The 57,671-nt window shown below is 57.7% G+C and carries 36 protein-coding genes and 1 rRNA gene (1 of these 37 running past the window's edge); 20 read left to right on the plus strand and 17 right to left on the minus strand.

Annotated elements, in window-relative coordinates; genetic code table 11:
- Positions 1 to 530, minus strand: a 16S ribosomal RNA gene (locus tag SFX18_11960); the annotation flags it as partial.
- Positions 531 to 1,394: 864 nt separating this feature from the next.
- Between SFX18_11960 and SFX18_11965 the strand changes: the two genes are divergently transcribed.
- Positions 1,395 to 2,330 (plus strand): UbiA family prenyltransferase, encoded by a 936-nt coding sequence (locus SFX18_11965; GenBank protein MDX1963863.1) that lies wholly within the window; start codon positions 1,395 to 1,397, stop codon positions 2,328 to 2,330.
- A 16-nt stretch (positions 2,331 to 2,346) separates the two neighbouring features.
- Here SFX18_11965 and SFX18_11970 read toward each other — a convergent pair whose 3' ends face one another.
- The 3 genes from SFX18_11970 to SFX18_11980 all read right to left on the minus strand — a co-directional run bounded on the left by SFX18_11970 (position 2,347) and on the right by SFX18_11980 (position 5,942).
- Complete coding sequence (locus tag SFX18_11970) at positions 2,347 to 5,151, minus strand: cation-translocating P-type ATPase (protein ID MDX1963864.1); 2,805 nt, start codon at positions 5,149 to 5,151, stop codon at positions 2,347 to 2,349.
- A gap of 45 nt (positions 5,152 to 5,196) precedes the next feature.
- Complete coding sequence (locus SFX18_11975) at positions 5,197 to 5,496, minus strand: zf-TFIIB domain-containing protein (GenBank protein ID MDX1963865.1); 300 nt, start codon at positions 5,494 to 5,496, stop codon at positions 5,197 to 5,199.
- A 95-nt stretch (positions 5,497 to 5,591) separates the two neighbouring features.
- Positions 5,592 to 5,942, minus strand: coding sequence for an HPF/RaiA family ribosome-associated protein (locus tag SFX18_11980; GenBank protein ID MDX1963866.1), 351 nt, complete (start codon positions 5,940 to 5,942; stop codon positions 5,592 to 5,594).
- A 123-nt stretch (positions 5,943 to 6,065) separates the two neighbouring features.
- Here SFX18_11980 and SFX18_11985 point away from each other — a divergent pair, with 123 nt between their 5' ends.
- Positions 6,066 to 6,968 carry a LysR family transcriptional regulator gene (locus tag SFX18_11985; protein ID MDX1963867.1) on the plus strand — a complete coding sequence of 301 codons (903 nt, stop codon included), beginning with the start codon at positions 6,066 to 6,068 and terminating at the stop codon, positions 6,966 to 6,968.
- 106 nt (positions 6,969 to 7,074) lie between these two features.
- Here SFX18_11985 and SFX18_11990 read toward each other — a convergent pair whose 3' ends face one another.
- Positions 7,075 to 9,165: an FG-GAP repeat protein gene (locus SFX18_11990; protein MDX1963868.1), complete on the minus strand. Its 2,091-nt coding sequence runs from the start codon at positions 9,163 to 9,165 to the stop codon at positions 7,075 to 7,077.
- A gap of 682 nt (positions 9,166 to 9,847) precedes the next feature.
- Positions 9,848 to 11,140 carry a signal peptide peptidase SppA gene (gene sppA, locus SFX18_11995; protein MDX1963869.1) on the minus strand — a complete coding sequence of 431 codons (1,293 nt, stop codon included), beginning with the start codon at positions 11,138 to 11,140 and terminating at the stop codon, positions 9,848 to 9,850.
- Positions 11,141 to 11,573: 433 nt separating this feature from the next.
- Between sppA and SFX18_12000 the strand changes: the two genes are divergently transcribed.
- Entirely contained in the window at positions 11,574 to 12,419 is an 846-nt protein-coding gene (locus tag SFX18_12000) for a sugar phosphate isomerase/epimerase (GenBank protein ID MDX1963870.1), read from the plus strand.
- Between the two features lie 81 nt (positions 12,420 to 12,500).
- On the opposite strand, the gene SFX18_12005 is transcribed toward SFX18_12000, so the two are convergent.
- The 4 genes from SFX18_12005 to SFX18_12020 form a co-directional block, all read right to left on the minus strand.
- Entirely contained in the window at positions 12,501 to 13,646 is a 1,146-nt protein-coding gene (locus SFX18_12005) for an alanine--glyoxylate aminotransferase family protein (protein MDX1963871.1), read from the minus strand.
- A gap of 107 nt (positions 13,647 to 13,753) precedes the next feature.
- Positions 13,754 to 15,046, minus strand: a complete 1,293-nt coding sequence (locus SFX18_12010; GenBank protein MDX1963872.1) for a sulfite oxidase — start codon at positions 15,044 to 15,046, stop codon at positions 13,754 to 13,756.
- A 571-nt stretch (positions 15,047 to 15,617) separates the two neighbouring features.
- Entirely contained in the window at positions 15,618 to 16,976 is a 1,359-nt protein-coding gene (hisS, locus tag SFX18_12015) for a histidine--tRNA ligase (GenBank protein ID MDX1963873.1), read from the minus strand.
- Positions 16,977 to 17,302: 326 nt separating this feature from the next.
- Positions 17,303 to 18,655: a PQQ-binding-like beta-propeller repeat protein gene (locus tag SFX18_12020; GenBank protein MDX1963874.1), complete on the minus strand. Its 1,353-nt coding sequence runs from the start codon at positions 18,653 to 18,655 to the stop codon at positions 17,303 to 17,305.
- Between the two features lie 183 nt (positions 18,656 to 18,838).
- Here SFX18_12020 and lpdA point away from each other — a divergent pair, with 183 nt between their 5' ends.
- From lpdA to SFX18_12040, 4 genes are all read left to right on the plus strand, one after another.
- Entirely contained in the window at positions 18,839 to 20,269 is a 1,431-nt protein-coding gene (lpdA, locus tag SFX18_12025) for a dihydrolipoyl dehydrogenase (protein MDX1963875.1), read from the plus strand.
- A 218-nt stretch (positions 20,270 to 20,487) separates the two neighbouring features.
- Positions 20,488 to 21,960, plus strand: coding sequence for an aldehyde dehydrogenase family protein (locus tag SFX18_12030; GenBank protein MDX1963876.1), 1,473 nt, complete (start codon positions 20,488 to 20,490; stop codon positions 21,958 to 21,960).
- A gap of 383 nt (positions 21,961 to 22,343) precedes the next feature.
- Positions 22,344 to 23,816 carry an ABC transporter permease gene (locus tag SFX18_12035; GenBank protein ID MDX1963877.1) on the plus strand — a complete coding sequence of 491 codons (1,473 nt, stop codon included), beginning with the start codon at positions 22,344 to 22,346 and terminating at the stop codon, positions 23,814 to 23,816.
- A gap of 215 nt (positions 23,817 to 24,031) precedes the next feature.
- Positions 24,032 to 24,865 carry an AAA family ATPase gene (locus tag SFX18_12040; protein ID MDX1963878.1) on the plus strand — a complete coding sequence of 278 codons (834 nt, stop codon included), beginning with the start codon at positions 24,032 to 24,034 and terminating at the stop codon, positions 24,863 to 24,865.
- A 355-nt stretch (positions 24,866 to 25,220) separates the two neighbouring features.
- Here SFX18_12040 and SFX18_12045 read toward each other — a convergent pair whose 3' ends face one another.
- Positions 25,221 to 25,694, minus strand: a complete 474-nt coding sequence (locus tag SFX18_12045; protein ID MDX1963879.1) for a DUF1801 domain-containing protein — start codon at positions 25,692 to 25,694, stop codon at positions 25,221 to 25,223.
- Positions 25,695 to 25,873: 179 nt separating this feature from the next.
- Between SFX18_12045 and SFX18_12050 the strand changes: the two genes are divergently transcribed.
- From SFX18_12050 to SFX18_12070, 5 genes are all read left to right on the plus strand, one after another.
- On the plus strand, positions 25,874 to 26,524 hold the full coding sequence (locus tag SFX18_12050) for a SprT-like domain-containing protein (protein ID MDX1963880.1): 651 nt from the start codon (positions 25,874 to 25,876) through the stop codon (positions 26,522 to 26,524).
- A gap of 133 nt (positions 26,525 to 26,657) precedes the next feature.
- On the plus strand, positions 26,658 to 27,275 hold the full coding sequence (locus tag SFX18_12055) for a DUF2760 domain-containing protein (protein ID MDX1963881.1): 618 nt from the start codon (positions 26,658 to 26,660) through the stop codon (positions 27,273 to 27,275).
- Positions 27,276 to 28,492: 1,217 nt separating this feature from the next.
- Entirely contained in the window at positions 28,493 to 33,556 is a 5,064-nt protein-coding gene (locus SFX18_12060) for a GDSL-type esterase/lipase family protein (GenBank protein ID MDX1963882.1), read from the plus strand.
- A gap of 998 nt (positions 33,557 to 34,554) precedes the next feature.
- Positions 34,555 to 35,322 (plus strand): AAA family ATPase, encoded by a 768-nt coding sequence (locus tag SFX18_12065; protein ID MDX1963883.1) that lies wholly within the window; start codon positions 34,555 to 34,557, stop codon positions 35,320 to 35,322.
- Positions 35,323 to 35,632: 310 nt separating this feature from the next.
- The gene (locus tag SFX18_12070) at positions 35,633 to 38,335 is read left to right on the plus strand and encodes a DUF6288 domain-containing protein (protein ID MDX1963884.1); all 2,703 of its coding nucleotides are present in this window, start codon (positions 35,633 to 35,635) and stop codon (positions 38,333 to 38,335) included.
- A gap of 356 nt (positions 38,336 to 38,691) precedes the next feature.
- Here SFX18_12070 and SFX18_12075 read toward each other — a convergent pair whose 3' ends face one another.
- The 3 genes from SFX18_12075 to SFX18_12085 form a co-directional block, all read right to left on the minus strand.
- Positions 38,692 to 41,058 carry a serine/threonine protein kinase gene (locus SFX18_12075; GenBank protein ID MDX1963885.1) on the minus strand — a complete coding sequence of 789 codons (2,367 nt, stop codon included), beginning with the start codon at positions 41,056 to 41,058 and terminating at the stop codon, positions 38,692 to 38,694.
- 182 nt (positions 41,059 to 41,240) lie between these two features.
- Entirely contained in the window at positions 41,241 to 41,486 is a 246-nt protein-coding gene (locus tag SFX18_12080; GenBank protein MDX1963886.1) for a MoaD/ThiS family protein, read from the minus strand.
- Between the two features lie 86 nt (positions 41,487 to 41,572).
- The gene (locus tag SFX18_12085; GenBank protein MDX1963887.1) at positions 41,573 to 42,757 is read right to left on the minus strand and encodes an LptF/LptG family permease; all 1,185 of its coding nucleotides are present in this window, start codon (positions 42,755 to 42,757) and stop codon (positions 41,573 to 41,575) included.
- A gap of 397 nt (positions 42,758 to 43,154) precedes the next feature.
- Between SFX18_12085 and SFX18_12090 the strand changes: the two genes are divergently transcribed.
- Positions 43,155 to 43,808 (plus strand): glycosyltransferase family 2 protein, encoded by a 654-nt coding sequence (locus SFX18_12090; protein MDX1963888.1) that lies wholly within the window; start codon positions 43,155 to 43,157, stop codon positions 43,806 to 43,808.
- A gap of 56 nt (positions 43,809 to 43,864) precedes the next feature.
- Here the strand turns inward: SFX18_12090 and SFX18_12095 are convergent, their stop codons facing one another.
- Positions 43,865 to 45,523 carry a trypsin-like peptidase domain-containing protein gene (locus tag SFX18_12095; GenBank protein MDX1963889.1) on the minus strand — a complete coding sequence of 553 codons (1,659 nt, stop codon included), beginning with the start codon at positions 45,521 to 45,523 and terminating at the stop codon, positions 43,865 to 43,867.
- A 540-nt stretch (positions 45,524 to 46,063) separates the two neighbouring features.
- Here SFX18_12095 and SFX18_12100 point away from each other — a divergent pair.
- From SFX18_12100 to SFX18_12125, 6 genes are all read left to right on the plus strand, one after another.
- Complete coding sequence (locus SFX18_12100; GenBank protein MDX1963890.1) at positions 46,064 to 47,326, plus strand: hypothetical protein; 1,263 nt, start codon at positions 46,064 to 46,066, stop codon at positions 47,324 to 47,326.
- 162 nt (positions 47,327 to 47,488) lie between these two features.
- Entirely contained in the window at positions 47,489 to 48,331 is an 843-nt protein-coding gene (locus SFX18_12105; GenBank protein ID MDX1963891.1) for a DUF1080 domain-containing protein, read from the plus strand.
- 78 nt (positions 48,332 to 48,409) lie between these two features.
- Entirely contained in the window at positions 48,410 to 48,772 is a 363-nt protein-coding gene (locus tag SFX18_12110; GenBank protein MDX1963892.1) for a hypothetical protein, read from the plus strand.
- 110 nt (positions 48,773 to 48,882) lie between these two features.
- Positions 48,883 to 50,220, plus strand: coding sequence for a PQQ-binding-like beta-propeller repeat protein (locus SFX18_12115; protein ID MDX1963893.1), 1,338 nt, complete (start codon positions 48,883 to 48,885; stop codon positions 50,218 to 50,220).
- Between the two features lie 239 nt (positions 50,221 to 50,459).
- Positions 50,460 to 51,968, plus strand: a complete 1,509-nt coding sequence (locus SFX18_12120) for a hypothetical protein (GenBank protein ID MDX1963894.1) — start codon at positions 50,460 to 50,462, stop codon at positions 51,966 to 51,968.
- 13 nt (positions 51,969 to 51,981) lie between these two features.
- A complete protein-coding gene (locus SFX18_12125; GenBank protein ID MDX1963895.1) occupies positions 51,982 to 52,719 on the plus strand; it encodes a hypothetical protein in 738 nt (245 codons plus the stop codon).
- A gap of 171 nt (positions 52,720 to 52,890) precedes the next feature.
- On the opposite strand, the gene SFX18_12130 is transcribed toward SFX18_12125, so the two are convergent.
- A complete protein-coding gene (locus SFX18_12130; GenBank protein ID MDX1963896.1) occupies positions 52,891 to 53,598 on the minus strand; it encodes an ABC transporter ATP-binding protein in 708 nt (235 codons plus the stop codon).
- Positions 53,599 to 53,792: 194 nt separating this feature from the next.
- Positions 53,793 to 56,108: a thioredoxin-like domain-containing protein gene (locus SFX18_12135; GenBank protein ID MDX1963897.1), complete on the minus strand. Its 2,316-nt coding sequence runs from the start codon at positions 56,106 to 56,108 to the stop codon at positions 53,793 to 53,795.
- 646 nt (positions 56,109 to 56,754) lie between these two features.
- Between SFX18_12135 and SFX18_12140 the strand changes: the two genes are divergently transcribed.
- Positions 56,755 to 57,671: the 5' portion of a DUF1573 domain-containing protein gene (locus SFX18_12140; GenBank protein ID MDX1963898.1), read on the plus strand. It continues 412 nt past the right edge of the window; the window shows 917 of its 1,329 coding nt (coding positions 1-917); the start codon lies at positions 56,755 to 56,757; its stop codon lies off the right edge, out of view.

Here is a 57,671-nt window from a genome sequence, read left to right on the forward strand (position 1 = left end):
AGTGATTCCGAATAACGTTTGTCAGGCTCGTCTTACCGCGGCTGCTGGCACGAGCTTAGCCCTGACTTCCTCTGCGGATTAGTCAAGCCCCGCTCTTCACGGAGCTTTCCTCCCCACTGACAGCGGTTTACAACCCGAAGGCCTTCATCCCGCACGCGGCGTCGCTTGGTCAAGCTTGCGCTCATTGCCAAAAATCCTCGACTGCAGCCACCCGTAGGTGTCTGGGCAGTTCTCAGTCCCAGTGACGCGGGTCGTGCTCTCACACCCGCTACCCATCAAAGCCTTGGTGGGCCATTACCCCGCCAACTAGCTAATAGGATGCAGACTCGTCCCCAGGCGGACTCACACCTTTGGTCCACAGACGTTATCCCGTATTACCTGCAGTTTCCCGCAGCTATCCAGGTCCCGGGGGTTGATATCTACACATTACTGTCCCTTCCGCCGCTGATGTATTGCTACACCCGCTCGACTTGCATGCCTAATCCACGCCGCCAACGTTCATTCTGAGCCAGAATCAAACCCTTCAATTATGTATGCTTAAACTTAACTCCTTGCGGAGTAAGCTAAAAACAAAATTACCAGGAGTCTGATGTTGTATGCGTGACTAAGAAAATGACCAAAATCACAAAAAGTGACCGTCATTTTCCAGCCACAACAGTCTTCTGTTGGCTAAAAAATAAAGAGATCAACAACCAAATTGTCAAAGATCAAAATCAAGCGGGGTCTAAATCCCGCCACTCATTCCGGCATTAAAAAAACCACCTGCATCAGGCGATTAAATTTACCGGAGCTTCTCATTACGGCCATGCTCCGCAAGCGGTTCATGGGTTCCAAAATTTTTTGATTACAAAACCAAAATATTTTGCGTGCAGAGAATAAAAATCCCCAGACCGTTTGGTCCTCTTTACAGAGCACCAATCGCTCCAGGGGAGAATGAATATTACAGATCGGCAGGCGAGTGTCAACGCTTTGGGAAAAGATTTTTTAAAATTTCTTCCAAAGACGCTATTCAACTTCCTAAGTCGTTATTAAATAACCACTTAGACGCCTTCTGCAATTTTCCTTCCACCATCCCTCAATGGCTCGGTGGATACCGGAGGACAGTTAGTTCCGTCTCCAACACCCAGCTCATAACCATGAATTCCATCTTCAACTTTCCCCGTCCGTTGTCAACGCACTCCACCTCTACAACATTTGCCAGTAATGCATAAGATATTATTTTCAAAGGACTTGCGTTCTTCATCAAATTCTTAAAATTCCCCGATCCGCTGGGGATTGTGTGTTAATTGTTAAGCCAACACCCCCTGCCTGGAATGGAATTGCGTTGATTTCTCCGCCATTCTCCGCCATAACCATGCACTTTGGCTGTTGCCTTCTTTTATCGGGCATTTTTCATGGTCTTGGCACTTGCGCGACTTTTGCGTTTACCTAATCTGTTTTCCGCTTGGGCGGACATTTTTTTAGGCTGGTTGGTAGCCAATCCTGATTGGTGGTGGCAAAACTCATCCCTCGGCTCGCGTTTGCAATTTATCCTGCTATTGCTCTGCAGCAGCGGGATTTATTTGGCGGGAATGGTCTGGAACGACATTTTTGACGCAAAAATCGACGAGATCGAACGTCCCCAGCGGCCCATTCCCGCGGGAAAAATCTCCCTGGCCACAGCCCGCGGTTTGGGGTGGGGTCTGTTTGCGGCGGGACTGATGGCCAGCGTGGCGGCTAGCGCCCTATCACAAAATTTCTTGCCCATGGCCACGGCGGCGGTCCTGGCATTGACCGCGCACAGCTACAACGCCGTGCTGAAGTTCACGCCCCTGGGACCTGTTTGCCTGGGCCTGTGCCGCGCGCTGAATGTGCTCTTGGGTATGTCCACCGCCGTGCCGATGTGGGAATTTTGGCAAGTTTGTATCGCCGCGGGACTAGGGATTTACATCATGGGAGTGACGGTGTTTGCCGCAGGTGAAGCTGGATACAGCGCGCGGACGCGGTTGATCGTCGGGTGGGTGGTCATGTTGCTGGGCATGGCTGTACTGTGGTTTAATCCGCATTGGTTGCGGGATTACCCGCCATTACCGACAAAGCTCGAAGCCAGTCCGCTTATTTGGAGTTACATGTGGCTGGCGCTGGCGGGGCTGATCTCCTTGCGGCCCTTGATCGCCATTGCCAATCCCCACCCGCAATTGGTGCAACTGGCGGTGGTGCAGTCTCTTCGTTCATTAATTATTTTAGACGCTGTCGTGTGCTATAGTGTGCGCGATGCGGCGGGGGCGGTTATGATTTTAGTCTTAATCATTCCCAGCTTGCTCTTGGGTCGCTGGGTCTATTCCACCTGACAACCTCGTTTTCCCCTTATCCACTCGCTTGTGCGGTGCGGATGGCGTTGGAGTTATCCTCGGCAATTGGCGCTTGCTGGGAAATTTCAGAATTGCTCCTCTCGCGGATGCTTTGGCCAAAAAGCTTTGTCATTTCCACGATAGCTGCGGGAAATATTGACAGGCAAGCAATCAGCAGCCATTCATATCCAGCGGGGTAGGCCTCGATTCCAAATAACGGATGCAAGGCGGGAATCAGCACAATCGCCAGTTGCAGACCGGCGGAGATCGCTACGGCGGTTAAAAGCGGCAGGTTGGTCTGCCAGCCCAAATTCCAAAATGTCAACGTACGGCTACGGCACGTCAGAGAATAAGCCAGTTGCGAAAATGCCAGGATGCAAAATGCCACGACTTGCGCGGCAGATAACGAGGCGGTGTCTCCCTGGTACACCCACGCAAAGCCCGCCAGGGCCGCCATCGCGGTCAACAATCCATGCGCGGCAATCCATAATGCCTGGTAGCAACTAATGAGGTTGGCCCGGGGATCGCGCGGCATGCGGCGCATCACTCCGGCTTCGGGGGGTTCCATCCCCAGGCCCAGCGCTGGAAGTCCATCCGTAACCAGGTTTAACCACAGCAATTGCACGGCCAACAGGGGATTCGGCCAGGCCCACAGCGTGGCAAATAACATAAAGAGAATTTTTCCGGCGTTACCGGCTAACAGATAATGGATAAATTTTTGAATATTGTCAAAGATGCCGCGGCCTTCCTCGACGGCTTTGATAATGGTGGCGAAATTATCATCGGCCAGGACCATGGTGGCCGCTTGTTTGGTAACGTCCGTTCCCGTCCGACCCATGGCAATGCCAATATCGGCGGCCTTTACCGCCGGGGCGTCATTGACACCGTCGCCGGTCATGGCGACAACTTTGCCATGGTGACGCAGCAAGCGCACCAGCCGTAGCTTGTGCTCGGCGGTGACCCGGGCAAAGACCGCGGTTTGGTCCAGCTTAGTTAAAAGTTGGGCATCATTGGCGGCGTCCAGGTCCGCGCCACTCAGGGCAATATCCCGCTCGCCGGCAATCCCCAGTTCGCGGGCAATTGCCAAGGCAGTCACGGGATGATCGCCGGTAATCATCACGGGGCGAATGCCCGCCGCGCGGCATTGCGCGACGGCTTGTTTAACTTCGACGCGGGGGGGATCGATCATCCCCACCAGACCGGCAAAAATCAGGTTTTTCTCCGAAAATTCGGGGTTTTCCGTGTTTGACCAGGGCCGATAAGCCAGACCCAGCACGCGCAGCGCCTGTCCCCCTAGCTCGGTGGCGGCAGCTAAGATGCGATCCTTGGCCGAGTCAGTCAGGGGGATCACGGCATCCCCATCCAGAATCGCCTGGCACTTTTGTAAAAGTGGTTCCGGCGCGCCCTTAGCGCACAAAAGAGCTTGACCGGAATTCGGCTGCACCACCACCGACATCATCTTTCTTTCGGAATCAAAAGGAATCTCAAAAATGAGTTCGCCGCGCGAAGCGGATTCCACGTTTCCCTTTCGCGCCAGGACCACCAACGCCGCCTCCGTGGGGTCTCCCACGGCGATCCATTGACCCGGTTGTTCGGCGCTGGGGACCACTTGCGTATTGTTGCACCAGGCGGAAATTTCGAGGATCCGCCGTAACGCGCTCGGCATAGCGCCATCCAGGCCGAGTTGGGTTTCCTTGCAAATCAATTCCCCCTGCGGAGCATATCCCGCTCCCGTGACGGAGAGGCTTTGCCGTAGCGTGCGAACCTCGCGCACGGTCATTTCATTCTGGGTCAAGGTCCCGGTCTTGTCCGTGCAGATGGTGGTGATAGAGCCTAATGTCTCCACGCCCGCTAGTTTACGAATAATGGCGTTGCGGCGGACCAGGCGTTCCAAGCCGACGGCCAGGGTGATGGTGACGGCGGCGGGCAACCCTTCGGGGATAGCGGCCACAGCCAGGCTGACCGCCAAGTGCAAAGTTTCCAACCATGCCGCGCCTCGGATTAATTGCAAAATCCCGATCCCCGCCGTCAGACCCAGGCAAATCACGGCCAACACGCGCCCCAGTCGCGTCAAACGTTGCTGCAGGGGAGTCGATTCCCACGAATGGCCCTCAAGCAGCTTGGCAATCTTGCCCAACTCCGTTTCCATACCCGTGGCATAGACCACCGCGGTCCCTTTTCCCGCGGCGATCACCGTTCCCTGGTACACGATGTTGCGGCGCTCGGCCAAGGGGGTTTCTTCCGGCAGGATGACAGCGGCCGTTTTATCCACCGGGACCGATTCTCCCGTTAAGGTCGCTTCGGCGGCGCGTAAACTGAACGAACTAACCAGCCGGGCGTCGGCGGGAACCTGATCTCCGGCCTCAAGTTCGATTAAATCCCCGGGCACAATTTCGGCGGCGGGTAGCTTTTGCAAAATGCCATCCCGCAGCACTTTGGCCGTCGGGGCGGAAAGCTGTCGCAAGGCCGCCAGCGCCCGCTCGGCCTTGCGTTGTTGAAAAATCCCCAAGGCGGCATTGAGCACCACAATCCCCAAGATCGCCAGCGTGTCAATCCACTCCCCCAAGATCGCCGCGATGACCGCCGCGCTTAGTAACAGCCAGACCACCACTTCATGCACCTGCGCCAGGCATTGCAGCCACCAGGACGGGGCCGGGGGGGCCGCCAGTTGATTCAGGCCCGCCTGGGCCAGCCTGGCAGTCGCCGCCGACTGGCTTAAGCCAGTGTCAAGCAATACGCCGGCATGGGCGATCACATCTTCCGTTGAGAGGTGATGCGCCGCCACTGAATAATCTGGCTCCGGTAAAGTAACCTGGGGCATCCTGCGTTCCGTAAAAAAGGAGAGAAAACAGATAAACCAACGTGACTAGCCAAAGTCAAAAAACTCGCTCCAAAACGACTCCCGCTTTTTCCGGGGATGATGCGAATCAAATTGTTCAGAGCCACGCCGACCGCCGCGCATATTATCATCATCAAAGTCATCGTCGTCATCATCAACCCTTCGACGGCTTCCCTCCCCCGGACCCGCGGGTCGGTTGGACCGCTCGATCAATTTGTCCAACTCGCCACGGTCCAGCCAGACTCCCCGGCACGTGGGACAATAATCAATTTCAATACCTTCGCGCGTCGACATCTGTAATTGATTTTCACACGCGGGACATTTCATGTTGGGTACCTCCTGGAAAAAAATGCAATATGCCCCCCCTCGCGGGCCCAGGATAACGATTTACCTGGGCCGAAAATGGGGGAAAACCGACGCGGTTAATTCCGCCGCCACGATTCCCCCGACATGCTGGTGGCGGAAGAAGGGGCCCGGCGGCGTTCAACCTTGCGACCCAGCACCTGCCCCGCCCGCTCAGCGGCCAAGTCAATCACCGGCAGGATATCGCAGGCCCGTTCCTCAATGACTAACGAAGGCTGCCTGCGCAAGTGCAGGACGATCCGGCACAGTTTGTCCTCTCCCCCCTTGGCCCCGTTCACGTCCGACAGAAACACATTTACCCGCTGAAAATGCCGCGCAAAATTACTAAGCGCAAATTGCAGCTTTCGCTCCGCCAGGGTTTGCTCCGCTGAAGAAAACTCCACCCCGCTCGTCCTGAACAAAATTTTCATGACTGTCTCCCAAATAGAGTTGGAATTCTTTACAACCACACTATACTTATACGGCAGAAATTGTTTTGAAATACTAAATTATCAGTTCAACATGCGTTGAATTATTCAAACAATAGGTGAACCGTGGATTGGCTGAACTACCATCATTTGCAGTACTTTTGGCTTACCGCCCAAGAAGGCAGCATCAGCCGCGCTAGCGAACTCCTGCACGTGACCCCCGCCACGGTCAGCATCCAGATCCGCGAACTGGAAAAATCCCTCGGCGTCAAGCTTTTTCGCAAAGCCGGACGCGGACTGGCCGTCACCGACGTCGGCGAGACCGTCTTTCGCTATGCCCGCGATATCTTTGCCCAGGGGCGCGAACTGCAAGAGGTCCTGCGGGGCGAACCCAGCGGCCACCCCCGCTTGTTGCGCGTGGGGATCAAGGATGTCATGCCCAAGCTAGTCGCGTATCAGCTATTAGAGCCAGCCCTGCAGCAGCCGGAACGGTTGCGGCTGATCTGCCAAGAAGGAAGCCTGACGCGGCTAGCGGCCGATCTGGGCGTGCACCAGTTGGATGTGGTATTGTCGGACACGCCGCTGGATCCCGCGTTCAAGATTCGCGCGTATTCGCATCTGTTGGGGGAGTCCGCGGCGATCGTGGTGGGGACCCGCAAGCTGGCCGAAAAGTATCGCGAGGGTTACCCCGGCTCGCTGGACCACGCGCCGTTTTTATTGCCGACGGAACAATCGGTATTGCGGCGGTCGCTCGAGGGCTGGTTTGGGGATCATTCCCTGCGGCCGGACATCCGGGCCGAATTTGACGACAGCGCCATGCTCAAGATCGCGGGACGGGCGGGGGCGGGCCTGTTTGTCATTCCGGAGGTTATCCAGGCCGAGGTGCAAACCATGTACGGCGTCGAGTTCGTGGGCCGGGTCTCGGGCGTGTCGGAACGGTTCTACGCCCTGTCCGCCGAACGCAAACTGAAACACCCCGCCGTCGTGGCCATCTCCGCCCAAGCCAAGAGGCGCCTGAGCGGGGGGTAGGGGGAACAATTCCTTACCAGTATCCAAATAGGATGGCTTCTACGTCAGGTTCAGTCCAGCCGTATTCCCTGGAGTAGCCGCTGGGCAGCAAGCCTGGATTTCGCGGTTATTTCCGCCCAAGTGTGGGAATGGACAACAAGCGCAGTAGGCTCAGGCCGATCGTGGCCAAGCCGCCCAGGAACCAAACGCTGGGCTCCGGAACCACGCTGATGCTGCCGGTCGTGGCGAAGGTGTTGGTGTCCCACGTCAACCCGGCCGTTAGCGGGGCCTGCGTGAAGTCGAAGCTCCACGACCCGCCGATTGTGCCTGCAAAGTCGAACAGGTCGAAACTGTCGTCGAGCACAGGTGTGTAGCCGCCAAGGTCGATACGGATGATCGAGTCGTTGAAGCTCAGCGCGCCGGTAAGATTGATCTGGTCGAAGCTCGACAGCGATTCGATCTCCATCAGGTAATCCCCGCTGCCCAAGAGGTTACCGGTGATGCTCATGACGCCCGGCGAGTTGCCGGGGGAGAACAGGCCAGCGTTGACGACATTGCCGACGATAAAGCCCGCGCCGGCGAGCGTCGCGTTACTGGCGACCGTTACCGTGCCGCCGCCGTTGAGCGTGCCGTTGACGAGCAGCATGTTGCCGGTGTTCCCCGCGGTGCCGACGTTGACCTGGCTGGCGGTCAGCGTGCCGGCGATGACTAGCGTGTTGTCGTTCGACCCGGCGTTCTGCCCCACATAAACGGCCTTGCCTGCGGCGGTGACGTCGCCTGTGTTACCGGCGAGCAGGGTCACTTGGTTGTCGCTGGTGGTCTGGCCAATGATCCAGTCGTCCCGCGAGATAAAGCTGATGCCGTCGATCGTCCGGCTAGCGTTGCCTTCGTCCAGTGTGGTAACGGAGCTGACCGTCCCGGTGTAAGCGCGGCCTGTACCCAAGTTTTTGCCAAAGGCACCGATGGTGAACGCGTCACCCGCCAGGCTCACAGAGCTGCCGAAGCTATCACTCCCAGCGCCGTCGGAGGCGACCAATTTGACGTGCTGCGTGACAGTAAGGCTGGCGGTGTCGAGGTTGCGGAAGACGTAGGCCGAGCCTTGATTGAAGCTCGCCCCGATGTCGTCCGAGTAAGCCCCGATCAGCCCGGTCGTGCCCGACAGGCTCACGGAATAGCCGAAATCATCATCCCGCGCACCATCGGAAGCAACCAGCTTGACGTTCTGGTTGACTGTGCCGCTGGCGGTGTGGAGGTTGCGGAAGACGTAGGCCGAGCCTTGATCGCTGTTCGGCCCGATGTCGTCCTGGTAAGCTCCGACTAGGCCAATCGTGCCCGACAAGCTTACGGAATGGCCGAAGTAGTCATCCTCCGCCGTGTCGAAGGCGGTGAGTTTGACGTGCTGCGTGACCGTGCCGCTGGCGGTGTGGAGGTTGCGAAAGACGTAGGCCGAGCCTTGATTGAAGCTCGCCCCGGTGCCATCCGCGTAAGCCCCGACCAGGCCGATCGTCCCCGACAGGCTCACAGAAGAGCCGAACGAGTCATCCGCTGCGCCGTCGGAGGCGACCAGCTTGACGTGCTGCGTGACCGTGCCGGTGGCGGTGTCGAGGTTGCGGAAGACGTAGGCCGAGCCTTGAGCTCTGTTCGCCCCGATGTCGTCCGAGTAAGCCCCGATCAGCCCGATCGTGCCCGACAGACTCACGGATCTGCCGAATTGGTCTGATCTCGCGCCGTCGGAGGCGGTGAGCTTGGCATTCTCGTTGACTGTACCGGTGGCGGTGCCCAAGTTGCGGAAGACGTAGGCCGAGCCTTGAGCAGTGTTCGACCCGATCGTGTCCCTCACAGCCCCGACCAGGCCGGTTGTGCCTGACAGACTTACGGACCAGCCGAAACTGTCACCCCCCGCGCCGTCGGAGGCGACCAGCTTGACCTGCTCGTTGACCGTGCCGTTGGCGGTGCCGAGGTTGCGGAAAACGTAAGCCGAGCCTTGATCGACAGTCGACCCGATGTCGTCCCAGTAAGCCCCGACCAGCCCGGTCGTGCCTGACAAGCTCACGGAATGTCCGAACCGATCAACCCCTGCGCCATCGGAGGCGGTGAGGACGGCCGCATGGACAGGTTGCCACGCCAGGCTTAGCACACCCGCCGCCACGACAATTGCCGCGAGTAGGCGCATAGCGCAGGTGTGGCGTGACATTGTCGTTGAACGATTTTTCTGCATGATCATTTTCTTGCCCCTCTAGCGTAATTTGAGTGACTCTGGTGGATGTCTCTTCGGTTAATGTCTCTTCCCTGGCTATCTCTTCTGTGGGTGTCTCTTATCTGGCCCGCAGCACTCGCGCGTCTCCGGGACCAAGTCAACTGCTCGATATACATTATACTAACCGCAAGTAATCATAGCGCGGTTTTTACCCAGCTTACCAAAGGATTCCGCAACTCCGTTGGAGTAGGAGATCATTGGTTTTGTCCTTTTTCCCAGGGTTGTTCGCTGCGCTCCAACCCGTGGGCTTTGATACACTGTATTACCAATGATCAGGGCGCGTTGCGGTAGAGTAGTACCGCGAAGCGGTTACGGAACTCAGCCCTGAATTGCCGCGCAGCGGCTATCCAGGGAAAACGGTAAGCAAAAAATTCTACCGCAACGCGGTTGCGTCAGCCGGAAATAACCCATGAATGCTAGGTGCCTTAACAAATTGCTAGTCGCTCTACGTTTAACTAGAAAGCGAATTAGGCGGCTGTTCACTGGGTGCCGGGTAAGTGAACCATTCTCTCTGAGTATAGTTGAAAACTCCACCCGCTCCAACGATTTATGCTTCGGGGAACGATTCAATTTGCGGTGCTAGAGCGCGCGAAAAATTTTTGGCGAAATGTTAGTATTCTGTCATAATCTTGCTAAGTACCCATTACCACCCACCCAGGCCCGGCCAGCCGGTGCACAGGTAGTACGCCCGTGGGGGGCCGGGTTGCAGGATCTCGGCGGCGGTCTGGATGGCCAGGGACGCGGTGGCGCCAGTCTGGCTGCCGCTGGAGGTCATTGTTGTCCCCATGTCCCCCGTGAAATGTCCTGGGGCCGGGCCATTGCCACTCTGGCCCAAGAGTCCGCCGAACATATCATCAAACAGACCGCGCGGGGCGGTGTAGCGGACGGCGCGGTACTGCTTGGGATCGGTCAGATTGGCCAGGGCCGCGGCTTGTTTGACGGCGTCCTCCAGGTAGCCCAGCTTATCGACCAATCCGTTGGCCAGGGCTTGTTTGGCGGTAAAGACCTGCCCGGTGGCCACGGCGTTCAGGGCTTCCTCGTCGGTCATGAACTTTGGTCGGCCCCCTTTGACAATGTCCTTAAAGTCTTGAAATGAGGAATTGACCAGTTCCTGAAAAATTTTGCGTTCTTCAGGGGTAAATTCCTTGGTCATGCTGCCGGCGTTTTTGAGCGGGTGGCTGACAATGCTGTCATCTTTGATCCGCCAGTCGTCCAGCAGCCGCGACACGTCATAATGGGGAATCATCACGCCGATCGAGCCGGTCCAGGTGGTCGGCTCGGCATAGATGACTTCCTTGGACGGGGGATTGGCCGCCATGGCGATGTAGTAACCTCCGCTGGCGCACATGCCGCCCATGCTGACCACGACCGGCAGGTTGCGTTGTTCCTTTAGCTGGTTGACGCGGTGCCACAGGTAATGGCTGGCGTTGACGGTGCCGCCGGGGGAGTCGATCCGCAGGACGATCGCCTTAACCGCGGGGTCGTTGCGGACCTGATCGATTTGCCAGCGGGCAAAGCCGTCGGTCTGTAGAATGGTCCCTTCAATTGTGATGATGGCGATTTTGTCCGTGGCCAAAAGCTGACTGGCCCGCAGCGCGGGATCAATTTCAAAAAAATGTTCGGTGATTTGCGGGTTGGGGTTGAGGTAGCGCTGGTATTGCCAAAAGACGCCCAGCATGGACAACAGGCAAAAACCGGCGATCACCCAGGCGATTCGCGTGCCAAAGCGCCCCCACCAGGTCCCCTGTACCAGTTCCACGCGCATGGTCGAGGCGGCCCCCTCGGGCACGATAGTCACCGGCTCGAGGGCCGGTCCGGACGCCGGGCGGGAAGGGCTGGGGGGGGTGCCGGCGGCACCCGCCGTGGGGGTGGAAGTAGCCGCAGGAGGAGGCGTCGGGGTGTTTTCTGGTTGGGGCGCGTTCGCGGGAGTATCCATGCGCGAGGACTTTCGCAAAAAGGGAATGCCAGTTGGTAAACAGCGGTGAGGCCCAACCAGGCGCAAAAAACGCCGCTTGCGACGGGGCCTAGGGACAGTTTATTCTTTTAGCCTGCTGAATTCTTGGGTATTTTGGATGTTTTTGCCCGACTCGACAAGATTTTTTGATAAAAGACGGGAATGGCGGGTCCTTCCCGCGAGAGAGGTCATCAGGGGGACGGACAGCGACGATGCCCCGCTGCGGCCAACCGCGACGCGTTAATCCGAGAAGTGTCAGGGGATGGTGCTGCTCCGCAACTCCGCTGATTTGGCGCGCTAGCACGTCGCTAGGAGGATGCGGACAAGTTGGGCCTGTTGTCAGAAGAGTCCCGCGGGGGTATGCTACTGGCTAGTAAATGTGGGTAGATTATGGGCGTTTCAAAGGAGTGTGCGCGTGTTTGTCGCGGCCAGTACGGAGTGTTTGCCAGAATTGGGAATTGTCGAAGCGATCGAGCGCTTTGCCGACCTGGAATATACCAGTGTCGAAATTGCCCTGCATGAGCCTCGTCCCGCGCCAGCCCCCGCCGCGGAAGGCCAGGGAGGGATGTCGTCTTGGTCGGGATCAATTCCCTGGACGGCCACCAGCACTTGGGCTACGGCTGGCGGCAAATATCTTACGCCGGCGTTAGTCGCCGCCGATACCGAGCGGTCCATCAAGCTGTGCCGGGACACCCATCGACTGACGCTGGCTTCTTATTCACTGGATTGGCCCCAAGACGAGAATTACTACGCGCATTTTGCCGCGGTCTGCAAATTGGCCAAAGCCACCAAGGTGGTCACGCTAACGGTCCCCGCCGCGGAACTGGGGACGCCGTTTAATCAAGAGATTGAACGACTCAAGCAACTAGTGCAGATCGCCTCGGTCGATGGCATCTTGGTCGGGCTAAAGACCGAAGTGGGCACCCTGACCGAGAATCCCGACACCGCGGTCGCTCTGTGCGACAATGTCAAAGGATTGGGGATCACGCTGGACCCCAGTCATTATGTTTGTGGTCCCTGGAACGGCCGGTCTTATGACCAATTGCTAAAGTACGTTGTCCATGTTCATTTGCGCGACACCAAAAAGGACCGCTTTCAGGTCAAGGTGGGCCAGGGAGAGATCGAATACGGCAAGATTATCGCTTCGTTGGAATTGCAGAAGTACAATCACGCCCTCTCGGTGCATATCACGCCCCAAGAAGACATCGATCATCACGGGGAATTGCGTAAACTGCGCCTGCTGCTTGAGAGTATGCTGTAGGGAGGAGGGAGGGCAGGGGATAGGGGTTCGTGGGAACGCGGAATACAGACCCCTGATTGACCACCATTCATTCTTCTGACTTCACTCTAGCCCCGCCAGCAAGACCTGGCTGGCGGCGGCGACGCCGCTTCCCAGCGTGACTGGCTGGCCCAGTTCGGCCATGACAAGTTCCATGCCTGCCAGCGCGCTCAGGATATCCAACTCGTCAATGAGGCCCATGTGCGCCAGACGGACAATTTGCCCTTTGAGGGATAACTGTCCCGCAGCCAGTTTTACACCGTAACGCCGTTCTAAAATGGCCAAAAACTGGGTTGCGTCCACGCCGGGTGGCACGGCAAAGGCCGTCATGCCGTCCGCGGGCCGAAGGGCAAAGGTTCGCCAGCCAATGGCCGCTCCCCCCGCGCGCGCCGCCGCGCCCAGCCGTCGGGCATGCCGCCAGACGGCCTCCATGCCCGGTTCGGTCAATACGGGCAATGTCTGCGCTAACGCCCCGATGAGCGTATGCGCCGGGGTCCAGGGAGTGCTCCCCGCCGAGCGAAGCTTTTCGCGATGTAGCCGCAAATCCAAATAAAACGCCTGGGGGCGGATTTGTTCCATCGCCTGCCAGGCCTTTTGGCTAGCCGCGACGATCGCCAAACCGGGTGGAAGCATCAGCGCTTTTTGTCCCCCCACCACCAGCACATCAACCCCCCACTCATCCATCCGGCACTCTTGCACGCCGACACCGCTAATGCCATCCACGATCCAGAGGGCGTTGCTGTGGCTTACAATTTCGCCAATTGCCCGGACATCATGCGCGACGCCAGTGCTGCTTTCCATGAGGGTGCCGCAGACGGCATGCAGGCCGGGATGCTGAACAAGCAACCGCCGGACGTCCGCGGGATCCACAGCCTGCCCCCAGGGGACCGTGTGTTCCAGCACCTCAATGTCAAAGGCCGCCGCCAATTTGGCCCAGCGTTGGGCAAAGACGCCGGCATTGAGAACCAGGACTTTTCCGCCGCGAGGGACGCTGTTGACCAGGGCGGCCTCCATGCCCGCGGTCCCCGACCCTGCCAGCACAATGACATCTTCGGCGGTCCGCAGCACCGCTTGCAAACCGCGCTGAACCGCGGCAAACGTGCCGACAAACTCCGGAGTGCGATGATGCGTGACCTGCCGCGCCAGGGACAGAAGCGCGGCTTCGGGAACTTGGGTGGGACCGGGAGTGAGTAACCGTTTCTTGGGCATCGAGTGAAGGGAAATCACAAAAACAAAAAATTGAGAACGGGACCGGCAGAACGATCATGCGGCATGACACAAGGCGCATTAAGCGATGAGCACCCCGGTTGTGCGGCTTAGCCCACGGTAAAAGTGACTGTATCCACGCCGTTCCAGGCGTAACCCGCGGGATTCCAGGCGGCGGTCGCGCCATCCCGCGGCTGTGTCCGGCCCAGGGCGTCGATCGCGCGAGCGAGGAGCGTATGCTTTCCCGGCAATAATTTGACGGCCAAGCGCCAGGGATGCCAGGCATAGGGACTGGCGGGAGAAGCCAGTTCGGTGGTTAGCCAGGTGCGCCCTTCATCCAAGGAGAGTTGCACTGTTTCCAGCGGGCTGCGGCCATCGTTCCAGGCGACTCCGCGAAGTTCGACTTGTCCCCGCTGATCAGGACGCAACTGTTCCCCCGGCAGCGGGGCAAAGATCACACTTTTGATTTTCATCCGCCAGTTCGGTTCGCTGTTAGCTAGGGTGGAGGTAAACTTTTGGCCCGGCGCAATCGGTTCGAGCGGCGTGCGATAACGGCCAACATGGTGGTGGTTAGTGGACTCTTGATCGGCCAGCAAGAGATTATTTAGCCATTTAACATGCATCGTGGCATAGTACCCCGGCATGACCAGCCGCAGCGGTCCCCCATGCACCCGGGGAAGCGGCCCGCCATTAAGCGTCAGGGCCAGCAGTCCCCGCGCAAGCGCGTCGGCCAGGGGGACGCTATGTTCAAAATCGTCGCTGCCGGGTTTATAGATCGGATCGGCGCCGGCGGCGGTTAGAAATCGCGCGTCCGGGGGGGGAGTTATTTTTAAGTGCCGAAAAAGATCCTGCAAGCGCACGCCCCCAAACACCACATTAGCCATGGCTCCCTGTTGCCAAGGAACTCCCTCCACGGGGGCGGCGGAATGAAACAGGGAGCGGCTATTGCCAGAGCATTGCAGCACCACTTCCAACTCTGTCTGGGGAAGTTCCCGCAACTGCTCCACGGTGGTGGCCACCACGGGGGTGGGCATTCCGCCGATGGACAGCGACCAAGCGGCGGCATTGGGGTCTGGCTCAAGCGTCAGGGCGTCCGCCGGAAATTGGTTGTTGCGGACAAACATTAGTTCCTGTGGCGTTACTGAGTGTGCGCGCAAGAGTTCCAGCGGGGTCTCGATCTCGCCTGGACGAGGGCTGTGCACGATTAGGCGCGCATCCTTGCCAGGGATAATTTTGTCGGCCGTGTCCCGCGGCGGTCCTGGTGCGGCGGTCGCCGGGACCGGGGGCTGGTCCGCGCCGCTGGCTCTATCCGCCGATAAATGCAATGCCAGGGCGCTGCTGGAAAGTCCCCAAGCGGTCGTGGACCTCAGGAATTGACGTCGTGTGGAAAAATTCTGCGTCATGGGGGGAAGAAGAAGTAAAGTAACTTTTGCGAGCCCACTGGAGTGATAGCGCCGGGACAAAATTGATCGAATGGCAAATTTCTTGGTGGCTGGTCCCACCCATTAGTTTTTTCGCAGCCTTGAACATCCAGTGCCCATCCGTGGCTAAAAAATCTTATTTGCCACGGATACACGCGAATGAAACGTAGTTCGGGCTTCAGCCCCAAACCCAGGGGAACTGATAGCTATATTCGCTTGTCGAACTGAATGAATCGGGCCGTTGGCCCTTCCATTTATTTCTTTCCCTTTACCTAGGGGGACGCTGCGCTTGCCCTAGGCTGGGATCGGTCAGGCCTTTGGCCCGCAAATGTTTAGTCAACGAATAATCTTTGCACCTTGCGAAGGTTTGAAAGTTTAGTAGTACGGATTATAAGGGAACAGTGATCAATCAAACTATCTGTGGTAATCCATTCAAATCCGCGTCATCAGTGTTCCATGTCTTTGGGATTCTCCGTGCAACTCGGTGTGTGCTCTCGTTACTCCGTGATAAAAGTATTATCTAAATTCGCGAATGTAGCACTCCGCGGCTGACCTATTTGGCGATGGAATCTCCTCCCGCGGTTTCACTCAGCATATTCTGTATCTGGGTTTCTAATTCTCCTGGCGCGGTCAAAGAGGCCGTTACACTTTCGCCACTTTGCAACTGCTTAATTTGCACCGTCCCCGCGGCAAATTCCTGCTCTCCGGCGATCACCGCCAGCGTAAAACCCCGCCGGTCGGCATATTTAAGTTGCTGGCCCAGCTTTTTGGGGTCGGGAAAGACCTCCACGCCGATTCCCGCCCCCCTGATTCTGGCCGCCAACTGCAAATAATCGGCCAACCGCCCCGTGTCAAAATAGGCAATTAACACCGGCGCGGGCGTGGCAACCCGGGGCAATAGGCCCAGTTCCTCGAGCGCGGCCAACAGGCGATCCAGACCAAGGGACGCGCCGATGCCAGGGAGTTGCTGGTTGGTGTACAATTCGGCCAGATTATCGTACCGCCCGCCGCTGCAGACGCTGCCGATCCCGGGCAGATCATTGAGAATCGTTTCGTAAATCGTTCCCGTGTAATAATCCAGCCCCCGCGCGATTGAGACATCCAGTTGAATCCGTTCCGCCGGAACTCCCCCCGCCGCCACGCCGGCAAGCACTTCCCGCAGTTGGGCGACTCCCGATTCACCGAGGGGGTTGCCCGCTACCAGGGATTGCAGCTCAGCCAGGATTTGCTCGTTGGTCCCGGAAAGTTCGGCCAGCCGCAGGACGTTATCAGCCTGCGAGGTGGTGCACTGAGCGGTGGAAGCAAGCTCCGCCAGGACGCCGGCCGGGCCAATTTTGCCCAGTTTGTCGATGGCCCGCAGGACGGGAACGGATTTTTCCAGCAGGCCCTGTTTCTCCAACAGACCATTGAGGACGCGGCGATTGTTGAGGCGGATCGTGAACCGCTGGATGCCGATGGCCGTGAGCAACTCGTGAATGACGAGCGCGGCCTCGATATCGGCGGCAATTGACAAGGTGCCGATCGTGTCAAAGTCGCACTGCAAAAATTCGCGGTATCGCCCTTTTTGGGTGTTTTCGCCCCGCCAGACCGGGGCGATGTGGTATCGCTTGAACGGTAGGGGAAGCTGCGCCTGGTACTGCGCGGTAAAACGGGCTAGCGGCACGGTTAGGTCAAACCGCAGGCCGACATCGCGATCGCCATGATCCTTAAACCGATACAATTGCTTATCAGTCTCGTCACTTCCCTTGCCTAGCAAGATCTCGAGGTATTCGAGGGCGGGGGTGTCGATGGGACTAAAGCCAAAAGAGCGATAGACGCGGCGCGCGGTCTCCATGAGCCACTCGCGGGGGATCATCGCTTCGGGCAAATAATCGCGAAAACCTTTAAGCGTACGCGGTTCAATCTTGGGCAAGAAAAACTCCGGGGGTCGTGGCAATTAAGAATGAAAATTTAAGAATTAAGAATTGAAGAGGCAGTCACAAGGGGATGGGGTTGGGTGGCAGATGGAAATCTCAAATCTGAGATTTCAAATCTCAGATTTGGTACGGCGACTCCTACAATCTTCTCTAAAAAAATCTTCTCCGTGTACTTCGGTATTTTACTCCGTGGCTCCGTGATGAGTGTATTTTACTCCTTCTCAAACCAATCCAGCGCTAATCACCCAAATACCGCCGATACCATCGGCGGCTTTGGAAACGCTTCACTCCATTCCTCCAAACTCTACTTCTCCAGCATTCCCTACTTTAATTCGTAGCAATACAACGCTCCCTGGTCGCGGATGTACAATTTATCCCCTGCGATGGCAGGGTGGGGCCAACTGGGTTTGTCACTGGTGGGGAGTTGAAACGTCGCGGTGACCTCGTACTTTTGGGGATTGGCGGGGATCAGGGCAAGCAGGCCATTCTGGTACCGCCAAATGATGTAACCATCGGCGGCAATGATCGCTGCCGAGCCTTCTCCCGGTCCCCGAATTTTCTTTTCGCCCCAGGCGCGCTTGCCGGTCAAAAATTCCAGGCAGGTGGGAAAGCCCTTGTTTTGGCCATCTCCCCCGTAAATATAATCCCCAATCAGGATCATCCCCCCATGATGATTGCGGAATTCCTCGGCACTCAGGTAATAGACCTCTTCGGCGGCCAGTTGTTCGCCATTTTTGACGATTTTTACCAGCGCCGCCCCACCATCCCCATAACCGGTGCTGCCAAAGACATAATCCCCACGCACCACCGGCGTGGGGATATTGGCCACCTTACCCGCGACCCGGTTATACGTCCACAACAGCTTGCCAGTGGCGGCATCAATACCGACCAGCCCCCGGCCCAGCAGTTGCACATACTGCTTGACTCCGCCGCAATTGGCGATCACACAACTACTGTAGCCAGCCCCTGCTTTGCCGGCGTCCCCTTCGTCCGGGACGGCGCAGCTCCACAGGGTTTCGCCAGTAAGTTTATTCAAGGCTACGACCGTGTGCTCTTTGCCGCCGGGTGTGCAGATGAGCGCATCCCCATCGACCAGGGGGCATTCGGTATAGCCCCAGCCGCTCATCATCTTGCCTTTAAAGTCCCGCGATAGCGATTTACGCCAAATTTCCGATCCATCCACGGCATTCACGCAAACCAAATCTCCCCGCGAGCCTAGGGCATAAACCCGCTCGCCGTCCGCCGTCGGCGTGCAGCGGGGGCCGGGGTATCCTCCATTGTCCGAATGCCCACCGACAGAGGTTTCCCACAGTTTTGCCCCTCCTTCGCGGTTCAAAGCCATCAAAAATTCTGTGTTCTGCTGTTCGCCCATGGTGTAAATGCGGTCCCCCTGGATCGCCAGGCTGGCGTAACCATCCCCGAGGTTGTTAACCTGCCAAGCGACATTCAGACCGCCGGTCCAATCGGTTTTTAGCCCCTGAAGGGGGGAAATGCCGTCCCGGTTGGGGCCCCTCCATTGGGGCCAGTCGGTGGAGTTATTTTGTGCATCGGCGGCTGGGAGGCCACGCGGGGTCCAGCTCTCTAGAATGGCTCCTCCCGCCAAAAACAGCGCGACCAGGATCGGGGCCAACCGCCAGCGGCGGTCAAAAGGAAGAAGTGTTGTCAACAGGGGCATGACGGGGTTCCAGGGAAAGCGTCGGGGAGGGATGTTCGTTAATACCGCAAAATCGCCCTTTATCGTACTCCCGCCACGCTCCTTTTGGCAAGCGTGTGCCGTGCCTTGACGCGCGTCCCCCCCTCGCTCAGACTACAGACTACTCTTGAGTGATCCAAATACGTCAGAAGGAATGTGCGCTACATGACTCATGCCCCGCTTGTTGTTTTAGGTGGCGGTCCCGGCGGATACGCGGCCGCGTTCTTAGCCGCCGACTTGGGCCTGCAGGTTACTCTCGTCGAGGCCGATGCCCGCCTGGGGGGAACTTGCCTGTTGCGCGGCTGCATCCCCAGCAAGGCGCTCCTGCATGTGGCAAAAATTCTTAACGAGGCAAAGCATTTGGGCGAATGGGGGATCGATTTTACGGCTCCCCGCATCAATGTGGACGCCCTCCGCGCGCGAAAAGAAAAAGTCATTAGCACGCTCAGCGGGGGACTGGCGGGATTGGCCAAGCGGCGCAACGTGCGAATTATCAGCGCCAAGGGGAGCTTTTTGGCCAGTAACAAGCTGCGGTTGGAACGAACCGACACTCCCGGCGTGGTCGAGGAACTGACGTTTGATCATTGCATCCTCGCCACCGGGTCCCGTCCGGCTAAGATTCCCGCGTTTGAGATCGGCAGTCCGCGGGTGCTGGATTCGACCACAGCGCTGGATTTGGTGGATATTCCTGAATCGCTGCTGGTGGTTGGCGGGGGCTATATCGGGTTGGAAATGGGGACGGTCTATGCCGAGCTAGGGAGTCGCGTCAGCGTGGTGGAGTTAACCACAGGCCTGCTACCTGGCGCGGATCGGGATTTGGTGCGTCCGCTACACAAGCGCCTGGAGGGAATCTTTAGCAAAATTTATCTGGGGACCAAAGTCGCGGGCCTGCGCGATACCGGCTCGGCGATCGAGGTGAATTTTCAAGATGCCGACGGCGCGAACGAAAGAAAAGAGACGTTCTCCCGCGTGTTGGTCAGTATTGGCCGCAAGCCCAACAGCAACGACCTGGGCCTGGAAAACACTAAATGCCGCCTGGACCAGCGGGGCTTTGTGGTGACCAATGACCGACAGAGGACGGATGATCCACACATTTTGGCCATCGGCGATGTCGCGGGAGAACCGATGCTGGCTCACAAGGCCAGCCATCAAGGTCGCGTGGCCGTTGAGGGGTTGCACGACGGCACGGCCAAATTTGAGCCGCTGGCCATTCCCGCCGTCGTCTTTACCGATCCCGAAATCGCCTGGGCGGGCCTGACCGAAGAACAGGCCAAACAGCAGGGACGCTCGGTGGAAATCGCCACCTATCCCTGGGCGGCCAGCGGCCGGGCACAATCCCTGGCCCGAACCGAGGGGTTTACCAAAATGTTGATCGATCCCGAAACCGACCGCATCCTGGGGGTGGGAATTGTCGGTCCCGGTGCGGGAGAACTCATCAGCGAAGGTGTGTTGGCAATCGAAATGGGGTGCACAGCGAGGGATATCGCCGATAGCATCCATCCGCACCCAACGCTGAGCGAGACAATGGCCTTTGCCAATGAAAGTTATTTTGGCACCGCGACGGAAATCTACAAACCTCGCGTGAATAAGTCATAAAGCTCTTTACGTGACCCAAGCGGGCGGGTGGGTAAAAATGCCATTCCGCCCGCACATTGCCGCCCTTTGGCGGAATCTTGCTTGCTTTTACGCTTTATTCGGCGATAGAATTTGAATCGTGGGGAAGATGGTCCAGTTTTTTCCGGATCCATATCGCCCTGGCGTTTCCGCGCCGGGTTATTCCGGGCTGGTTCTCAATTTTTTAAGGGAGTCTTTTCATGGCCACGGTTGCAGCAGCGCCCCGGCGTCCGCAAATTCAACAAACACAATGTTTTATCGGGGGAAATTGGGTCCCCGCGGCCAGTGGTAAGACCTTTGGCACGTACAATCCGGCCACCGAGGAACTGATCGCCGATGTGGCCGAAGGGGATGCCGCGGATGTGGACCGGGCCGTGGCCGCCGCCCGCAACGCCCTGGAAAATGGTCCCTGGTCAAAAATGGACGCCCGCGACCGTGGGCGGCTGATGCACAAGCTGTGCGATTTGATCGAGGCTGAAGCTGACAATTTGGCCGCGCTGGAATCCCTAGATAATGGTAAACCCGTCCGCGACGCCAAAGCCGCCGATCTCCCCCTAGCGCTCGACTGTCTGCGCTACTATGCCGGTTACGCCGACAAATACCACGGCCAAACCATCCCCATTCGCGGCAATTACTTTTGCTACACCCGCCGCGAACCGGTCGGCGTGGTGGGCCAGATCATTCCTTGGAACTTTCCCATTTTGATGGCCGCCTGGAAGTGGGGTCCCGCGCTGGCCACCGGCTGCACCATCGTCATGAAGCCTGCCGAGCAAACGCCCTTGACCTGCCTGCGGCTAGCGCGGCTGGCACAAAAGGCGGGGATACCCGATGGCGTGATCAATGTCGTCCCCGGCTATGGACCGACCGCCGGCGCGGCGCTGGTAAAACATCCCGGCGTGGACAAGATCGCCTTTACCGGCGAACACCGGACCGCGCAAATCATTATGCAGGACGCCGCGGCCACGCTCAAACGCCTCACCTTTGAATTGGGGGGCAAAAGCCCCAACATCGTCTTTGCCGATAGCGATCTGGATGCCGCCGCCGCCGGCGCGCACTTTGGGCTCTACTTTAATCAGGGACAGTGCTGCACCGCGGGGAGCCGCCTGTTTGTGGAGGATAAAGTTTACGACAAAATGGTCGACAAAATCGCCGCGATGAACACTAACCGCAAGATTGGCGACCCCCTCGATCCAGAAACCGAGCAAGGCCCTCAAGTCGATCAGGCCCAATTTGACAAGATCATGCACTTTGTCGGCCTAGGTAAACAGGAAGGAGCCAAACTGGTCACCGGGGGACAGCGCCACGGCGAGAAGGGCTTTTTTGTGCAGCCCACGCTCTTTACCGAGGTCAAAGACGAAATGGCCATCGCCCGGGATGAAATTTTTGGCCCGGTGCTCTCCGTGCTACGATTTAAGGACGTCGATGACATTATCAAGCGGGCCAATAACACCTGCTTTGGCTTGGCGGCGGGGGTCTGGACGCGCGACGTGGCCAAGGCGCATCTGCTATCGCACAAAATCCGCGCTGGCACGGTTTGGGTGAATTGCTACGAAGTCTTTGACACCGCCGCGCCGTTTGGCGGATTCAAAATGTCGGGTATCGGCCGCGAACTGGGCGAGCGGGGCCTGGACGCGTACACCGAGACCAAAACGGTCATTGTGAATCTGGGGTAGAGGGTGGCAACGGCTCGCGGGGGGCCGAGCGCAGCGAACTCCCCGTACCAATGCAAAAGTATGAATGATGAAGGTGAATGCAGCCTTTTTTCCGCGATGCGGTTACATCCATTAGCCCAGGGTCGCGCAGCGCACCCTGGGTACACTGATTGTCATTTCCCGATCATCCGTGTTTCATCCGCGCGTATCCGTGGCAAACTATTTTTTTTAGCCACGGATGGGCACGGATTTTCACGGATGGAATTGCTGAAATTTGAGATATGAAATTTCAGATCAGATTTATGGGGATGAAATTCTTTCGCAAGCAGTGCCTTTTAACCTGCATCCCGTACAGTACCCTGTGCGAATAAGCTCCTACCGTTCATTTCCACACCGATAAAACCATGAGTCTCTGGACAATCGCCTGGCGCAGCTTACAGCAACGCGGAGTCTCTTCGCTTCTCACTGGCCTGTCGATGGCGCTGGGCGTCACGCTCATGGTGGCCATCTTGTCCGCCGGGCGCACCGTCCAAGATGCCTACGAGTCCGGTCCGCGACTCAACCATGATGTGATTGTCGGCCCCAAAGGAAGCAGCACCCAACTGGTCCTCAACACCGAATTTCACATCGATAAGACGCTCCCCTCCACGCTCCCCTGGACCTATTATCAAGAGTTTTTACCCGCCAAGGACCGCCCGGATAAGGTGGACGGCCGCTTTGCCAAATATGTGGACCTGGCCATACCCATTTGCAAAGGGGACTCTTATAAGGACGCGCACGTCATCGGCACCACGCCGGAATATTTTTGGTCGCCGCCTGACGAAGAGCCGCTCTTTAGCCTGGCCGAGGGGGAAATCTTTGGCTGGACAGATTATAACTCCGCCGTCGTGGGGTCGCGCGTCGCCGCCGAAAATGGCTTTTCCGTCGGAAGCACCTTTCGCCCCACCCACGGCATTGAACCAACCGGCGACGCCCACGAACATGAACCGGTAAAAATCGTGGGCGTGCTGGCCACGACCGGCACGCCAGCGGATCGGGCGATATTTATGAATTTGGATGGATTCTTGATGATTCATCATGAGGAAAATGAAGCCAAAGAGCGGGCATCCACGGTTATTGCCGCGCCAGCCGCCACTGCTGCAACCCCCAGCGAACCCCACAACCACGCGGCTGAAACCGCCGCGAAAGAAAGTACAACCAAAGACCATACGGAACATGATCACGCGGGCCATGACCATGAGGGACATGATCACGCCCACGGTCCCTTGCCCGATAGCAAAAAGGCAGTGACGGCGATTCTGGTTCGTACCAAGCAGTTGCAACGCTTAGATCGTGTAACCGGGCAATACCAAAGCGTGGGAGTGGGCAGCGGGCTATACTTAATTCCTTTGGTCAATCAGGATGTGATTGCCCAAGCGGTAAATCCGATCAAGGTGACGGCGGAGTTCTCGCAACAATTTGTGCAGCCCCTGGTGACGATCTTGGCCGTGATGACGGGGTTGATTGTGCTGGCCAGCGCGGTGAGTATTCTGGTGGGAATCTATAACTCGATGCACGAACGGCGGCAAGAGATCGGCATCCTCCGCGCGCTCGGGGCGGGCCGTCAGACCGTGATGCTGCTCATGTTTTTAGAGACAATTCTGTTAGCACTCTTGGGTGGGTTAGCGGGGTGGTTCTTGGGCCATTTGCTCATGGCGGGGGCGGGACCGATATTGACGCCGCGCACGGGGATCGTCTTTGCTCCGTGGGATGTTTCGCCCTGGGAGCTGATTTTGGTCCCGGGGCTGATTCTGCTCGCGGGCATTGTCGGATTTTTACCCGCGGTCACGGCCTACCGAACGGATGTCTCGCAGGCCCTGTCCGGGGCAACGGCGTAAGTGGGGGATTCTGGGTTTTAATTCTCTCTGGCGCCATGCTAGCTACCATGACGCACATGCTCCGTAGCCCTTTTACCGCGACTTGACCCGCAAACCGGCAACCGCTCTGGCAAAAAACCGGCTGCCAGCGTTACAATCCCCCGTCGCGTTCGGCCGATTTTTCACTGCCGGGCGCGTCTGCCAACTATTTTGCCCTGTGCCAGGAGGATTTCGCCATGCGCGCGCTTGCCGTCTTGAACCAAAAAGGGGGCGTGGGCAAGACCACCACCGCCGTTAATCTCTCCGCCGCGCTCGCCCAGGCTGGCCAGCGGGTCTGCCTGATTGACCTGGACCCCCAGGCCCACGCGACGCTGCACGTCGGCCTGACGCCGGGCGAGGCCGGCCCCAGCATGTACGATGTGCTGACCGGGGATCTACCCCTGGCGGCGGTGCGCAAACAACTCTCCGACAACCTTTGGGTGTTGGGATCGCATATCGATCTGGCGGCGGCGGAAGTGGAACTAGTCGGCGTGGTGGGGCGGGAAGTAATTTTGCGGGACAAACTGGCCGAGGACGCCCAGCGGCCGGATGCGCCCGAATTTGATTATGTGATCATTGACTGCCCCCCCTCCCTGGGGATTCTCACGCTGAACGCGCTGGCCGCGGTGGACGAGGTGCTGCTCCCCCTGCAGCCGCACTTTTTGGCCTTGCATGGATTAAGCAAATTGATGCAAACAATCGAGCTGGTGAACAAGCGCATCAATGACCGCTTACACCTGGCGGGGGTGGTGCTGTGTCTGTTTGAAAGCGGCACACGGCTGGCCAGCGAAGTGAGCGCGGACGTGGCGGATTTTTTTGCCCAGCAACGGCCGCAACGCAGCTTGCGCGGGGCAACCATGTTTCACACGCGGATTCGCCGCAATATCCGCCTGGCCGAGGCACCCAGCTTTGGGCAGACTATTTTTCAGTACGCGGCCGACAGCCACGGCGCGGCGGATTATGCCGCGTTGGCGGCGGAACTACACGAAATTCTGGCCGCGACTGAAATGTATTCCTCCCCCTCGGTGTGAGAGAGGAGAGGCGGGAGACGGGAGACGGGAGACGGGAGGCGAGAGACGCGGGTCGTGAGACGCGGGAGACGGGAGGAGGGAGACGGGAGGCGGGAGGCGGGGATCGTTTTTATTGGCCATAGGCGTTTGATCCTTTGCGGGCCACAGGCCCGACCTATTCCAGCCTAGGGCAAGCGCAGCGTCGCCCTAGGTTCATGGAAATTAATATTGGAAGGGCCAATGGCCCGATTCATCCACTTCGACCAATAGTAGCAAAACCGCCAGTCCTGTGGGTTGCGGGCTAAAACCCGCTCCACATCTAGAAGTTAAATTACTAAACTGTATGGCCAAAATTATAATTAAGATGAATGTCAGCTTACTTGCTCTTACCACCCTGACGGTCACGCAGCGCGGCCTCGTAATTCTTGATAAATTTCTTGGCGGATAGCCCCTTAATCGTTTTGGCGATCAGCGGCAGCGATAAATCAGCCAGCTTTTTAAAGCGTAGGCACGATTTGCCCAGGTCCAGCTTTAAACCGGTTTTTTGCCAGGCGGCGGTAAACTTTTCGACCGCTGCGGCGTCGGTATATAGTCCAAACAGATACAGCGAGTAATAATTTTTTTGCGCCGCCAAATGTAAAAATGGCAGGGGCTGCGCGGGGTCGCAGTGATACCCCGCCGGGTACGCGCGATGCGGCACATAATAGCCGATCATCCCATACTGCATCCCCTCGACAAAGGCGGGATCCAGGTTGGCCAGCACGACTTCCCGCACCGCCGCCACTACTTCCCGCCGCTCCAGGGGAAGTTCCGCCAAATAAGCCTCCACGGATTGCGCTTTACTCTGCATGGGGATTGGGGTAAGTATGGGTAATGCAGCGCGAGAATAGGGCCATGCCGGGCATCAGACCAAAACCATTTTTATAGCACGCGTAACAGACCGTGCTAGCGGTTAAGGCGGAGTCCTGGGCAATTTATTTATGTTATGTTAGGGGAACCGCGCACCTCGTTGGAAAAGGAATTCCCGTTATGAATCCCGTCCTGCATCTACCGCGGATCACCGCCGCGCAGCTTTCCGCCCATTCGTTTGAGGTCGTGCGCGAATTTTTGCCCCCTTCCGCCGCCCCCTTGGTCCAGCAGATCCTGGCCGAGGTCCCCTGCCTGGTCGTGCCGGTCAAAACCCGCAAAAGCAAGCATGGCGACCACCGCCCCGGCCATTACGACCGCTTTAGCCAGATTACCGTGAATGTCTGCGGAAATTCCTACCAATTTCTGATCACCCTCTTGCACGAACTGGCCCACGCCGCCATCCACGCCCAACATGGACTTCGGGTGCAGCCGCATGGGCGGGAATGGAAGCGCTGTTTTGCCGATTATTTGCGGCGGGCGTGGGACTTGTTTCCCGCGGACTTGCAAATACCGCTGCGGAGGCAGTTTCCCCTGCCCAGTAGTTCCAGTTTTCGCGATGTGGCGTTGCAACAGGCGTTGCGCAAGTACGACACGCTGGACGAACGGCCGATGGTGGCGGAGCTGCCGACGGGGACGCTGTTTTCGCTGGATGGCAAGCGGATTTTTCGGCTAGGCCCACAACTGCGGTCCTGTTTTCGCTGCAACACGCTGGAAGGTAAAGTCTACCGCGTGGCGGGAAGCGCCCGCGTGCAGACCATTTACACCGAATAACCCCGCAGATTCGAGGGGTGTTTTTTAGATCGCGGGGGCATTTGACGCCGCGCGGGGAATGGGCTACAACGCCCCTACCGGCGCGCTAATGCGGTGGGCGAATTTTTCTTTTTAAATTTTTGGTGGAATTGTTATGTTTTTGTGGACGGCACTGCGGGCGTTTTTTGCCACGTTATTTAACCGCGCTTTGGCGGAACAAGTTCGCGCGGTCCTGGACGGAAAACCCTTCGACGGGGAACTGCTGGGGGTAGAAGGGGCGGGCACGGCGTCTACAACCGCCAAGCGTCCCGCGGGAACGGCAACTTCGACCACGCCGCCCCGGCCAGCCGCTGGCGCTAGCTCCCCGCCCCCTCGACCAGCGGCTTCCGCCCGTAGCGACGCTTTGACGTTGTTGGCCGCCTTGCAGCGTGAGGGGCGACTGCTGGACTTTTTAATGGAGGACCTTGGCTCTTATGCCGACGCGCAGGTGGGGGCCGTCGCGCGGGATCTGCACCGCGACTGCCGCGGCGTGGTGCAGCGGATGTTTGGGCTGGCTCCCCTGGCCACGGAGCCGGAAGGGAGCCGCATTGAGCTAACCGCGCCATATGACGCCGCGCGGTATCGGGTGTTGGGGTCCGCGCCCGAGTCGGGCCGAATCACGGGCACCATCCTCCATCCCGGTTGGCAGGCCACCCGTAGCGAACTTCCCGTCTGGTCCGGCAGCCCCAGCGGACAAAATATCCTCGCCCCGACCGAGGTGGAGGTGCGGTAAGGGGGCATGTTTTGCTGGTATGATCGACCATGGTCGGACGCCGAGAAGGGTGACTAATCGGCGCTTGCCACCATTGATTTTAGAGGCAGGACTTGTGAAATGTGGGCTGGATTTGAGGAGACGCGCGGCGGAGCGCGATAGGTGGAGAACTAGAGCATAGATTTATCACGGAGCCACGGAGGAGACACCGCGGTGTACGGAGAATGCAATTGTAGGAGGCAACTCTGTTGCCGAAATTTATGCCGGAACAGCGCTTAGCGGTAGAGTGTGTTAACCGCGCAGTAACGATCAGCTGCGCATCGACGGAATGTATTTGCCGCGCAGCGGCGACGGACCGTAGCCGTGGGTGCAAGCCCACGGAAGGAAGTACGCCAAAAGGAACTAGCCGCACAGCGGCGACGTAACCTGAAAATCCCGCATGGCCGGCACTAATTCCAATCTGCTCTATCACCTGGTCTTTGCACCAAGCTGCGATTACCAATCATAAATTCCACTTTGCTAGACAAGTTGCATTGTTACCCGGACGGGATTGTCAAAGTGGAAGGGGGCTGCATTCCAAATTGGTGGAATCGCCGACCACGTCCATCTGTTATTGAAACTGTAGCCCACCATCGCAATTTCCGATTTCCTACGACAACTTAAGACAAACTTCTCTTAGTGGATTATTGAGACGCGTGAGGCTGCTTGTGAAGTAGGAGGTGGCATTTAAAAGCGTTACGTGTGGGATTGACGTCGCCGCTGCGCGGCTGGGATTCGGTCCCTTGCTGACGCTGCGGGCTTAATCATTAGGAAATTACACATACCGTGGGCTTGCGCCGCACGGCTACAATACTTTACCGCTTGGCGGTACGAATCAATTACGAATGACAATTGTTAAATGGGGTTTTTTGTGGGTCGTTTCTGGCTATAAAGATTTCGCTGCTCTGGAGCGGCTCGCTGGACACCCCCAGGAAATACATAGCGCCCCCGGGTTCTGGCATCTGCCGCGAATTTGCACTACCGCTAAAAGCGATTTCGCCGGGGTTAGCCACCAACCGCAGGAATTTTTACTGCTTTTTAACGAAAATTACTTTCAAAATGCGAATTGGCCTCAATTTCTAGACGCGGGCCATTGCTTATATTAAATTAAAGGCTCCGAAGCTTGAAAGTTTGGCCTGCTTTAGGCAAGCTGAGCTTTCTTTGATTCTCCCCACCTCACCACGCAAGGCCCCCTCCTTATGCCGCGTTCCGCCCCACCTGTCCTCCGCGCTTCCGCCTTATTTGCGCTCAGCCTGGGCGTGTTAGCTTTTCTCCCCCTGCCCGCCGCGGCGCTCGACCTGCAACCCGGCGACCATATCTGCATCATTGGCAACACCACGGCCGAACGGATGCAGCACCACGGCTGGTTAGAAACGCTCATCCATGACCGCTTTCCCACCCATCAACTGGTTTTTCGCAACCTGGGCTACAGCGCCGACGAGATCGGCGGCTACACGGCCAATCCCAACTTTAACCAGCGGCTCCGGTCGATGGACTTTGGCACGGCGGATCAATGGCTCTTTGGACAGGCCCCCATCCCCCAACCCAAAAAGCTCAACGCCAACGCCCCCGTGCGGGAAAATCGGTTCGAGTTGGTCAACACCCGCCCGGACGTGATCTTTGCCTTTTTCGGCTATAACGAATCCTTCGCGGGGGAAGCGGGCTTGCCGAATTTTAAGCAAACCCTGGCCGAGATGATCAAGCACCTCACCTCGCAAAAGTATAATGGAAAAGCGCCGCCGCGGTTGGTCATCTTTTCACCCATCGCCCATGAAAACCTGAATGATCCCAACCTGCCCGACGGTAACGAAAACAACGTTCGCCTGAAAATGTACACTCAGGCGATGGGCGAGGTCTGCCGCGAGCACCGGATCGAGTTTGTCGATCTGTTTGGCCCGACGCTCGAGGCGTTTAATCGCTTGGACGCGCCCCAGACAATCAACGGTATTCACCTGAACGAAACCGGCGATAAGCTGGTCGCCGAAATTTGCGACCGGGTTCTCTTTGGCCAGGCTCCCGCGCGGGACGCCGGAAAGCTGGGTTCGTTGCGGCTGGCCGTCAATGACAAAAACGCGATCTTTCATGAACATTACCGCGCGACGGACGGCTACAGCACGTTTGGCGATCGGGCGTTCTTGCGCTTTACCGATGGCCAGACCAACTATGAAGTCCTGCAGCGCGAGTTGGAAATCATCGACATCATGACCAGCAACCGGGATGCCGCCGTGTGGGCGGTCGCGCAGGGCAAACCGGTTAAAATTGACGACAGCAACGTTCCGCCATTTATTCCGGTAATTACCAATAAACCAGGGCCAAACCCCGATAAATCGCATGTGTTTCTCGGCGGAGAAGAAGCAATTGGCAAAATGACCATCGGCCAAGGGCTAAAGGTCGAACTGTTTGCCAGCGAGGAACAGTTCAAAAACCTGATCAACCCCGTGCAGATGGCGTTTGACACCCGTGGGCGGCTGTGGGTGGCCACCTGGCCCATGTATCCCCACTGGAAGCCGGGCGAGCCGATGCATGACGCGTTGTTGATTTTGGAAGATACCAACAAAGATGGCAGGGCGGACAAATGCACGCCGTTTGCCGAGGATCTGCATAATCCGACCGGTTTTGAATTTTGGGGGGGCGGCGTGTTTGTGGCTTGCGGCCCCAGCGTTTATTTCCTCAAGGATACCAACGGCGACGACCGCTATGACATTAAGGAACGCGTGCTGCATGGCCTGGATACGGCGGACACGCACCACACGGCGAATAGCTTTACCTTTGATCCGGGGGGGGCTTTATACTTTCAAGAAGGGACGTTCCACCACACCCAGATCGAGTCTCCCTGGGGTCCGCCGCGGCGCGTGGCCAATGGGGCGGTTTTTCGGTATGAGCCGCGCACCCAAAAGATCGACGTGCATGTGTCGTATGGGTTTGCCAATCCCCACGGCAACGCCTGGGACCGCTGGGGGCAAAATATCGTGGTTGATGGGACCGGGGCGGTCCCCTATCACGGGACGCTCTTTTCCGGCCATGTGAATTTCCCGAATAAGCACGGCGGCACGCCCAGCGTGTATCAACAACGCACGCGTCCCTGTCCGGCGATAGAGTTTCTCTCTAGCAGCCATTTTACCGAGGATTTTCGCGATAATTTGCTGGTGCAAAACGTGATCGGTTTTCAGGGAATTTTGCGTTACAAGTCGCAGGAAAACCAATCCACCATCGGTGCCAGCGAGCTGGAACCGATGTTGTCCTCCAGCGATCCCAACTTTCGCCCCGCCGATTTAGAGACCGCGCCCGACGGCGCGCTGTATTTCATTGATTGGCAAAATCCAATCATCGGCCACATGCAGCATAATCTGCGCGATCCCAGTCGCGATAAGCTGCATGGCCGTGTCTATCGCGTGACGCAGGTTGATCGTCCGTTGATGGAGCCGGTCCCCGTGGCCGGTCGATCGGCCCGCGAATTGGTCAACTTGCTCACCCATTCCGATGACCGCGTTCGGTACCGCGCGCGGATTGAGCTTTCCGACCGGCCCACGCCCGAGGTCATCGCCGCCCTAGAAGACTGGTTCCCCACGCTAAACAAATCCGCTGCCAACTATGAACGGCATCGGATGGAGGCACTCTGGGCGTATCAGCAACACAATGTGGTTAACGCCGCGCTGTTGGAACAGGTGCTGGCCTCTCCAGAATCGCACGCCCGCGCAGCGGCGGTCAAGGTGCTGTGCGCCTGGCGGGACCGCGTGACCAATCTGCTGCCGCTATTACACCGGGCGGCGGCCGATCCTGAGGGACGCGTTCGGCTGGAGGCGATCCGCGCGGCCAGCTTTATCCCTTTGCCAGAGGCGGTCGAAGTGGTCCTGATCGCCGGTGAACTTCCCAGCGATCCCTACCTCGAACATATCACGCGGGAAACGATGCGCACGCTGCAGCCGCTGGTGGAACTGGCCAACAAATCCGGCAAGCGGATCCCCTTTACCACCGAAGTCGGCGCGCGGTACTACCTAAAAAACATGTCCAATGAGCAACTGCTGGCCGAGGATCGCGACCGGTTGGTGCTGCTGGAATTGCTCAACCGGCCGGGAATTCAAGACCCGGACCGGGCCGCCGCGATTCGCGACCTGGCTCAACTGACCAAACAACCGGCATGGCGGGTCGTCATGCAGACCATTCAGTCCCTCGATGCCAAGGCGGCCAATGCCGACCCCACGGTGATCTTTGACCTGGTGCGTCAATTGTCCGGCCTGGCCCCCGCGGAACTAGCCGCCGCTCGCGGCGAGCTAGAGGCCCTGGCCGCCGACGCCAAGCAACCCATCTTTCGCCAAATGGCCTATGTCTCGTTGATGAATATCGACGGCAACGAGGAACGCGCTTGGCGGGCCGCCAACCAATCCCCCGCCAGCCTGATCGACTTTGTCAACGCGCTGCCGCTTATTTCCGACCTGGGCCTGCGGGCCAAAGTTTACGAAAAAGTCCTGCCGCTTCTGACCGAACTTCCCGCGCACTTGGGTGTGTCCAATAAACCCGGCACCGAGGGGCGTTATGTGCGAATATCCTTGCCGGGACGGGGAACACTGACCCTGGCCGAGGTCGAGGTTTACGCCAATGGCCAAAATGTGGCCCGCCAGGGACGCGCCAGCCAAAAGAACACCTCCCACGGTGGCGAGGCGGCCCGCGGAATCGACGGGAATAAAGCCGAAAATTACGGCGCGGGGGGGCAAACCCATAGCGAGGAAAACACCAATCAACCCTATTGGGAAGTTGACCTGGGCCAGGACTATCCGCTGGAAAAAATCGTCATTTATAACCGCAAGGATGGCGATTTGGGGGATCGGCTAAATAACCACACGCTGGAAGTGTTAAATAGCGCGCGCGAGGTCATCTTTAAGCTGGAAAACCAGCCCGCGCCGCAAAGCCAGGCACAAGTGGACCTCCCCGCGGGAGGGCTGGCGTCGCGGATTCGCCGGGCGGCCATGCTGGCGATTACCGCGGTGCGCGGCAAGGAAGAAGCCGCCGCGCAGGCCCTGACGAAATTTGTGCTGGACGATGTGGACCGCCCCGCCGCGATCCAGGCGCTGCAGCGCCTGCCGCGCGACGCTTGGCCAAAGGCCGCGGCGCCCGACCTAATCGCGCGGTTGCTTCCCGCGATCAAAAATATTCCCGCGGCGGAGCGGACTTCTCCCGCCGCACTCGACCTGCTGGAATACGTGGACGCACTGGCCACGCTTTTGCCAGCGGACGCCGCCAAGGGAGTCCGCAACCAACTGGAAGAGTTGGGCGTGCGGGTGATCAAGCTCAACACCGTGTTCGAGAAAATGGCCTATGACAAAGAAGTGCTGGTGGTCAAGGCGGGCAAACCGGTGGAGTTTGTCCTGGAAAACACCGACCTAATGCCGCATAACTTTGTCATTGTGCGGCCGGGCTCGCTGGAAGAGATTGGCATGCTGTCGGAGGAAAACGCCCAAAAGCCGGGCTTTGCCGAAAAACAGTTTGTCCCCGACAGCGACAAGGTCCTGGCGAAAAGCGCGCTGTTGCAACCGCGCAGCGTGACCCGCGTGAGCTTTAACGCACCGGACCAGCCGGGCGTATACCCGTATGTCTGTACGTATCCCGGGCACTGGCGGCGGATGTACGGCGCGCTGTATGTCGTGCCGGATCTCAACGACTATCAGACCGATCCCGAAGGATACCTGGCCGCGAACAAGATTGAGCCGGTCGATCCCCTGCTCAAGGACCGCCGCCCCCGCACCGAATGGAAACTGGCGGAACTAGCCGAAGAGGTTAACGCCCTGGCCAAGACCGGCGGCCGCAACCTCTCGGCGGGACGGGAATTGTTTAAGGTCGCCAACTGCGCGTCCTGCCATAAATTCGCCGGTCAAGGGGCCGAATTTGGCCCAGACCTGACCAAACTCGATCCCAAATGGAAACCCGCCGACATCCTCGACCATCTGCTGGAACCGTCCAAGAAAATCGACGACAAGTACGTCACCTGGGCGATGGAACTAAAGTCCGGCCAAACGCTCACCGGCATGATCCTGGACGAAACGATCGACCGCGTGCGGGTCATCGAAAATCCCCTGGCCAAGGCGGACACGCGGGATATTCGCCCGCGCGAGATCGCAGAACGCCAAAAGCTGCCGACTTCGATGATGCCCAAGGGTCTGTTGGATAAACTTTCCCGGGACGAGATTTTGGACCTGATGGCGTACATTCTGTCCCAGGGAGACGCCAAGCACCCCGTCTACCATGGCGAAGGACACCACCATCACTAGGGGGCAGGGGATAGGGGGCAGGTGAAAGCTATATAGCAATGGAGGGCGGAACGTGTTCCGCCGCTGCATTTCTAAGATTTGTTTAGCCGCGACACGCAGTGGAGCGCGTGCCTGCTGGTTTCTGGTCGCTGGCATTTGGTATTTGACTGAATCCCTTCCTACCGCGCAGCGGTTACAGCACTTAGCCCCGGGGTTGGAGCGCAGCGGCCGCTCAGGGAACATAAGCCTGTAGCGGCGAGTTGTACTCGCCGTACTGGTTTTTGGTTGCTAGTATTTGGTGTTGGGTTTTTGGTTTATTGCCGTTCTACTGCGCAGAATGCATCAAAACGCCCCTCGGGGTCGAGAATCGTTGGCGCGGGTGGGCCTGTCAATTGCACAGGTTCGCCACCACGGATTCCCGTCCCCTCCGGCCTGACAACCATGAAGGGGACGGGAATCCTGGGGGAATCAGGTTGTCTTGCCAAACGCGCGGTCCCCCCCACGACTCCCGACCCCGCGGGATCAGGTCAAGACCCGCTCACCATTCCCGCTGGTCAATGTGACATGGAAATCCACATCAGACAGGCGATGCCGGGATTTAACAGAAAACTCTTGACTGCGAAAATGGTTTAGGCAGAATATGGTTAACTTGGTAATAGACAGATATCTGGGTACTAATACACCTTCTAGTTAAAGTTAGCGCGGCTAGCAATTTCTGAAGGTACCCTGCATTCATGAGTTATTGCCGGCTGACGCAACCGCTTTGCGGTAGATTCCCTCACCCCGACCCTCTCCCAGAGGGAGAGGGAGTACCGCAACGCGACCTGTTCAATGGTAATACTGGGGAACAAAGCCCACGGGTTGGAGCGCAGCGAACAACCCTGGAAAAATGGGCAAAACCAATGAACTCCTACTTTAACGGAGTTGCGGAATCCCTTGGTAAATTGGGGAAAAATCGCGCTATGATTACTTGCGATTAGTGTAATTGTTCGCCACCCGTAAGTCCGTTTACATATTTCATGAATGCTCCCTACATCGCGTCCGCCAGACTTAAGGACGAGCATCCGCTGGACCCGACTTCGTTTCCGGGCAATCTCCCATTTCTCCATGGCTTGAATCTTACTATTGATGCTCCCGTGACATTCTTTGTGGGTGAAAATGGGTCTGGAAAATCAACATTACTCGAAGCGCTAGCAGTCGTTGCAAATCTTCCCATCGCGGGAGGTGGAACGAATGAATTGGGTGCGAATCATGCGTTTCACGAAGAGAGCTTGCTCGCTAGTTCCATCCGTGTCGCATTTGCCCGTCAACCCAAGGAACGCTATTTTTTCAGGGCAGAAACCCAGGGCCACCTGGCTTCGCTGCTGGAACATCGCAAAGATGATCCCCACTTTTTATCGTACGGCGGTGGACGAGCCAATCCGTACACCCGCTATGGCGGACGATCCCTGCACAAGATGTCCCACGGAGAAGCATTTTTGTCGATCATGGATAATCGCTTCGACAGCGGTCTGTTCTTAATGGACGAACCTGAATCTGCGCTGTCTCCCCAACGCCAGTTGACTCTACTCGCTTTAATGCATCGACTTGTATCGACTGGGAACTCGCAGTTCATCGCTGCGACACATTCCCCAATCTTGCTCACGTACCCAGGAGCTGCGATAATCTCCTTTGATGGTGGGACATTAAGTCGAATCAATCTGGAAGAGACATCACATTTTCAGATTACCAAAAACGTGTTGAATAACCCCGGAATGTATTGGCGACACTTGGCAACGCCTGAATAGTAGGCGAACAAAAAGACGCAGCATGTAGCCCAGCTCATTCACCGGATACCCAAGGAACTTGTTCCTTGGCCGCGGAGCGGCAAGAAGCAAGCTTTAATTGATTTCCGCCCCAAGCAGCTACCATATCGCCGCGCGGCAACCCAGGACTGTATTCCGTAATCGCGTTGCGGTAAAATACCTTTACCCCAGCCCTGTGCCCCAGGGAGAGGAGTGCCGCGAACACCCCTGTGAATTAGCAACACGGTGAATCTTCGCCCAGGATGGAACCCGTGTTCGGCGACCAACGACAACCCTTGATGAGGATCAAACGATGACCGCGCGAATTCGTCTGCTGCAGCTGTTTAGCCTGTTGGTTGTTTGCCTGCCGTCCACGTTGCCGGCGCAAGTTGACTACGGCCAGGACAGCCCCTGGAACCAGCGGGCGGAATCGGGACCGGACGCGAAAGTGCCCGGCTGGTTCTATAATCTTGGCATCACCGGGCTGCGGGCTCAATTGGTGGCCGCTGAACCAAAAGCCCTACTGATCAAGTACGTCTTTCCCCGGTCCCCGGCGGACGGCCACGTCCAGGTGGGCGACCTTGTCATCGGCGCGGGGGGTAAAATGTTTCAGGAGCAGCACCGTAACGGGTACGGCGAGGAAGTGTTCGGGGCCCATGGGCCGATCTCGGAACTCGCCCAGGTTCTTGAAGAGTGCCAGAGCGCGGATCACGAGGGGAAGCTCCCGCTCACACTTAGGCGTGGCATGGACGTCGTCGAAGTCGAACTCGAGGTCGGGCGCAAGTACGGAACCTACGCTCCGACCTTTCCCGACAAGTGTAAAAAATCGGACCTGCTTCTCGCCGAGTTGCTCCAATACCTCGCGGATCATCAGCGCAAGAACGGTTCTTTCGGCGACCCCGTGAACGACACGTTCGCGCCGCTGGCCTTGCTGGCCAGTGGTGAAGCAAAGTACCTGCCCGCCGTCCAGCGAAATGTAAAGTACCACTGCGGCGTGACCCGGGCGGAAGACCTATCGCTGATCAATTGGAGCTACATGAGCGCGGCGATCGTGCTCAGCGAATACTACCTGGCGACGGGCGAAAAATGGGTCCTGCCGGAGTTGCAAAAAGTCCACGATCTCATGGCAAAGAGCCAATACCTTCGCATGTCCCAGATCAATCCCAAGGCGAAGCAATCCCATCCCGATGATTATCCCAAGGGGCCAAAAGACGCACACGGCGGCTGGGGGCATAATCCCGGCTTTGAGGGATACGGCCCTATCGCCATGCTGACCGGACAGGGGGCGATGGCGTACTCTTTGATGCACCGCTGCGGGATCACGATCGATCGCCAGAATCACGACGCCGCTTACGATTTCCTCCAAAGGGGAACCGGAAAAAACGGCTACGTCTGGTACGGCGATAAGCAAGGGGGCGGCCCGAACAACTGGGCCGACATGGGTCGAACCGGCGCTGCCGGCATCGCCAACTTCCTCAGCCCGTACGAGGACGGCGCCTATCAGGAACGAGCGTTGTCACACGCCAAAGTGATCGGCGCGCACCCGCAAAGCTTTCCCGACACCCACGGCTCGCCCATGATGGGCATGGCCTACGCGGCGCTCGCCGCGAGCGTCGATGCCGACAGCTTTCGCAAGCTCATGGACGCAAACCGCTGGTGGTTCACCATGGCCCAGTGCGCCGACGGCACGTTCCACTATCAGCCGAACCGTGACAACTCTTACTACGGCTCCGACTCCCGCATGATCGCCTCGTCCGTGACGGCGTTCATCTTCACGATTCCCAAACGTAGTCTGGTGATGACCGGCAAGGAAACCGCGGCAACGCCTCCACGGGGCGAAAAGCCCGCTGCCCGTAAACCGCTCAAGGTGTTCATCCTGGCCGGGCAATCGAATATGCAGGGACATGCCAGCGTTTCGACGTTCGATTCAATGGCCGACGACCCGCGGACCGCCCCCCTGCTTATGGAGATGCGCGACAAGGAGGGTAAGCCAAAGGTGTGCGAGAAAGTGTGGATTTCGTCGGTCGGCTGCCAGGGGGACGCCTACACCGACTTGACGGAAAGAATGGGAAAGCTGACAGCCGGGTATGGCGCGCCGGAGGACAAGATCGGACCGGAGTTCACGTTCGGCATTACCATGGAGAAGTTGCTGGATGAGCCGATCTTGATCATCAAGACCTCCTGGGGAGGGCGAAGTTTGCATACCGACTTCCGCCCGCCCAGCGGGGGACCTTTTGTCCTGGCAAAGGAAACTCAGGAACTTTGGGACATGAATCCCATGGGTGCCCACGGCATTCCGAAAGCCGAGGAGCGGCCCAAGTTTTGGGCTGAAAAAGCCGCCGCCACCGGCGTATACTACCGCGAGATGATCGCCCACGTGCGGAAGGTGCTCCAGGACATCAAACGCGTCGTGCCCGACTATGACGAGACGCAGGGGTACGAGTTGGCCGGATTCATTTGGTTCCAAGGGTTCAACGACCTCGTTGACGGCGGGGTTTACCCCAATCAAAACAAGGCGGGCGGGTACGACTTGTATGCCGACCTGCTCGGCCACTTCATCCGCGATGTGCGAAAAGACCTGTCGGCCCCAAAGTTGCCGTTCGTGATCGGCGTGATGGGGATCGACGGTCTGAAGGGCGATAAGAAGGAGGGGGAGATGAAGCAATTCCGCGACGCCCAGCGGAAGGTGGCCGCGATCGAGGAGTTCCAGGGGAATGTCGTGGCGGTCGAGACAGCTCCGTTTTGGGACGACGAGTTGGAAGCACTGCAGGTGCGGATGGAGCAATCCTGGCCGAAAGTTGACGCAAAGGTCGCCGAGCAGATAAAGCAGGATCCGAATGCGGAATCGTGGGAGAACAAGATGAAGCTCATGGCTGAGAATTTCTCGCCGGAAGAGTGGCAACGTCTAAAAGGCGTCTCCAACGGTGGCTACCACTACCTGGGAGCCGCCAAGATCCTGGCCCCCATCGGCAAGGCGTTCGCCGAAGCTCTTCTCGAAATCAAAGCGGTCAAATAGCGTCCAACCCGGGCGACAAATGGCGGAGAGGCCGTAGCGGGTAGCCCAACTGTTTCACCGGATACCCAAGGAACTAGTTCCTTGGTCACGTGGTGGCAAGAAGCAACCTATCATTGATTTCCGCCCCAATCCGCAATCATATTACCGCGCGGCAAACCAGGGCTGTATTCCGTAATCGCGTTGCGGTAGAATTCCACCTGACACCGTTCGTCTCCCTTAGGAAGAAACAATACCGGCACATCCCCTATTAGTTGGCCACACGTTGGATCATGACCCACGGGCGGGACCACAGCGAATTATCCTGGGTACACTTTTGTGATAGGTGGAGCGGCGGGGATTCATCCAGCCTCGGGAAACTATTTTTCTTCATTCGCATTTTCGCCGGCCGCTTGTTCCTGGACAATCACAATCCACCCGGTGTCGAGCGCCCCTTTATTTTGCTCTTCGGCGTCTTGCCCCCTGCCGCTAATGAGCACCTCGCTAAAGGCCGCCAAGCGCTGGCCGGCCCGCGTGTCAAAAATCGGATCGCGATAATTCTCAAAAAGCTGGTTGACGGTTTGCGGACCTTTGCCTGGGCTAGTGGTCGCTGATCCCCCGGTGTCGTTGGGTATCTCCGCGCCGCGGGCTTTTTGCTGTTCTTGCCATACCTTGGCCGAACCCGCCCGCAGCAATTGCCCAATCATATCCGCCGCCAAACGGGGCAAATCCCCCGGTTGACGGTCGGGCTTGTCCCCCGCGGAATGATCCAGCACCAGCCCCCGCCGTGGTGCGCCGTCCAAATAATCGTACCGCATATCGGCCAGCACCACGGATTGCCCGGGTAATTTGCTGGCCAACAATCCTCCAAATTCGTTTAGCTCAAGTGACACGCCCAGCACGGCCAGGACCTGGCGATCGGGCGTGCCGGGGTTATCGCTCCAAACGGGGACGGAGAGGGCGATTTTCAGCTTGCCATCGCTTCCCAGGTAGGCCGCGCTATGATGGGGAGTCTCAATAGGGCGAAGCGCCGCCGTCGAGGCGCGCATTTCGGCAAAGTCGCGCCCCTTGCCATGAAAATAATCCCGATGCTCAAAGTTTTTGCCGATGGTTTTGCCATTACCCAGGGGCTGCCGGGCGAGTTGCGTGCCCGTGGCGCTGACCAGGAACAGGGTTTCAAATTTGAGTTGCTTGTCGGTAAATTCACTGGCTAATGATCTTAGCCACCCTTGCAGTTCGGCCACGGTTTCCTTATCGGCGGGTTGGTTGGGATTTGGCTTTTTGCGCAGCAGTTCGATAATCTTGGGCTTGCTGGCTTCCCGTTCCAGCAGTTCCCAGCGGCGGTCAATTTCGCGTCCGACGGTTTCCGCCGCCAGCAGGGCGGACGTCTTTAACCCCGCCCGCCGCGCGGTATCGGCCTTGGCGCGTAGCTCACTTTCAGACTGGGCCAGCGTCCCCAGGCTGATCGCCGACACCGAGGCTAATATCGCCAAACCGGCGAGCGCCGCCCCCAGTGTAATCGCGGCAAATCGGTGCTTGCGCAGCCAGCGCATGACCCGCACGGACCAGGCCTCGCGGTAGACGCTGACCGGCTCATCCGCCAGCCAATGTTCCAGATCCTCGGCCATTTGCAGCGCGGTTTCGTACCGGGCGGCCGGGTCAAATGACATCGCTTTATGGCAAATCGCCTCTAACCCCGGCGGCACATCCGCCGCCACCGAGCGGGCCGGGGGATAATCTCCCCGTTGCACTTTTTCTAAAACGGCAATGGCGTTGGCCCCGGTAAAGGGAACTTTGCCGCACAGCATTTTGTAAAGTAGCACGCCCAGGCTGTAAATATCGGCCCGGCGGTCGACATGGTCGCAGTCGCGGGCTTGTTCGGGGGCCATGTAGGCCGGAGTCCCCGCCGGCCCCCCCGAACTGGCCCCCAGTTGGCTGCCCGAGCTAGGAAGCAAGGTTTGTTCGCCGCTTTGGCGGGCGGTCTCGTCCCGGTCCACGGACATCGCCAATCCCCAGTCCACCACCAGGGTCTCGGCGTATTTGCCCAGCAAGATATTCTCGGGCTTGATATCGCGGTGGACGATGCCGCAGTTATGCGCGTAGGCTAGGGTGTTGCAGATGGAAATAAATCTGCCAAGGAGCGAGCGAAACTCTAGCCCGGTGTGGCGGGACTTTTCCCCCGGCCGCTGCAGGTTATGAAAGCGCAAAATGGCGGCGTCCAGGGTCTCGCCCCGAATAAACCGCATTGCATAAAACGGACGTCCCCCTTCGGACAGGCCCACGCCATGTACCGGCACGATCCCCGGATGGTCCAGCCGGCCGGTGATCTCGGCCTCCAGTAAAAATCGCTCGCGGGCGTAGCTGTTTTGCGCCAAATGCTGATGCATAAACTTAAGCGCCACCTGCCGGTGCAGCCGCAAATCCGTCCCCGAAAAAACCAGGCCCAAGCCCCCTTGCGCGTGAAATTTTAGTCCGCCAAAATCGGTCTGGACGGAGGCCCGCTCGTTGGGGATATGTTCGCGATCCTGGAGGGGTTTGATCGTTTTTTGCGACGAGGGGTGGAGTTCGGTGGAATGATGGTCGCGCAGGCGGCGGTCCATTTTGACCAGAACGGCGATCCGCTCGCGAAGCTGCGGCAGCAATTCCGGCGTGCCAGCGCACAATTCCTCGGCCGAAAGGGTATCGCCGCTTTCGCGGGCAGATTCCCAGCGGTCGAGCAGATCGTCAAGTTGCGATTCCAAATTCATGCCAGCAACAGGGATTGTGCCAAGGCGGGAGGATGTCCCGCAAAAGAAATTCTCTTTGTGAATATAACCAGAAATGACAGATAAATCCCAGGGGATGCGTGCACGAGCAAACCAAGGTTGACCTGCTGGCCCAAGGGTGAGCAGGAAAACTCCGAATATTTTTTCTTAACAAAATAGATAAACTACCCCCCGCTGACCGGCGGGATCAGGGCGACTTCGGCCCGTGGGGGGATGATCTGATCCGGCAAGGCATAGGCCTGATTGACGCTCCAGCGACAATGGGGCAAAGGCTTGGCCAGTTGCGGCATTTGATGGGACAGCCAAACAGCAAAGTCCGCCACCGTGCTCTCCGCTGGTATCTCCAACTGGAACGTGTCATTCCCAGCTAATTCCCGCGCCGCAGCAAATAATTTAAGTGTGATGGTCATGGCTGGCGGCGGAACGCGGAATGCAGGGGGCGGGACGTGGGTCGCGAGTGGCGGGAGACTCTAAATTCCACTTCTCCAAACTCCCCTCAGTATCGCCGTACTCGTTTATACAGCCACCAACCGATGGCTAGCAAGATGCCGTTTCCCAGCCAGACCGCGACACTGGGGATGCTGCCCGATTTGGCCGAATCCACCGCCACGATCAGCAGGGGATAATAGACCACGATCACAGGCAGAAAGCAGATAAAAAAATTAGTGATAAAATCCGCCCGGCGAAACATGACCGACAGCGGCGCTCCCACCGCGACAAAGCAGAGGCAGCTAAAACCATTGGCCCAGCGGCGTTGCGATTCCATTTGCAGGCGGGCGATCTTGCCGCGGGCCTCGGCCAGTTGCTGGCGTTTGGGTTGCCAGGCGGATTCGGCCAAACTGCCAAAATCACCCGTGACCAGGGCCAGGCTGGCGACGGCGGCCAGTTGTGATTCGGTCTCGGCGACCTTTGTCTGTTGTAATTCGATTTCGGCGGGAATTTTGGACATTGGCAGATCGCTGGGGCTGCCTCCCCCGCCCCCCTTGCGGGTCGATTCGTCCAAGGGGACCACCCGTTCAATCAGGCCGGGGATTCGCCCTTTGGTCGAGCCAAATTCATAATCCGAATCCCGGCAAATCAGTGTCAGCGTGTTTTCCGCCGGATTGGCGCGGATCTCCGCTTCGGTGGCGTTCAGCGTGTAGGCCGGGCTATCCAAATTGGCCTGGAATGTCAGCGTGGGGTTGATCAGGCGTTTTCCCTCCACCCGTTGCACATTGATCGAAAAGCCTTTGGTGGTGAACGAGCGCTGTTGGGTGAGTTTGGCATAGGCGATTTCCTCAACCGATTCCATGACCACCCGCCGAATTCCTTCCCGTCCCCAGGATACCGCCAGATCATTCAGCCAGACCGTCCAAAAGCTCAACAGCACCGCGCACATGAGCGCCGGGGCAAAGAACACCCAGGGCGTGATACCCGCGGCCTTGACGGCGATAACCTCGTTACTGGCCGCCAGACGACCATACACCACGCACGCGGCAAAGAGGACCGTTGCCGGGACGGCAAAGCGCAGCGCCTCGGGCAGGATGTACGGCACCAAGAGCAAGATTTGTTTCAAACCCAGTCCCTGCAATTGGGCCTCGCGTAGCAGACCCACCACGATCATAAAGAGGGTCATCGCCAGCAGACTAACCGCTAGCGTTTGCAAGAACTCGCTCAGGATATAGCGGGTGAGGATTTTCATCGCGGCGGCAGTGTAACGTATTCCGCCGGACGGGAAAAGCGCGCTTCGGTGGTGACGCCGGGAGGCGGCGCCCTATCCACAGGGGAAAGGAACGCCATATGGCCAAAAAAGTCCTGGCTTAGGAGATTCGGGCCGTCTGGAGGTCTCTTTTTAACGTGAAAACACCAGAATTCCGTGGATGTGCCGTGTTTTTCATGCTTTTGGCATATTTCGCCATGCGACGCCTATTGGGCCGAATCCCTTCAGATAGCGCCATGGGATCAATTGCCATAACCGCTAGAGTCGCTGCCTGTGGTAATCTTTTTTGCGCAGTGTATTCATTTGCTAGCAATTGCCGATGGATTAGGCGAATCGCCGAATCGCGCCTCCTCCCCGTTTATTTGCCAGCAGGTGTTCTGTGTCGCGTTCCCTGAGTCTGATTTTGCCGGTTCACAATGCCCAAGCCACCCTGGCCCGCGATTTAGAGCAAATTTTGGAATTTTTGCCCGATGTCCTGCGGGACTTTGAGATTTTGGTGATTGACGAAGGTTCCCGGGATCAAACACGGGAAATAGCAGCGGACTTTGCCGCGGTTTATCCGCAAATTCGCGTGGCCACGGCGGGAAGTTCCGCCAGCGCCCTGCACCACGGCATTCAACTAGCCCGGGGAGAAATGGTCATGGCTCATGACGGACACAGCCCGATGCGCGCCGACCAGATTGTACGCCTCTGGCAGGCGGAGCAGGATCGCCCCGGGCAAATGGGAGGGATATCCCCCTCGGCCGAGGTCTACACCCGGACCACGCCCACGGCCACGATCAGTCTACCCGCGCAAAGCGCGTTGCGGGGGGGCTTTCAGATTTTAGATCCCCGCTTTACAAATCGGTTGCGTGAATCCGTCGCGCGGGTGAGTTCGCTCAAGTGGCTGGATGCGCCAGCCCGCATCACCCGGCAAGATAGCGTCGCCGAAGAAAAAGGTCCGGCCGGGCAGTCTTCCCCGGCTCCGGCCAAGAAACCCAATTATCTGACGATGCTGCGGGAACGGCTGGAGCAACTGAGCTGGAGTGAATAGCCCAGCACCCTGGCGAGGATGGGGGCTATTGGATTAGCCGCTTGACACACATCGATTCAACGTTGTTGCGGCCAACTCATGCTGGCCGGAGGGGAAGCCTGGCGGTTAATCCCACCAGCGGAAGGAAGCATGTTCCGCCCCGCGCTGTTTGCCGCAAAGCCTCCGGCGTTTGCCAAATTTTGCGGCGGGGTTGAGAGTCCGCCGGGGGACTGTTTTTCCGCCGCCAAGCGAGCCAGAAATTCGCGCGAAGCGTGCGGCAGCACGATCACCTGGCCCTGTGCCTCTAGCGAATCATGGGGGCGCACGATCACAATCACCTCCGCCGCGCCGGGTGCCTCAGAGCCCGTTGGAAGCTGATTTTCAGCCAGGGGGACACTCCGCACTGTCGCGGGATCAAGGGGGCGCGCGGGGAAATCAGCAGGAAATAGGGGATTTTGCGCAATCGCGGCGCTATTTGGCAACTCGTCGTCGGTTGGCTGCCAATTGGTGGGGATCGCGGCATTACTAGCAAAGCGGGCTTCCCGATCCGCCAGCGGCATCGCCGCCGGCATGGCGGGGGGCGTTTGCAAAGCCAGACGGTCCAATTGCTGGTGCGGGGCCGGGGCCGGAACATCCGGACGATAAACAAAGCCCAATCTGGCACGATCCAGCAATTGATGCACGGCCGCCACGCCCGCGTACAGGCCTTCATTGTCTTCCTTGTCGGCGGCATTGCAGACGCCAATAAGTTCTCCCCGCAGATTAAACAGTCCCCCGCCGCTGCGCCCTTGCGCCGGTTGTCCCGCCACTTGTAAATTGTGCGGACCCAGGTATTTATCGATCGAGCGCAATTCCGTGGGAAATGCGGCGACATCCTCGCCATGTTCGCAGCCGGTGGCCAAGACAGCGTCCCCCGCGCGAATCGCATCCTTGCTGGCGGCGACTTTGGCCACGGTCACCGACTGCGCCACCGGGACTGTTAATATCCCCACATCGCTTTTCAAGTTATACAGCAGCAACTTGGCGGGGACTTGTTGTTCGGCGCCGGGACCGAAAAAGTCAACTAACACACGGGATTCAGGGGTCCATTCTCGAAAGACATGCCCACAGGTCAGAACCAGGGCTTCTCCTTCGCGACAGTCGACCACGGTGCCGGACCCGTACGCGCGTCCTTTGGCATCATGCAGGGTCAGGCGAACGCTGGCCGACATCAGTCGTGGCCGCCATTCTTGCCAGGGATCGCCCTGTGGCCCCCCGGAAAGTGACGTCAGCACGGTCAGCCGCGGCGCGATGTTTTCACTCCCTAAGGCGGGTTGGGTGAATTGTAATTGCACATCGGCGGAGGACTGGACTGGTGGGGGAGATGCGGCTGGTGGGTGCTCTTGTTGAACTAAAAGCCGTCGGGCCTGTTGTTGACGTGTTTGCAGCGCTACCCCTTGTTGATACAACGCGGTTAATTCCGCGGTTGTCGCGCGACCAACTTGGCGGGCAACCTCTTGCCCGTTGACGGTCATAATAAAACAGGGGATTGGACCAACCCGCCGTCCCCGCGCCAAGTCGGGCTGCTGGTCCACATTAATCACTTGGATAGGATAGCCCTGCGACTGAAGATCCCGCACGATGGGGTCCATTTCGCGGCAAGGGCGGCAGCGGTCCGACCGAAAATCGTACAGCACCAGTTCTTCACCCGCGGCGGCAACCGTGGCAAATAATAGCAGCAACGGCCAAAATCTCATGGTCCCTCCCTGGACGCGAAAACCCGCGCTAAGTCACGTCTCCGCTTGTACCCCGACATCCCGGCGGGGCCTCTGATTTTTAATTTGGAAAAGTTGCGCAAGATTTGCAGTTTGCGGTAACTTTGGCGGCAAATTGTGTCGTGAAAAGCGTCTCCCCGCAAGATCAATCCCGCGCTTGTGGCTGCGTTGTCGCAACGAGGACTCGGATGCTAGCAAATAAAACGCGCACCCGTAAAAAGTCGGGTTTTACAGCGTTTTTCAGGCACTTTGGGACCAGTTATCCAAGTTTTTACTAATTATTACGTATAGGTAATTCTGAAAAAACTTGCCGATTGCGCCGGTAGTAGCGGATTTTTGGATTTTTCCTTCCGATGAATGAAATAGCGGTCCATACCTTAGCCGCCCGTCTACGACTAGGGAAATGACTGCAAAGACACCGCTCTGGTGCTTGCCGAGGACTATTGCTTGTAGGATAGGAAAGGCCCAGCTATGCCCGTGATTTTTCCCGGATGTGTCATCAATTGTTCACTGTGGCGCCGCATGGCCCTCTGTGTGGGTTTAGCGGTTGTGCTGTGCCATTCTCCCCCGCCAGGAGGGGCCGGCGAAGTGCTCGGCCCCGGGCATGCGGGACCGGTCAGTTATCCTGTGCATTTGGTGCAACCATCTATTAATCCCAATCAACTAACGCCGCCGGGGCTGCGGCCCGTACCGGATACCAAATTTCCAGAAATCACCAGTGGTCCCGCGGGATCCGCCAATTCCTCTTCCTCCGCCACGAACGGGAATTTGTCAACGACGGAAGGGCAGACCCCTCCGCTTCCTGGAACATCGGTGCTAAGTGGCACTAGTTTAGAAAATCAACAGCAGGCCTTTGCCCTAAATACGGCCGCTAATAGCGCGCGGGCGACAAACTGGCTTAATGAAGCGGAGGCAGCGCACCAATTGGCCCCCCCCCGGGTCGATACGGTGTGGATGCCCGCCAACTGCCAATGCGCCGACCCGGATTTTTGTCCCAAGCCGCCACCCCATTGCCTGCCATTTAGCGTAGAGGCAGGGGGCATCGTGCTAGAGCGTAACCGCACAACCATCCCCGAGAATTTTCCCACAATCTTTGGAGCGACGCTGGCCAGCGTGGATCGCCTGGACGAGGAATTGGTGCCGCGCTTTCGCCTGGTGACCTATGGTCCTAACGGTTACGATGTCGAAGGGATTTACTTTGGCACGCGGGCCTGGCACGAGCAAGCCCTGGTGACCTGGAATGGCGTGACCGCGCCCCTTCTCTTTGACGCACAATTTCACAATGGAGAACTAAATCTTTTGCGCCACGCCAATGACTGGCTAACATGGTTGGTGGGAGCGCGATACATGGAATTTGGCGAAGAATTGGGCTTTCGCACCGCGGTCGCGGGCGCGCCCATCGTGTTTCAGTGGGAATCTTATAATTACCTTATCGGTGCCCAGGTTGGGGCCAAAGCTCTTTTGTTCAATTGGCAAGATCGATTGGAATTAGAGGCAATGGGAAAAATCGGGCTGTTTCACAATGACTCGCATACCGAACAGGTTGTGGTCACGACAGGCACCATCACCAGCCGCTTTCGCAATGAACTACAACAAGAAGTCGGCATGGGGGAGGTCAGCCTGATTGGTACCTGGCGGATTTATCCGCAATTCGCTATTCGCGGCGGGTATCAGTACATTTGGATTGATGATATCTCCCAGGCGTTCGAAGGGGGCCTGGATGGCCAGGGCCTGACCAATATGCGCATCTTTGGCGGCATGCTGGGGGCCGAGGTCCGCTGGTAACTCCTGCTCCCCGAGTTTTTCACCGCCGGGGGTCTATCCCCATCCCTTCTCAAAAATTCCCCCTGATTTTTCGGCGGGGAATTTCCGTTTTCCTGCTTTAGGCGTTAAAATGGGCCAGCGTCCAGGTTGGCCCAATATTATTGCCTTTCAGGAATCTTGTTTATGCCCATGCGTTTGATGCTTCCCCTGCTGGTGCGGTTGGGCCGTCTGTTTTTTTGTGGCGCGCTGCTCGGTCAGGCGCTTGGTTTGATTGCCGCGGAACCACAGGCCACCTCTCCCTCCGCCGAACTTAAAAAAGGGGAATGGCATTCGCTGTTTAACGGCCAGGACCTGACCGGCTGGACCCCCAAGATCCGGGGGGAAAAGCTGGGCGAGAACTGGGGAGACACCTTTCGCGTGGCGGATGGCCTGTTGCAGGTGCGGTACGACAAGTACGACCAGTACAATGAAAAATTTGGCCATCTGTTTTACAAGGACAAATTTTCCCACTATCGCTTTCGGGTGGAGTACCGCTTTGTGGGGGATCAATGCCCCGGCGGTCCCGGCTGGGCGATTCGCAACAGCGGCATCATGCTGCATGGGCAGGACCCCGCCACGATGACGCTCGATCAGGATTTTCCCGCTTCATTAGAGGCCCAACTGCTGGGGGGAGACGGCAAAAACGACCGCACCACGGGAAACCTGTGTACGCCGGGAACAAATGTGGTTTTAAACGGCAAGCTCTTTTTGCCGCACTGTGTCAACGCCAAGTCCAAAACTTATCATGGGGACCAATGGGTCACCGCCGAAGTCGAAGTCCACGGCAATAAGCTGATCAAGCATCTTATCAACGGTGAAACCGTGATCGAGTACACCGAGCCGCAGTTGGATGATCGAGATGGATCGGCGCAAGCCTTGCTCAAGGCCGGTCAGCCAAAAATGCTCAGCGAGGGGACGATCAGCCTGCAATCGGAAAGCCACCCGATCGACTTTCGCAAGATTGAAATCATGATTCTCGACGAGTAACTAGGTCGGGATTTGAGGAGGGATAATCCTTGCGGGCCGAGTCTTGAGTTTTCCAATTTCTTCCAGTTAACATCCGCCATGTCCTACGAATTTCACGAATTTGAACGGCTAAAATGCGATTTTGAAGTGCTGCGCGACAGCCTGAGCAGTTCTCCCGCCAGCGATGAAATAAAAGTCTTGCAGCATGAAGTCGCCGAATTGCGTTTATATCTGGCGGGACTGATCAAGGTCTTGCAGCAAAAAAATACGGTTACCCTACCGGAACTGCAAGAATGGCTGGGCTTTTTGGACCAATCCGACGGCGCAAAGGATCACGAGTTTCGCGGTAATCCCCTGACAGGCCAACCGGCGAAACCCGCCCAAGAGCAAAAAACGCCGGAAGCGTTTTTGAATTGGCTTTCCACGGTGGACCTGCCCAAGCCAAAATCAGAAACACCGTGACAGGCAATCACGGCCTGAGATCTTGATTCCGGCTCGTTGAAATTTGAAATGTCAGCATTGCGCTACGTACCCTTTGTAAATATCTAGCCTCACTAAATTTCCATACTCCCATGCCACGCGCTCTCCTCGGCGGACTGGTTTTATTGCTGTTTTTACCTGAGTTGATACAGGCCGATAACTGGCCCACGTGGCGCGGCCCGCGGGGCAATAGCGTCAGCACCGAACAAAATCTGCCGCTGGTGTGGAACTCCGCCCGGGGCGTGGCCTGGAAAACCGAAATTCCCGGCTGGGGGACCAGCACTCCCGCCATCTGGGATAAATGGTTGTTTGTCACTTCCCAGCATGAGCGGGATTTATTGCTGCACAAACTGGACAAAGTGACGGGGCAAATCGTCTGGTCAAAAACCGTCGGTCAGGGAGATGTGGCCCGCGCTCCCCTGCAAAAAAAATCCGACACGGAACGCCAATCCCAAAAATTCCATGAATTGCACAATCTGGCTAGCCCTTCTCCCGTAACGAACGGCCAGGTGGTGGTCACGCACTTTGGCAATGGCGACCTGGCGGCGTATGACTTTGACGGCAATCAATTGTGGCATCGCAACCTGCAGGCCGATCACGGACCTTATACCATCTGGTGGGGCCACGCCAACAGTCCGGTGATTTTTGAAGACATGGTCATTAGTGTCTGCATGCAGGACAACCTGGTCGGAACGGGCGCTCCCCCGGCCGCCAGTTATCTCGTCGCGCATGATGTGCGCACGGGGGATGTTCGCTGGCACACGCCCCGCGCCACCCAGGCCACCGCCGAAGAATGCGACTCCTACACCACGCCGTTGTTACGCCAGATAGGCGACCGCGTGGAATTACTCCTTATGGGAGGAAACCAGCTCGACGCCTACGATCCCCGCACCGGGAGGCAGCTTTGGGCCATTCCCGGATTGACCGGCGGACGGACCGTGACTGGGCCGACCTTGCATGGCGATGCCTTTGGACAATATGTGACGACCACTATCGGGATGAAAGGCCCCATGTTGACGTTTAAACTGCCAGCCGCCGATAAGCCCCTTGCCGGTGAACAAAACAAAGGCAAAATGACCGCCTGGCGCCACGACAAGGGGACCCCCGATAGCGCTTCTCCCGTGGTGTGGGAAAACCTGCTGTTTTATGTGACGGACGATGGCATTGTGCGGGCTTTTGATAGTCAAACCGGCCAGCCCAAATGGCAGGAACGCCTACCCGGCCAGTATAAGGCCAGTCCGCTTGCGGCCGATGGGCGAGTTTACTTTGTCAATCAATCCGGTTTGACCACGGTTCTGGCGGCGGGAACGCGCTATGAAAAACTGGTGGAAAACCAGCTTGACGACCAGTTTATTGCCTCGCCAGCGGTCAGTGAGGGGCGGATCTATCTGCGGGGCAAGCAAGCTCTGTGGTGCGTGGGCAAAGAATAAGCCGCGCGCCGTTGTGGCGGCAATCTTATCTTTTAATGAAGACATACCGGGCCTTGCCATCCTTACAACCGGCAAAGTCCCCCCGGGCGCTTACTTTTTGCATCATGCGCGTCGTAAATTCTCCCCATGTTGCCAAAATTCATGCTACGTTTCGATAGCGTTGGAAATACTGCGCGCCGCGCGCTCCTTGCGCGTGGGCTGGACCGTAAACTTTGGGAGTTGGCCGGAAGCCGGCTCGCATGTCCCCTCTTGCCTCTTTTTATCGCTGGTGGATCGGCACGGCCTGCCTGCTATGGTTGGCGGGGTGCGCTATGCCTTCCCGCGCGCCTGTCGCGACGGGAACGCCGGCGGTAACCGGGGCTCCCACGGCCAACCTCCCCGCCCCCACGCTGGTAACCGCCGTGGCCCAACCGGGCGTCACCCTCGTCCCGGGAAGGCTTGTGGCTCCGGTGGGCAACGAAGTTCTCTTGGTCAGCGCAGTGCATCAAACAGGCCGTCCCCAGGCCCCCTACCAGCGGGTGGAGTGGCTGCTCAGTCCCAATAGCGTCGGGACGTTCTTATCTGTGGCTAGTAGCGATAAACCGTATGTGGTGCAACTGTTTGGCGGGGCAAATCCCCGTAAACTGGATAACAACTACGCGGTAAGCGAAACAGCCGCCGTGGCCCGTGTGCTTAATCGGGGGACCGCTATCACGACCGATGACGTGTCAATTCTGCCCGGACAAGCCTGGCTTACGTTGACTTCTCCCGTGGAAGGGGTCAGCTTTGTCACCGCGTATGCCCCAGAAATCACCGGCACCCTGACCAATCGCCAAACCGCCGCCATCTATTGGGTGGATGCCCGCTGGGTGTTATCGCCCACGCAGACCGCCGCTGTCGGCGGGCCGGCGGTGGTGACCGCGACGGTTTTTCGCCAATCGACCGGCCAACCGGTGCCCAACTGGCGGGTGCGGTTTACGGTAGGGGGTGGTCCGCCGGTCAATCTATCCGCCGCGGGCGCCCAATCCGCCGAGGTTACGACGAACGCGCAAGGCCAAGCGAGTGTTGAACTGACGCAGGTCACTCCCGCCGCCGCCACAAACGTCTTGACCGTGGAACTCATTCGTCCCGCCGAGGCGACCCCCGGCGCGGTGGAGCCACTGACCGTGGGGACCGCGCAAACGCAGGTTGTATGGACCGAGGGGGCAATTTCCCCGCCTGCGCAAACCCCGGCGGTGCCGGTGCCCCCCACCACCCCCCCGGTTACAACGCCCACCGTTCCCCCCGCCGTCAGCCCGATTCGTTTGACGCTGGTTGGGCCTCGTTCGGGGCCTGTTAATACGCCCGTGCGGTTTCAATTGGATATTACAAATGTGGGATCGACGGCATTAGAGAATGTGGCATTAACAAATCGCTTGGATCCCGGTTGGCGGCATAGCACGGGGTTAAGTACGATCAAACGAACGCTTCCCGCGATCCAGGCGGGACAAACCGTGACGGTGCCGATCGAGATCTTGCCCACGCAGGCGGGGCGTTTGTGCCAGTCCATCACCGCCGAAACCGCCAGCGGTCAACCGGCGACGGTCCGCGAGTGTTTTGACGCGTTGCCCGCGGCGGGCACGGGAACGGTCACCCCCGCGCCAGTAAATCCCGGCGCGCCGACCAATCCCAACGTCAATCCGGCCAATCCCAATCCTCAATCTGGCCAATCCCAATCCTCAATCTGGCCAGACGCCCGAAAATACCGGATTACGGATCGCGCTCAATAGTCCCGTCCGCGAAATGGCGGTCGGCGAAGAACAGACATTCAGCGTGGAAATCGCCAATACCGGCGATGTGGCCATCCCGGAACTTCGCGTGGTTTTGCGCATTGATGAACAGTTCCAGCTCACTCAGACACGTTACCAGGAAGAGCGATATGGTTTTCAGCGCGATCCGGTCAATCGCACCTTTAATTATGTCTTTAAAAACCTACAGCCCAAGGAATCCCTGAATAAGCCACTGGATTTTGTCTTGCGGGCGGTGCGACAAACAGCCCCCAATCAACAGGCCCGGATCGATGTGACGGTTACCGCGGGGGGTGTGCCGCTGGCGGACCAAAAATTACTGGCGATCACGCCCCCGCGGGCGGCGTCAGCTACGGCGGGGAGCCGGACGGACTTGGCCCTCACGCGGGATAATCCGCCGCAAATCCAATTGGGCACCCGGCAAAAAATCTCCATTGTTCTAAGCAACAGCGGCAGCGTCGCCGACAAAAATGTGCAACTGCTGGTCTCCCTACCCGATTTGGTAACGTTTCAAGAAACCGACATCACGTCCAAGGTGCGGATGAGCATTGAGGGGAATGTGGTACGGTTCGATCCGTTGCCGGAATTGCCCGCGGGGCAGAGCGTGCTGGTCACGATCGGCTATCAAGCGGCCAAGGTGGGAACCGGCCAATTTACGGCCAGATTTGTCAGCCAGGAACAACCCCAGGGCCAAACCCGCACGGAAAATCTACAGGTGTTTGATAATCCGTAGGGTAGTGGATAGTGGATAGTGGATAGTGGAGAACGCCACCCCGTCTCTCGTCTCCCGTCTCCCGTCTCTCGTCTCCCGTCTCTCGTCTCCCGTCTCTCGTCTCCCGTCCCTCGTCTCCCGTTCCGCCGATATCATCGGCGGCTTTGTAAAGTCCCGGCCGGTGGACGGAACCTACACCTCCACCTTTTGCACGGTGACCGAATCGACCCGCCCATCTTCCATATGGGCGATGCGGTCCCCAAATTCAAAGATGCGATTATCGTGGGTGACCACCACGACCGCGCGGTTGGGTTGGACGGCGACTTGTCTGAGTAATTGAATGACCAGGCGGCCATTTTCGGCATCGAGGGCGGCGGTCGGTTCGTCGCAAATGATGATCGCCGGATCATGCACCAAGGCCCGCGAGATCGCCACGCGTTGTTGCTGTCCACCGGACAGTTCATTTGGCAAGGCATGCTGGCGATTTTCCAGGCCGACCATCGCCAGAATTTCCCGCGCGCGGCGCAGGGCCACGCCGCGGCGATAGCCCAAAATGATCAGCGGTATGGCCACATTCTCGCACGCGGTCAGCGAGGGGAGCAGATTGTACTGCTGAAAGACAAAGCCGATATTCTTGCCGCGAAACCGGACTTTTCGCCCCCCCCACAGCCGCGTGATATCGGTCCCCAGGACTTGCACCTCACCCGACGTGGGATCCAGAATGCTGGCGATAATGGATAACAGCGTGGTCTTGCCGCAACCGCTTTCTCCGACCAGCAGCACCAATTCGCCAAAAGGAACATCCAAGTCCACTCCGCGCAAAGCCCGCACTTTAGCGCCGCCGGAGCCAAATTCCTTAACCACATTGCGGCAGACGATGGCATTAGTCGGTTGAGTCACCACCGAAATCCCCGAATTGAATCGTGTTTTGTGATACGTCCGTGAGTGGTAGGCAAACCGAAATCATCTGAGTGCTGCTCTGTGACTTCTACACGAATCCATGAATAAAATATTTCTGTCCCTTGCTAACGCGGCGGGCTAGGTTGTTCCCTGGCTGACGCGGCGGGCTGAATAATGACGCGGCTGGGTAAAAATTACTTTGGCTCTTCCACGGTGGCGGGTAATGGCACGATCGCGTCTTTGCCATCGGGGGTAACTTTGATCGACGCGGTCCATTCGACGCTACCCGTTGTGCAGATCCCCTCGGGGCCTCCTTTGCAGATGTAATAATTCAGCGACACCTTCACGGTATCCTGGCCCATATCCGCCGCCAGTTTTAAGGGAATAACAAAGGTTTCCATTCCCTCGGTGTTTTTCCCCGCTTCGCCCAGGACCGTGCGATCAACGGGGCCGGTCTCTCCCTCTACTTCGACATAGTATATCGCCGGAGCCAGATTATTGATTTTCCAATCCGTTGGCAGGGTAAGTTGAACTTTCAACTCTAATTGACCCTCCACGGGTTTAACCGTAACCGCTTCCAGCTTGATTTGTTGGGGATTGCGAAATTTGGGCTTCTTGGGCGGGTTGGCGGCCTCCATCACGGGAGCGGGAGGTTGCAGCCCCGCTATCGCCAGGGTTCCAGTGGTGCCGTCGGCCAGGTCAATCACGCGGATCAGGTGATTATTTGTATCGGCCACGTAGACTTTTCCAGCGGCCACGGCCAAGCCCGCCGGTTCGTCAAATTCGGCCAATTTGCCGTCAGTTTTCCCCGGTTTGCCGGTCCCCGCCAACGTGGTAATCGATTTGGCGGTCAGATCGATTTGCTTAATTTTGTTGTTGTACGTATCGGCCACAAAGAGTTGATTTTGATCCGCCGCCACGCCCAGGCAATGCTGCAGGCGGGCTTTTTCCACGGGACCATCGACATCTCCAAAGACAAACAAGGCGTCTGGCTGGTTGGCGGCCCCGACAATGGTGCGGACCTTCCCCTGCGGATTATCAGGAAGGGGAACACCGCGAATGGCGCTCCCCTCGGAATCGGCCACAAAGAGTTCTTGCCCCAGGATCGCCAAGCCACTGGGTTGGGCAAAGGCGGAGCTGCCGCGTTGAAAGGGGCGTTCAGGCAACAGCGCGCCATCGCTAAGGTGTTCGCGTCCGCTGCCGGCGTAGGGGCCGATTTCGGACTGGTCCAGGGGCATGCGCCAAATTTGGTGTGGTCCGGCCATGGCAATCAGCAAATCCGTCCCCACCAGTTTAACGTCCCAGGGACTATTCAGGCTGGTTTTTAACGGCGGCCCGACAAACCGCTCAGGGAGTTTGGCAAACGGGCTAAGGAGCATTTCCTCCGTCAAGCCCGGCCAGGGAAGGTGGCTCTGGCGCCCATCTCCGGCGATGGTCGTAACCGTTTGCTGGGCAAGGTCGATTTTGCGCAGCAGATGGTTGTCGGTATCGGCCACATAGAGGGTGTTATCCCGCAGATCCAACCCCTGCGGATTTTGAAACGTCGCCAGCGAAAAATTTCCATCATCCCGCCCGGCAACTCCCTTGCCAATGATTTGGAGCAGTTTGCCCGTCAAGTCGGTCACGATAATGCGGTGGTGGTTGCTATCGGCGATAAACAACCGGCCCCCGGGGGCGTCGGCCAGGATTTTGCCGGGAAAACGCAGCGGGGTTTTGGCCGCTTTGCTCGCTTCCAGGGCAAAGTTTAACGGCTTTTTGTCAAGAAGTTTGTTTTGCTCATAATAAGGAAGGGCCGTTTTGAGAAATTGATCCAATGATTCAAAATCAACTTCGCCGCTGTGCACTCCCACCAAGTTTCCCTCTGGGTCGATAATTCGCAGACTGGGCCAGCTATTAACAAAATACGTGTCCCATATCTTATGCTCGGCGTCGTTCACCACGGGGTGTTCAATGTTGTACCGCAGGATCGCCTCGCGGATGTTGGCCGTGTCTTGCTCGGTGTCAAATTTGGCCGAATGAACGCCGATCACCACCAATTCACCAGGATAAGCCTGCTCCAGCTTCTTTAGCTCCGGTAAAATATGCAGGCAATTAATGCAGCAGTAGGTCCAAAAGTCCAGCAATACAAACTTACCCCGTAAATCGCGAATATCCAGCGGCTCGGCCGTGTTCAGCCACTGAGCACCTATATTTAGCGATGGAGCCTTGATCCGCCGGGGAAAGGGATGCGGCAACGGCCCTGCCGCAACACCAGCCGGGGCGGGATTAGCCTGGGGCGCGGCGGGCTCCGCGGCGGGAGTGTTGCTGGCGGCGGGAGGCGTGTCCGCTGCCGCCGGAGTTTCGCTTTGTGCTGCGGCGGGCAATGCAGGCTCGGCGGCCCAGATAAGGCTACAAAGCAAGCAGGCCAGAGCCAGTCCCCAGCCCCCTGGAATGACGGTTTTTACCGAAATGGCGAAGGATGGATTAATCCCCACCCCCTGTTTTCCCCTCATCGATGTAAAATTCCACATGCGGCTAATTCCTTGCATGTTGAGAGCTAAATGGCGGTAAAAATGACGTCTGTCCAGAGAAGGTCAAAATTTGGGTTCGAGGCTGTGGCTGCCAGGGGGCCTGAACACCCCCTTAATTTACTGGTTGGAATGGGACTTTCGCAAATCATTCCCGTCAAAAGAGAGCGAAAAACTCTCATTCTTCCCGGCGCGTCCGAAATAACGGACGGGAGAGTCCAGATCCGCTATTTTGCGCATATCCCCTAGGGTCCGATTTATACTTGTGATAGGCATGCCTGGCATGAATGTTACAAACGCTGTGCTAGCGAAGAATTCGTAGAACTTATCTAAGGAATAGGTAAAATTTTCCGGTTTCGGGAAGTTTTATTCCGAAATGGTAAGGGTAATTGTGAGAATGTGGCTATCGACGTTGACACCCGCCCCGAATCGCCCTAGATTGCGCTATAGAGGCAAATTGCAAAGTTATATCTTAAATCTTACTTCCTAACACAATTTTTTGTTCATCCCATTGCGACGCATCGAGGGATGGAATTCGTCGCTGGCAGGAGATGTTTTTGTGCGTTTCTTCGCTTTGACTATCTTGGTGGTGTGCGGAATCTGCTCGGTTGGGACCGTTGAGTGCCAAGCCGAAGATTGGGCACGTAAAATGTTCTCCCAAACCAGCCACGAATTTGGCACGGTGGCGTTTGGCGCAAAGACCGAGTTTCGCTTTAAACTAAAAAATCTGTATGTCGAAGACCTGCACATCACCGGCGTGCGCAGCAGTTGCGGTTGCACCACCCCCGCGATTGTCCTTCCCGGTGAAAGCAAGCCGCTCAACGAACTTACCTTAAAGACCTACGAATCCGGCGAAATCCTCGCGACATTTAACACGCACAAAATGACGGGTTATAAATCCGCGACCTTGACGGTGACGATTGACCGCCCGTTTCCCGCGGAAGTGCAATTGCAGGTAAAGGGTCAAATCTTGACCGAGATCGCGGTAAATCCGAATTTTGTCGATCTTTCCACCGTCAACCAAGGGAGCGCCGCCGAAAAGGTGGTCACTGTCACCCGGACCGGCCGCCGCGACTGGAAGATTAACGATGTGCGCTGCGTTAACACGAACTTTGAAGTGGAAGTCGTGGAAAAAGCCCGTACGCTATCATCGGTAAATTACGACCTGAAAGTGCGTCTGAAAGAAAATGCGCCCGCCGGCGTCATTAATGATCAGTTGGTCCTGGTTACTAATGACGACCGCATGCCGCAATTTCCCATTCAGGTTCAAGGAGAGGTAAAACCCGAAATCAGCCTAACCCCCAATTTATGGATGGCTGGCTCGCTTAACCCCGGTGACGAAGTAAAACGGGTGTTGGTGGTCCGCAATAATCGCCAGCAACCCTTCAAGATTGTCAATTTGTCCTGTGAAGACACGGGCGTTCAATTTAAACCCTTAAACGTCGATTCTCCGGCAAAACCGACCCACATTATTCCCATCACGTTGGTGGCCCAAGCCACCCCTGGCAAACAGTCGGCCAAATTGCGGATTGAAACCGATTTGGGCGCTCTACCGCAAGAAATGAC

The sequence above is a fragment of the Pirellulales bacterium genome, from assembly GCA_033762255.1.
Taxonomy (GTDB): domain Bacteria; phylum Planctomycetota; class Planctomycetia; order Pirellulales; family JALHPA01; genus JANRLT01.

Excerpts from the sequence above, each read along its gene's own strand:
- SFX18_11965 (MDX1963863.1), top strand. The coding sequence starts at position 1,395 with ATGGTCTTGGCACTTGCGCGACTTTTGCGTTTACCTAATCTGTTTTCC.
- SFX18_11970 (MDX1963864.1), bottom strand. The coding sequence starts at position 5,151 with ATGCCCCAGGTTACTTTACCGGAGCCAGATTATTCAGTGGCGGCGCAT.
- SFX18_11975 (MDX1963865.1), bottom strand. The coding sequence starts at position 5,496 with ATGAAATGTCCCGCGTGTGAAAATCAATTACAGATGTCGACGCGCGAA.
- SFX18_11980 (MDX1963866.1), bottom strand. The coding sequence starts at position 5,942 with ATGAAAATTTTGTTCAGGACGAGCGGGGTGGAGTTTTCTTCAGCGGAG.
- SFX18_11990 (MDX1963868.1), bottom strand. The coding sequence starts at position 9,165 with ATGCAGAAAAATCGTTCAACGACAATGTCACGCCACACCTGCGCTATG.
- sppA (MDX1963869.1), bottom strand. The coding sequence starts at position 11,140 with ATGGATACTCCCGCGAACGCGCCCCAACCAGAAAACACCCCGACGCCT.
- SFX18_12005 (MDX1963871.1), bottom strand. The coding sequence starts at position 13,646 with ATGCCCAAGAAACGGTTACTCACTCCCGGTCCCACCCAAGTTCCCGAA.
- SFX18_12010 (MDX1963872.1), bottom strand. The coding sequence starts at position 15,046 with ATGACGCAGAATTTTTCCACACGACGTCAATTCCTGAGGTCCACGACC.
- SFX18_12020 (MDX1963874.1), bottom strand. The coding sequence starts at position 18,655 with ATGCCCCTGTTGACAACACTTCTTCCTTTTGACCGCCGCTGGCGGTTG.
- lpdA (MDX1963875.1), top strand. The coding sequence starts at position 18,839 with ATGACTCATGCCCCGCTTGTTGTTTTAGGTGGCGGTCCCGGCGGATAC.
- SFX18_12030 (MDX1963876.1), top strand. The coding sequence starts at position 20,488 with ATGGCCACGGTTGCAGCAGCGCCCCGGCGTCCGCAAATTCAACAAACA.
- SFX18_12035 (MDX1963877.1), top strand. The coding sequence starts at position 22,344 with ATGAGTCTCTGGACAATCGCCTGGCGCAGCTTACAGCAACGCGGAGTC.
- SFX18_12040 (MDX1963878.1), top strand. The coding sequence starts at position 24,032 with ATGCGCGCGCTTGCCGTCTTGAACCAAAAAGGGGGCGTGGGCAAGACC.
- SFX18_12045 (MDX1963879.1), bottom strand. The coding sequence starts at position 25,694 with ATGCAGAGTAAAGCGCAATCCGTGGAGGCTTATTTGGCGGAACTTCCC.
- SFX18_12050 (MDX1963880.1), top strand. The coding sequence starts at position 25,874 with ATGAATCCCGTCCTGCATCTACCGCGGATCACCGCCGCGCAGCTTTCC.
- SFX18_12055 (MDX1963881.1), top strand. The coding sequence starts at position 26,658 with ATGTTTTTGTGGACGGCACTGCGGGCGTTTTTTGCCACGTTATTTAAC.
- SFX18_12060 (MDX1963882.1), top strand. The coding sequence starts at position 28,493 with ATGCCGCGTTCCGCCCCACCTGTCCTCCGCGCTTCCGCCTTATTTGCG.
- SFX18_12065 (MDX1963883.1), top strand. The coding sequence starts at position 34,555 with ATGAATGCTCCCTACATCGCGTCCGCCAGACTTAAGGACGAGCATCCG.
- SFX18_12070 (MDX1963884.1), top strand. The coding sequence starts at position 35,633 with ATGACCGCGCGAATTCGTCTGCTGCAGCTGTTTAGCCTGTTGGTTGTT.
- SFX18_12075 (MDX1963885.1), bottom strand. The coding sequence starts at position 41,058 with ATGAATTTGGAATCGCAACTTGACGATCTGCTCGACCGCTGGGAATCT.
- SFX18_12080 (MDX1963886.1), bottom strand. The coding sequence starts at position 41,486 with ATGACCATCACACTTAAATTATTTGCTGCGGCGCGGGAATTAGCTGGG.
- SFX18_12085 (MDX1963887.1), bottom strand. The coding sequence starts at position 42,757 with ATGAAAATCCTCACCCGCTATATCCTGAGCGAGTTCTTGCAAACGCTA.
- SFX18_12095 (MDX1963889.1), bottom strand. The coding sequence starts at position 45,523 with ATGAGATTTTGGCCGTTGCTGCTATTATTTGCCACGGTTGCCGCCGCG.
- SFX18_12100 (MDX1963890.1), top strand. The coding sequence starts at position 46,064 with ATGGCCCTCTGTGTGGGTTTAGCGGTTGTGCTGTGCCATTCTCCCCCG.
- SFX18_12105 (MDX1963891.1), top strand. The coding sequence starts at position 47,489 with ATGCCCATGCGTTTGATGCTTCCCCTGCTGGTGCGGTTGGGCCGTCTG.
- SFX18_12110 (MDX1963892.1), top strand. The coding sequence starts at position 48,410 with ATGTCCTACGAATTTCACGAATTTGAACGGCTAAAATGCGATTTTGAA.
- SFX18_12115 (MDX1963893.1), top strand. The coding sequence starts at position 48,883 with ATGCCACGCGCTCTCCTCGGCGGACTGGTTTTATTGCTGTTTTTACCT.
- SFX18_12120 (MDX1963894.1), top strand. The coding sequence starts at position 50,460 with ATGTCCCCTCTTGCCTCTTTTTATCGCTGGTGGATCGGCACGGCCTGC.
- SFX18_12125 (MDX1963895.1), top strand. The coding sequence starts at position 51,982 with ATGGCGGTCGGCGAAGAACAGACATTCAGCGTGGAAATCGCCAATACC.
- SFX18_12135 (MDX1963897.1), bottom strand. The coding sequence starts at position 56,108 with ATGTGGAATTTTACATCGATGAGGGGAAAACAGGGGGTGGGGATTAAT.